At 44.5% G+C, this 55,998-nt stretch carries 74 protein-coding genes, 1 rRNA gene and 1 other annotated feature (1 of these 76 only partly in view); of the genes, 3 read left to right on the forward strand and 72 right to left on the reverse strand.

The window, feature by feature from the left end:
* The 3 genes from L1028_RS23390 to L1028_RS23400 all read right to left on the reverse strand — a co-directional run.
* Positions 1-69: ribosomal RNA gene (locus L1028_RS23390) — 16S ribosomal RNA — on the reverse strand; the annotation flags it as partial.
* A gap of 400 nt (positions 70-469) precedes the next feature.
* Positions 470-700: a hypothetical protein gene (locus L1028_RS23395; protein ID WP_036680631.1), complete on the reverse strand. Its 231-nt coding sequence runs from the start codon at positions 698-700 to the stop codon at positions 470-472.
* A 252-nt stretch (positions 701-952) separates the two neighbouring features.
* Positions 953-1,561, reverse strand: coding sequence for a stage II sporulation protein M (locus L1028_RS23400; RefSeq protein ID WP_423803080.1), 609 nt, complete (start codon positions 1,559-1,561; stop codon positions 953-955).
* A 111-nt stretch (positions 1,562-1,672) separates the two neighbouring features.
* Here L1028_RS23400 and pdaB point away from each other — a divergent pair, with 111 nt between their 5' ends.
* On the forward strand, positions 1,673-2,476 hold the full coding sequence (gene pdaB / locus L1028_RS23405; RefSeq protein ID WP_234540241.1) for a polysaccharide deacetylase family sporulation protein PdaB: 804 nt from the start codon (positions 1,673-1,675) through the stop codon (positions 2,474-2,476).
* Between the two features lie 50 nt (positions 2,477-2,526).
* On the opposite strand, the gene L1028_RS23410 is transcribed toward pdaB, so the two are convergent.
* The gene (locus tag L1028_RS23410) at positions 2,527-3,348 is read right to left on the reverse strand and encodes a PPK2 family polyphosphate kinase (protein WP_234540244.1); all 822 of its coding nucleotides are present in this window, start codon (positions 3,346-3,348) and stop codon (positions 2,527-2,529) included.
* Between the two features lie 217 nt (positions 3,349-3,565).
* Entirely contained in the window at positions 3,566-4,156 is a 591-nt protein-coding gene (locus tag L1028_RS23415) for a KinB-signaling pathway activation protein (RefSeq protein WP_234540298.1), read from the reverse strand.
* A 129-nt stretch (positions 4,157-4,285) separates the two neighbouring features.
* Between L1028_RS23415 and gerD the strand changes: the two genes are divergently transcribed.
* Positions 4,286-4,957, forward strand: coding sequence for a spore germination lipoprotein GerD (gerD, locus tag L1028_RS23420; protein WP_234540246.1), 672 nt, complete (start codon positions 4,286-4,288; stop codon positions 4,955-4,957).
* A gap of 59 nt (positions 4,958-5,016) precedes the next feature.
* Here gerD and L1028_RS23425 read toward each other — a convergent pair whose 3' ends face one another.
* From L1028_RS23425 to cysE, 61 genes are all read right to left on the reverse strand, one after another.
* On the reverse strand, positions 5,017-6,117 hold the full coding sequence (locus tag L1028_RS23425; protein WP_234540248.1) for an Mrp/NBP35 family ATP-binding protein: 1,101 nt from the start codon (positions 6,115-6,117) through the stop codon (positions 5,017-5,019).
* A gap of 90 nt (positions 6,118-6,207) precedes the next feature.
* On the reverse strand, positions 6,208-6,948 hold the full coding sequence (gene cwlD, locus L1028_RS23430; protein ID WP_234540250.1) for an N-acetylmuramoyl-L-alanine amidase CwlD: 741 nt from the start codon (positions 6,946-6,948) through the stop codon (positions 6,208-6,210).
* A 78-nt stretch (positions 6,949-7,026) separates the two neighbouring features.
* Positions 7,027-8,196, reverse strand: a complete 1,170-nt coding sequence (gene sat, locus L1028_RS23435) for a sulfate adenylyltransferase (RefSeq protein ID WP_234540252.1) — start codon at positions 8,194-8,196, stop codon at positions 7,027-7,029.
* A 37-nt stretch (positions 8,197-8,233) separates the two neighbouring features.
* Positions 8,234-8,926 (reverse strand): phosphoadenylyl-sulfate reductase, encoded by a 693-nt coding sequence (locus L1028_RS23440; protein WP_234540255.1) that lies wholly within the window; start codon positions 8,924-8,926, stop codon positions 8,234-8,236.
* A 235-nt stretch (positions 8,927-9,161) separates the two neighbouring features.
* Complete coding sequence (rpsI, locus tag L1028_RS23445; protein WP_025706574.1) at positions 9,162-9,554, reverse strand: 30S ribosomal protein S9; 393 nt, start codon at positions 9,552-9,554, stop codon at positions 9,162-9,164.
* Between the two features lie 20 nt (positions 9,555-9,574).
* The gene (gene rplM / locus L1028_RS23450) at positions 9,575-10,012 is read right to left on the reverse strand and encodes a 50S ribosomal protein L13 (RefSeq protein ID WP_036680589.1); all 438 of its coding nucleotides are present in this window, start codon (positions 10,010-10,012) and stop codon (positions 9,575-9,577) included.
* Between the two features lie 312 nt (positions 10,013-10,324).
* Entirely contained in the window at positions 10,325-11,122 is a 798-nt protein-coding gene (gene truA, locus L1028_RS23455; RefSeq protein WP_234540257.1) for a tRNA pseudouridine(38-40) synthase TruA, read from the reverse strand.
* Between the two features lie 300 nt (positions 11,123-11,422).
* A complete protein-coding gene (gene rplQ / locus L1028_RS23460; RefSeq protein WP_019908254.1) occupies positions 11,423-11,788 on the reverse strand; it encodes a 50S ribosomal protein L17 in 366 nt (121 codons plus the stop codon).
* A gap of 33 nt (positions 11,789-11,821) precedes the next feature.
* Positions 11,822-12,766, reverse strand: coding sequence for a DNA-directed RNA polymerase subunit alpha (locus L1028_RS23465; protein ID WP_036680585.1), 945 nt, complete (start codon positions 12,764-12,766; stop codon positions 11,822-11,824).
* 130 nt (positions 12,767-12,896) lie between these two features.
* Complete coding sequence (gene rpsK / locus L1028_RS23470; protein WP_019908251.1) at positions 12,897-13,292, reverse strand: 30S ribosomal protein S11; 396 nt, start codon at positions 13,290-13,292, stop codon at positions 12,897-12,899.
* A gap of 19 nt (positions 13,293-13,311) precedes the next feature.
* Positions 13,312-13,680 (reverse strand): 30S ribosomal protein S13, encoded by a 369-nt coding sequence (rpsM, locus tag L1028_RS23475; protein WP_036680583.1) that lies wholly within the window; start codon positions 13,678-13,680, stop codon positions 13,312-13,314.
* Positions 13,681-13,699: 19 nt separating this feature from the next.
* Complete coding sequence (rpmJ, locus tag L1028_RS23480) at positions 13,700-13,813, reverse strand: 50S ribosomal protein L36 (protein ID WP_003322638.1); 114 nt, start codon at positions 13,811-13,813, stop codon at positions 13,700-13,702.
* 53 nt (positions 13,814-13,866) lie between these two features.
* Entirely contained in the window at positions 13,867-14,082 is a 216-nt protein-coding gene (gene infA, locus L1028_RS23485) for a translation initiation factor IF-1 (RefSeq protein WP_036652996.1), read from the reverse strand.
* Positions 14,083-14,084: 2 nt separating this feature from the next.
* Positions 14,085-14,393 carry a KOW domain-containing RNA-binding protein gene (locus tag L1028_RS23490; protein ID WP_042131215.1) on the reverse strand — a complete coding sequence of 103 codons (309 nt, stop codon included), beginning with the start codon at positions 14,391-14,393 and terminating at the stop codon, positions 14,085-14,087.
* An 11-nt stretch (positions 14,394-14,404) separates the two neighbouring features.
* Entirely contained in the window at positions 14,405-15,157 is a 753-nt protein-coding gene (gene map / locus L1028_RS23495) for a type I methionyl aminopeptidase (RefSeq protein WP_042192159.1), read from the reverse strand.
* Between the two features lie 4 nt (positions 15,158-15,161).
* Entirely contained in the window at positions 15,162-15,806 is a 645-nt protein-coding gene (locus L1028_RS23500) for an adenylate kinase (RefSeq protein WP_234540259.1), read from the reverse strand.
* A gap of 96 nt (positions 15,807-15,902) precedes the next feature.
* On the reverse strand, positions 15,903-17,201 hold the full coding sequence (gene secY / locus L1028_RS23505) for a preprotein translocase subunit SecY (protein ID WP_042131218.1): 1,299 nt from the start codon (positions 17,199-17,201) through the stop codon (positions 15,903-15,905).
* Positions 17,201-17,641, reverse strand: a complete 441-nt coding sequence (gene rplO / locus L1028_RS23510; protein ID WP_036680569.1) for a 50S ribosomal protein L15 — start codon at positions 17,639-17,641, stop codon at positions 17,201-17,203. Before rplO ends, secY begins: the two co-directional genes overlap by 1 nt.
* Positions 17,642-17,681: 40 nt before the next feature.
* Entirely contained in the window at positions 17,682-17,867 is a 186-nt protein-coding gene (rpmD, locus tag L1028_RS23515) for a 50S ribosomal protein L30 (RefSeq protein ID WP_036680567.1), read from the reverse strand.
* A 14-nt stretch (positions 17,868-17,881) separates the two neighbouring features.
* Positions 17,882-18,379 carry a 30S ribosomal protein S5 gene (rpsE, locus tag L1028_RS23520; RefSeq protein WP_036652980.1) on the reverse strand — a complete coding sequence of 166 codons (498 nt, stop codon included), beginning with the start codon at positions 18,377-18,379 and terminating at the stop codon, positions 17,882-17,884.
* 27 nt (positions 18,380-18,406) lie between these two features.
* Positions 18,407-18,775 carry a 50S ribosomal protein L18 gene (gene rplR / locus L1028_RS23525; RefSeq protein WP_234540261.1) on the reverse strand — a complete coding sequence of 123 codons (369 nt, stop codon included), beginning with the start codon at positions 18,773-18,775 and terminating at the stop codon, positions 18,407-18,409.
* An 84-nt stretch (positions 18,776-18,859) separates the two neighbouring features.
* A complete protein-coding gene (gene rplF / locus L1028_RS23530) occupies positions 18,860-19,402 on the reverse strand; it encodes a 50S ribosomal protein L6 (RefSeq protein ID WP_036680562.1) in 543 nt (180 codons plus the stop codon).
* A gap of 30 nt (positions 19,403-19,432) precedes the next feature.
* Positions 19,433-19,831, reverse strand: a complete 399-nt coding sequence (gene rpsH / locus L1028_RS23535; RefSeq protein WP_036680560.1) for a 30S ribosomal protein S8 — start codon at positions 19,829-19,831, stop codon at positions 19,433-19,435.
* 32 nt (positions 19,832-19,863) lie between these two features.
* On the reverse strand, positions 19,864-20,049 hold the full coding sequence (locus L1028_RS23540; protein WP_013312154.1) for a type Z 30S ribosomal protein S14: 186 nt from the start codon (positions 20,047-20,049) through the stop codon (positions 19,864-19,866).
* A 49-nt stretch (positions 20,050-20,098) separates the two neighbouring features.
* Positions 20,099-20,641 carry a 50S ribosomal protein L5 gene (rplE, locus tag L1028_RS23545; RefSeq protein ID WP_042131222.1) on the reverse strand — a complete coding sequence of 181 codons (543 nt, stop codon included), beginning with the start codon at positions 20,639-20,641 and terminating at the stop codon, positions 20,099-20,101.
* Between the two features lie 31 nt (positions 20,642-20,672).
* Positions 20,673-21,026 (reverse strand): 50S ribosomal protein L24, encoded by a 354-nt coding sequence (rplX, locus tag L1028_RS23550; RefSeq protein WP_076286851.1) that lies wholly within the window; start codon positions 21,024-21,026, stop codon positions 20,673-20,675.
* Between the two features lie 49 nt (positions 21,027-21,075).
* The gene (gene rplN / locus L1028_RS23555) at positions 21,076-21,444 is read right to left on the reverse strand and encodes a 50S ribosomal protein L14 (RefSeq protein ID WP_036680556.1); all 369 of its coding nucleotides are present in this window, start codon (positions 21,442-21,444) and stop codon (positions 21,076-21,078) included.
* A 38-nt stretch (positions 21,445-21,482) separates the two neighbouring features.
* Complete coding sequence (gene rpsQ, locus L1028_RS23560; RefSeq protein WP_042131223.1) at positions 21,483-21,749, reverse strand: 30S ribosomal protein S17; 267 nt, start codon at positions 21,747-21,749, stop codon at positions 21,483-21,485.
* A 43-nt stretch (positions 21,750-21,792) separates the two neighbouring features.
* Positions 21,793-21,990 (reverse strand): 50S ribosomal protein L29, encoded by a 198-nt coding sequence (gene rpmC, locus L1028_RS23565; protein ID WP_019908232.1) that lies wholly within the window; start codon positions 21,988-21,990, stop codon positions 21,793-21,795.
* Positions 21,980-22,414, reverse strand: a complete 435-nt coding sequence (gene rplP / locus L1028_RS23570; RefSeq protein WP_042131224.1) for a 50S ribosomal protein L16 — start codon at positions 22,412-22,414, stop codon at positions 21,980-21,982. The genes rpmC and rplP overlap by 11 nt, the downstream gene beginning before the upstream one ends.
* A 2-nt stretch (positions 22,415-22,416) precedes the next feature.
* Positions 22,417-23,082, reverse strand: coding sequence for a 30S ribosomal protein S3 (gene rpsC, locus L1028_RS23575; protein WP_042192169.1), 666 nt, complete (start codon positions 23,080-23,082; stop codon positions 22,417-22,419).
* 13 nt (positions 23,083-23,095) lie between these two features.
* Entirely contained in the window at positions 23,096-23,428 is a 333-nt protein-coding gene (gene rplV, locus L1028_RS23580; protein WP_036680546.1) for a 50S ribosomal protein L22, read from the reverse strand.
* 33 nt (positions 23,429-23,461) lie between these two features.
* A complete protein-coding gene (rpsS, locus tag L1028_RS23585; protein WP_036652940.1) occupies positions 23,462-23,740 on the reverse strand; it encodes a 30S ribosomal protein S19 in 279 nt (92 codons plus the stop codon).
* A gap of 76 nt (positions 23,741-23,816) precedes the next feature.
* Positions 23,817-24,647, reverse strand: coding sequence for a 50S ribosomal protein L2 (gene rplB, locus L1028_RS23590; protein ID WP_042192171.1), 831 nt, complete (start codon positions 24,645-24,647; stop codon positions 23,817-23,819).
* Positions 24,648-24,674: 27 nt separating this feature from the next.
* Entirely contained in the window at positions 24,675-24,968 is a 294-nt protein-coding gene (gene rplW, locus L1028_RS23595) for a 50S ribosomal protein L23 (protein ID WP_036680537.1), read from the reverse strand.
* Entirely contained in the window at positions 24,968-25,591 is a 624-nt protein-coding gene (gene rplD, locus L1028_RS23600; RefSeq protein WP_036680536.1) for a 50S ribosomal protein L4, read from the reverse strand. The genes rplW and rplD overlap by 1 nt, the downstream gene beginning before the upstream one ends.
* A gap of 25 nt (positions 25,592-25,616) precedes the next feature.
* Positions 25,617-26,240: a 50S ribosomal protein L3 gene (gene rplC / locus L1028_RS23605; protein WP_076286852.1), complete on the reverse strand. Its 624-nt coding sequence runs from the start codon at positions 26,238-26,240 to the stop codon at positions 25,617-25,619.
* A 41-nt stretch (positions 26,241-26,281) separates the two neighbouring features.
* Positions 26,282-26,590, reverse strand: coding sequence for a 30S ribosomal protein S10 (gene rpsJ, locus L1028_RS23610; protein ID WP_017692074.1), 309 nt, complete (start codon positions 26,588-26,590; stop codon positions 26,282-26,284).
* Positions 26,591-26,816: 226 nt separating this feature from the next.
* On the reverse strand, positions 26,817-27,278 hold the full coding sequence (locus L1028_RS23615; RefSeq protein WP_341482579.1) for a methyl-accepting chemotaxis protein: 462 nt from the start codon (positions 27,276-27,278) through the stop codon (positions 26,817-26,819).
* A complete protein-coding gene (locus L1028_RS31370) occupies positions 27,238-28,167 on the reverse strand; it encodes a protoglobin domain-containing protein (RefSeq protein ID WP_279306909.1) in 930 nt (309 codons plus the stop codon). The genes L1028_RS23615 and L1028_RS31370 overlap by 41 nt, the downstream gene beginning before the upstream one ends.
* Before the next feature lie 169 nt (positions 28,168-28,336).
* Positions 28,337-29,527 (reverse strand): elongation factor Tu, encoded by a 1,191-nt coding sequence (gene tuf / locus L1028_RS23625; protein WP_042192178.1) that lies wholly within the window; start codon positions 29,525-29,527, stop codon positions 28,337-28,339.
* 109 nt (positions 29,528-29,636) lie between these two features.
* Entirely contained in the window at positions 29,637-31,715 is a 2,079-nt protein-coding gene (fusA, locus tag L1028_RS23630) for an elongation factor G (protein ID WP_234540263.1), read from the reverse strand.
* A 47-nt stretch (positions 31,716-31,762) separates the two neighbouring features.
* Positions 31,763-32,233, reverse strand: coding sequence for a 30S ribosomal protein S7 (gene rpsG, locus L1028_RS23635; RefSeq protein ID WP_036680520.1), 471 nt, complete (start codon positions 32,231-32,233; stop codon positions 31,763-31,765).
* 44 nt (positions 32,234-32,277) lie between these two features.
* Positions 32,278-32,697 (reverse strand): 30S ribosomal protein S12, encoded by a 420-nt coding sequence (gene rpsL, locus L1028_RS23640; protein WP_036680518.1) that lies wholly within the window; start codon positions 32,695-32,697, stop codon positions 32,278-32,280.
* Positions 32,698-32,830: 133 nt separating this feature from the next.
* The gene (locus tag L1028_RS23645) at positions 32,831-33,082 is read right to left on the reverse strand and encodes a ribosomal L7Ae/L30e/S12e/Gadd45 family protein (protein ID WP_042131229.1); all 252 of its coding nucleotides are present in this window, start codon (positions 33,080-33,082) and stop codon (positions 32,831-32,833) included.
* 179 nt (positions 33,083-33,261) lie between these two features.
* Positions 33,262-36,873, reverse strand: coding sequence for a DNA-directed RNA polymerase subunit beta' (gene rpoC / locus L1028_RS23650; RefSeq protein WP_234540264.1), 3,612 nt, complete (start codon positions 36,871-36,873; stop codon positions 33,262-33,264).
* Between the two features lie 114 nt (positions 36,874-36,987).
* Positions 36,988-40,533 carry a DNA-directed RNA polymerase subunit beta gene (rpoB, locus tag L1028_RS23655; RefSeq protein ID WP_042131231.1) on the reverse strand — a complete coding sequence of 1,182 codons (3,546 nt, stop codon included), beginning with the start codon at positions 40,531-40,533 and terminating at the stop codon, positions 36,988-36,990.
* A 423-nt stretch (positions 40,534-40,956) separates the two neighbouring features.
* Complete coding sequence (locus tag L1028_RS23660; RefSeq protein ID WP_234540266.1) at positions 40,957-41,556, reverse strand: class I SAM-dependent methyltransferase; 600 nt, start codon at positions 41,554-41,556, stop codon at positions 40,957-40,959.
* Positions 41,557-41,770: 214 nt separating this feature from the next.
* Positions 41,771-42,130, reverse strand: coding sequence for a 50S ribosomal protein L7/L12 (rplL, locus tag L1028_RS23665; protein ID WP_042131233.1), 360 nt, complete (start codon positions 42,128-42,130; stop codon positions 41,771-41,773).
* 66 nt (positions 42,131-42,196) lie between these two features.
* Positions 42,197-42,700 carry a 50S ribosomal protein L10 gene (gene rplJ / locus L1028_RS23670; protein WP_234540268.1) on the reverse strand — a complete coding sequence of 168 codons (504 nt, stop codon included), beginning with the start codon at positions 42,698-42,700 and terminating at the stop codon, positions 42,197-42,199.
* Between the two features lie 64 nt (positions 42,701-42,764).
* Positions 42,765-42,918: a sequence feature (ribosomal protein L10 leader region), on the reverse strand.
* Positions 42,919-42,985: 67 nt separating this feature from the next.
* A complete protein-coding gene (gene rplA, locus L1028_RS23675) occupies positions 42,986-43,678 on the reverse strand; it encodes a 50S ribosomal protein L1 (protein WP_036680504.1) in 693 nt (230 codons plus the stop codon).
* An 81-nt stretch (positions 43,679-43,759) separates the two neighbouring features.
* Positions 43,760-44,185 carry a 50S ribosomal protein L11 gene (rplK, locus tag L1028_RS23680; RefSeq protein ID WP_036680502.1) on the reverse strand — a complete coding sequence of 142 codons (426 nt, stop codon included), beginning with the start codon at positions 44,183-44,185 and terminating at the stop codon, positions 43,760-43,762.
* Between the two features lie 75 nt (positions 44,186-44,260).
* A complete protein-coding gene (gene nusG, locus L1028_RS23685) occupies positions 44,261-44,794 on the reverse strand; it encodes a transcription termination/antitermination protein NusG (protein ID WP_036680499.1) in 534 nt (177 codons plus the stop codon).
* A 21-nt stretch (positions 44,795-44,815) separates the two neighbouring features.
* On the reverse strand, positions 44,816-45,007 hold the full coding sequence (gene secE, locus L1028_RS23690; protein WP_036680497.1) for a preprotein translocase subunit SecE: 192 nt from the start codon (positions 45,005-45,007) through the stop codon (positions 44,816-44,818).
* A 20-nt stretch (positions 45,008-45,027) separates the two neighbouring features.
* Positions 45,028-45,177, reverse strand: a complete 150-nt coding sequence (gene rpmG, locus L1028_RS23695) for a 50S ribosomal protein L33 (protein WP_076099620.1) — start codon at positions 45,175-45,177, stop codon at positions 45,028-45,030.
* Positions 45,178-45,568: 391 nt separating this feature from the next.
* On the reverse strand, positions 45,569-46,213 hold the full coding sequence (gene sigH, locus L1028_RS23700) for an RNA polymerase sporulation sigma factor SigH (RefSeq protein ID WP_036680496.1): 645 nt from the start codon (positions 46,211-46,213) through the stop codon (positions 45,569-45,571).
* A 158-nt stretch (positions 46,214-46,371) separates the two neighbouring features.
* Complete coding sequence (locus L1028_RS23705; protein WP_060625841.1) at positions 46,372-46,893, reverse strand: NYN domain-containing protein; 522 nt, start codon at positions 46,891-46,893, stop codon at positions 46,372-46,374.
* 2 nt (positions 46,894-46,895) lie between these two features.
* Positions 46,896-47,660, reverse strand: coding sequence for a 23S rRNA (guanosine(2251)-2'-O)-methyltransferase RlmB (gene rlmB / locus L1028_RS23710; RefSeq protein WP_234540271.1), 765 nt, complete (start codon positions 47,658-47,660; stop codon positions 46,896-46,898).
* A gap of 37 nt (positions 47,661-47,697) precedes the next feature.
* Complete coding sequence (locus L1028_RS23715; protein ID WP_042192194.1) at positions 47,698-48,132, reverse strand: Mini-ribonuclease 3; 435 nt, start codon at positions 48,130-48,132, stop codon at positions 47,698-47,700.
* Entirely contained in the window at positions 48,129-49,535 is a 1,407-nt protein-coding gene (gene cysS / locus L1028_RS23720) for a cysteine--tRNA ligase (RefSeq protein WP_234540273.1), read from the reverse strand. Before cysS ends, L1028_RS23715 begins: the two co-directional genes overlap by 4 nt.
* 49 nt (positions 49,536-49,584) lie before the next feature.
* Positions 49,585-50,277, reverse strand: a complete 693-nt coding sequence (cysE, locus tag L1028_RS23725) for a serine O-acetyltransferase (RefSeq protein WP_234540275.1) — start codon at positions 50,275-50,277, stop codon at positions 49,585-49,587.
* A 134-nt stretch (positions 50,278-50,411) separates the two neighbouring features.
* Between cysE and L1028_RS31375 the strand changes: the two genes are divergently transcribed.
* Positions 50,412-50,543: a hypothetical protein gene (locus tag L1028_RS31375; RefSeq protein ID WP_279306910.1), complete on the forward strand. Its 132-nt coding sequence runs from the start codon at positions 50,412-50,414 to the stop codon at positions 50,541-50,543.
* 245 nt (positions 50,544-50,788) lie between these two features.
* On the opposite strand, the gene gltX is transcribed toward L1028_RS31375, so the two are convergent.
* The 6 genes from gltX to disA form a co-directional block, all read right to left on the reverse strand.
* Positions 50,789-52,252, reverse strand: coding sequence for a glutamate--tRNA ligase (gltX, locus tag L1028_RS23730; protein WP_234540277.1), 1,464 nt, complete (start codon positions 52,250-52,252; stop codon positions 50,789-50,791).
* Between the two features lie 53 nt (positions 52,253-52,305).
* Positions 52,306-52,794 (reverse strand): 2-C-methyl-D-erythritol 2,4-cyclodiphosphate synthase, encoded by a 489-nt coding sequence (ispF, locus tag L1028_RS23735; RefSeq protein ID WP_234540279.1) that lies wholly within the window; start codon positions 52,792-52,794, stop codon positions 52,306-52,308.
* Positions 52,791-53,489: a 2-C-methyl-D-erythritol 4-phosphate cytidylyltransferase gene (gene ispD / locus L1028_RS23740; protein WP_060625846.1), complete on the reverse strand. Its 699-nt coding sequence runs from the start codon at positions 53,487-53,489 to the stop codon at positions 52,791-52,793. Before ispD ends, ispF begins: the two co-directional genes overlap by 4 nt.
* A 95-nt stretch (positions 53,490-53,584) precedes the next feature.
* Positions 53,585-54,673 (reverse strand): PIN/TRAM domain-containing protein, encoded by a 1,089-nt coding sequence (locus L1028_RS23745; RefSeq protein WP_234540282.1) that lies wholly within the window; start codon positions 54,671-54,673, stop codon positions 53,585-53,587.
* Positions 54,674-54,852: 179 nt separating this feature from the next.
* Entirely contained in the window at positions 54,853-55,590 is a 738-nt protein-coding gene (pssA, locus tag L1028_RS23750) for a CDP-diacylglycerol--serine O-phosphatidyltransferase (protein ID WP_234540284.1), read from the reverse strand.
* Positions 55,591-55,654: 64 nt separating this feature from the next.
* On the reverse strand, positions 55,655-55,998 hold the 3' portion of the coding sequence (gene disA, locus L1028_RS23755; RefSeq protein ID WP_234540286.1) for a DNA integrity scanning diadenylate cyclase DisA. Its footprint extends 727 nt past the window's final position; the window shows 344 of its 1,071 coding nt (coding positions 728-1,071); its start codon lies off the right edge, out of view; it ends in the stop codon at positions 55,655-55,657.

Genomic DNA, 55,998 nt, shown 5'->3' on the forward strand with positions numbered 1-55,998 from the left:
CCGCTCGACTTGCATGTATTAGGCACGCCGCCAGCGTTCGTCCTGAGCCAGGATCAAACTCTCCAATTAGTATTGAAAAGAGCGATATGCTCATTTTGAAACATCTGACGATAAAATTAATTCTCACGATGAAATTTCAAAAGCGTAAAATACACTGTGAAACTCATCAGTTTTGGATTTCACTTTCGTGATTTCCCACTCACTCGTTGTTCAGTTTTCAAAGATCAATGTCTCTCATTTCGTCGTCGTTGTTTGTCAGCGGCGACCTTTATAATATATCATAGTGTTTCGTTATTTGGCAAGTCTTTTTTTTGAAAATGTTTTTTTCAAATTTCCTTGCCTTCCGCTTCCCTTTTACAAAAGCAAAAGGAGCGCGAGATATAATTTATCACGAGCACTCCTTTTTAGTCAAGCTATTTTATTAAAAAATCTTAAATTCATATAAGACTCTTGCATTTACCGCCTATCCTTAGTGTTTGTACTGAGACGAACGTCCGCCCCACGCATACTTGGAAAGCTCTTTCTGAGGAGCAAAACGAGCATACATACGAAATACAGTCTTATATCTATTGGCGATGGCATGCCTGATATTTTGGTCCAAGCGCTGATCGCTCAAATCTAACAGCATCTCATCAAGTTCTTTCCGCAAAACATAATCCAGTTCCTTACATTCTTTTTCGTTAAACAACATTCCCAGCATATGCTTGGCCTCCTTCATGAAGTTGCAAGTAACACATTCACTAAAACCAAAAACCCCTTGTACATAATTAGTTAGTCCATCTCATGGAGAAAGCTGCCTTAAGATCCTCTTACACTAGATTAACCGGAGTAATCTTTTTATAACCATAATTAATAAAAATTCCCTTTATGGTTTCGTCGCGATTATATACTGCTGACCTTTAGGCAATCCTTGGATGAATAGCTTTAATGTTATGCTCCATTCTCGGAGGTTTTATGATAAAAGAGAAAAAGTTATTGTGCTTTCAATGATGGCCGCAACAAATAACAGGATTACTGTCCAAATAGATGCCGTAAGTGTTTGACGCATGAACGAAGACCAATCAACACCTCTGTTCACTTTTTTAGCCGATGAGCTAAACAAACTTGAAAGTACTTTCCCGCCGAACTGAAGTCCAAATGCGCAAGCAATAATGATCGCTGGAATCTCTATAATCCCATGTGGCAGCAGTCCTTTTACTATTAGTTCGAACAAATCCTGTCCTTGCAGTGCTGATAAATGAATCAGATAGCCGATAACCGCTCCGTTAATAAATAAGAATATGGCTGGCAGTATACCGAACAACGCCCCTAAAAATATGATAAGAACACCCTTGATGCTGTTATTCAAAAATATAAATACAAAGAAGCTCCATTGCGGATTAGAAGAATCTCTAAGGTTTCCACTGATTTCACTGAGCCCCTCTAATTGCTGAACCAATAGCTTTTCCAGACTGCTAGTAGCTACCCACCCTATAACCGCTCCTACTGCGAAGAGCAGACAGGATAACAATAAAGCCTTTCGGATCGTTTTTAGATCTTTAACAAACGTGAAGAACGACAACATAAATACCCTCCTGAAATTGTGATCTCTGTTTCTTAGGTCATAACCGTGCGGTACGAGCATACATTTAGAACAAACAAGCATTTCGCATGGGAGAGGAGCGCTGTCATTATGAATTCTTTTTATGTATTCAGCGGCAAAAAGATTAAACGATTCATCTATATCTTCGCCGCTGTGCTTCTTGCTGCTGGAGTTGTCTATGTCGAGAGGGGAAACATATCCGTTTTTTCTGAATCCGGACCTTCCGCGATCTACAGTGTACCAACAGAGAAGAAGCTGATTGCCCTGACCTTCGATATTAGCTGGGGGGAGAAAAGACCCGAACCAATTTTGAAGGTGCTTGAAGACAAGAAAGTGGATAAAGCCACCTTCTTCCTTTCGTCACCATGGAGTAAGACTCACCCAGACATTGTAACCAACATCAAGAATGCAGGCTTTGAAATTGGAAGTCATGGTCATAAACACGTCAATTACAGCACACTAAGCAACGAAGAAATTCGTACTCAGATCTCAACGGCTCACACCGTACTTACCGAGTTGACCGGCACTGAGCCCAATTTGATTCGTATGCCTAATGGAGATTTTGACAAAAGAGTCCTTCAGGTTGCAAACGATCTCGGTTACAAGGTCATTCAATGGGATACAGACTCCCTAGACTGGAAGAACATCGGTGTAGATAATATCGTGAAGCGTGTAACGACAAAAGCGCATCCAGGAGATATCGTCCTTCTACATGCCAGTGATTCCTGTAAACAAACACATGAAGCACTTCCACTCATTATTGACGAGCTCCGCAGACAAGGTTATGAATTCGTTACCGTATCTGAGCTGATCAGTCAAAGCAACACCGAAGGTAAAGAAGTCCGCGACTCAGCTTCACTTAGCAATGCCATAGAGGACGCGGCTGGACTGTAAAGCACTATTCAATCTCTGGTGCCGTAATGGATGTTGATCTGCCCAAAGAATTAATGACGTGGAGAAATGAGTTCCGATATGTCAGGTGTGGGGGTATTCAGCTTCGGATACCTCAGATCCAGACTCTCCAGTGTCTTTACAACGATGGATAAGGTCAAATAATTGCGGTACCATTGATGATTGGCGGGTATCCAGTACCAGGGTGCTTTATCTATGCTAGATTCCTTGAAAACATCTTCATATGCTTCTTGGTAATCATCCCAATACTCCCGCTCCTGGAGATCACTTGCATCGAATTTCCAATGTTTTTTGGGATCTTCAAGCCGTTCCTTAATCTTCTTTAGCTGCTTCTCTTTAGAAATATGCAGAAAAAGCTTGATAATTGTCGTCCCCTCTTCCACCAGCATTTCCTCGAACTGCCGTATATAACGAAAGCGACGCTTCAAGTCATCCTTTTTTAACCCTCCGTGTACCCGTGGTACCAATACATCTTCATAATGCGAGCGGTTAAATGCAGAGATATATCCCTTAGGGGGTGTCTTCTGATGAACCCTCCATAGAAAATCATGAGCCTCTTCCTCTAGAGATGGTTTCTTGAAGCTGGTCACTATAAATCCTTGTGGATTGATGCCTGAAAAAATATGCTTAACCGTGCCATCCTTACCGCTAGAATCCATGCCTTGCAGAATTACAAGCAGCGAATGCTTTTTCTGAGCAAACAAAATATCTTGCAGCTCTGCCAAACGTGCTTTAAGCTCTTCTGTTTTGGCTTCCACTTCTTTTTTGGATTTATAAATACCTGTATCGTCCGGATCCAGCTTGTTAAGCCGGATTTCTTTTGTGTCTTTTATCATATAGCGCTTGATGTCCATATATTCCCCTCCTAAAAGTTTTGTGAGCGTTACACTTGTGTTACTGCGTACAAAACTCACTTCCGAAGCATCTACTAAGTTTTGTGAGCGTATCGTTCTTTAAGATTAACCTCTACAATCAGATTTTAATCGTTAAGATACAGTTAGAGCAAAAAAACAAAACCCCGTCTTCTGAGATCAGAGCACGGGGTTCCTTGTTTAGTGCCTCCCCCATTCATTATCCGGCTGTCGGCTTCAGAATACGGTGTAGCATCAAAATTTGGAATGCATTACAAGCGATAAGCGGAACAACAATAAATACCGTCGCACTATCAACACCTATACGGAGCACGCCAATAACTTCCACAATTGAAATAGCTGTCATAAAAAAGAAGGTTGGAATCAAAGCTGAGATGTTTGTACTTTTTACTTTGAAATAAGACACAATAAGAGCTGCTAGCAAAATAACGATTCCTAATATTAGATCAGACATCACATTTCTTTCCCCACCAACGACGGTACGCAAAAAAATCAGTTCAAGCAATGCGAGCACAGAAAGCACTAGTTGTATGTATTTCCAAACCTTTTGTGGAAAAACGCCGTTGCCCATATAATTCAAAATCAAATAGGCAAAAAATCCAAGTTGCGAATAAACGCTTACAAGCATACCGTAGCCAAGCAGAATCAGCGGGTATAAAAAGAAATCCCCGATACCTTTGAAATCAATCTTACCATTTACGAATTGGAGTGCCAGACCAGCGATTACAGCCCCACCCGCTCCTATAAGGAGGGTAGTCCAAAATAAATGAAACCATTTTTTTATACTCAGCCAATTCACCTCCTCTTGTCAGATTTATTTTACCAAGGATACCGACAAAACACCATTACACCCACAACATAAATGTGCTCTAATGCGGCATAATACATCTAGAGAATCCTATAAAGGAGGGCAGCGCCAATGAAATGGAGATTTATCGGATCTGTGGGTTTGGCATTGATCTTTGTTATGGCCTTAACGGCTTGCGGAAGTGAGCAAAGCAGTTCTTCTTCCGGACAAGGCAGTTATAAAGAAACGAAGACCATGGTTTTAGATATATTGAAAAGCGATGAGGGTAAAAAAGCGGTTGAGGAATCATTATCAACTTCCAGCTCTAGCGGTACCAGTGGAATGAGCATGAAGATGATGCCACTTCAAACCAAAGAGGAAATCAAGACAGCTGTTAAGAATACTCTCACTGCACCGGAATATCAGAAGGAAATCGAGAAAATAATGAAGGATCCCAAGTTCGCGGGTGATTTTGCTAAGGCAATTCAATCGCAAAGTAAGGAATTACATCTCCAGCTAATTAAGGATCCCACTTACCAGAAATCAGTCGAAGAAATCATGAAGTCTCCAGAAATGATGACAATGTTTCTAAATCTCACCAAAACTCCTGATTATCGAAAACAATCCATGAAGACCATACAGGAATCCATGCAAACCCCATTATTCCGTATGGAAGTATTAAATTTACTTAAAAAAGTCGTACAAGAAGAACTTGAACCAAAGGAGAAAAAAGATAAAGGCAGTGAAGGTGGCAACAAACAGGAAAGCAGTGGCGGCGGTAGCGGCGATGGTTCAAGTTCTTAAAAAAAGAGGCCTTATCCCACTAATAAAATGTGGGACGGCCTCTTTTTCATGCACGAGAATTAGTGCTCATATTTGGCAATAAGTTTATCAGCAATTTCTGCAAACAATTGTCCTGATGGTGTCTCTTCTTTGTATACAGAAGGTGAGAAATCCGGTTCGGAAATATGGTTGTCCGGTGCACCGAGCGGTATTTGTGCAAGCAGCTCCGTATGAAGCGTCTCGGCAAGCCTCGCTCCTCCGCCTCTGCCAAAGATATAATCTTTCTTACCACAGTCAGTGCACTCATAATAAGCCATATTCTCAATGACTCCAATAATCTCATGATCTGTCTGTAGAGCCATAGAACCCGCTCTAGCCGCCACAAACGCTGCGGTAGCATGAGGTGTTGTAACTATAATCTCTTTGCTGTGAGGCAGCATCTGATGCACGTCAAGTGCTACATCACCAGTACCTGGGGGAAGATCAAGCAGCATATAATCAAGTTCACCCCAACCAACATCATTGAAGAACTGGCGAAGCATTTTACCTAGCATAGGTCCCCGCCAAATAACTGGACTATTCTCACGGATAAAGAAGCCCATAGACATGACCTTCACTCCGAAACGTTCCACAGGAATAATCGTTCCTTCTTCAACTACTGGCCCCTCTTCAATCCCCATCATATCAGGAATGCTGAAACCATAAATGTCCGCATCCACAAGACCAACCTTCTTACCTTTTCTTGCAAGGGCTACGGCCAAATTCACCGTTACAGTTGATTTACCAACTCCACCTTTGCCGCTGGCCACGGCGATAAAGTTCACACCAGAGCTCTCGCTAATTAATTCATGGCCATCAAGGCCTGCAGCATGTCCCTTAAGTTTCCCAGGCTCATCAACTTCCTCAGTGCTCTCACCGCGAAGTATTGCACGTTCATAATCGGTTGCATCACGAAGCCGGATATGTACATTAGAAACTCCACCCGCTTCAAGCAATTCACGAACCCGTTGTTCTAGATCCATGCGACTTTGCTCTTCAGGATTCAGACATACGATAGATAAAGAAATACGATCTTCTTTAATCATGATGTCACGAATCAGCTGTAGTTCCACAAGGCTTTTTCCAGTTTCAGAGTCTGTTAATGGCTGCAGTATTTCCTGAATTTGTTCCTTAGTCAGCATGGAAAGCACCTCTGTTTCCTTTCCGGTTTGAGAATTCTCCGGAGTTTTTGTCTATTATAGCATTACCAGTCTCCCCATGAGTAGTCCTGACTACTCGGAGGCGTATCGAAGAATGCCACGATAAATGCTAGTCGCTACCTTCCGCTGATAGACATCATTTCCGAGTAGAGCTGATTCCTGGGGGTGTGATAAGAAGCCGACTTCTACAAGCACTGCCGGTATTTTTAATGCTTTTAACAAATATACAGTATTCACTGTCTTTGCCACACGATCGGTATTCTCCAGCGTAGTCTTCAGCTCACTCTGCACAAACTCCGCTATAGCTTTATTATCCTTGTTATTGGGGTAGTAAAAGGTCTGTGCTCCACTCCAACGATTGGACGGGACACTGTTCATGTGAACACTTATAAAAAGGTCTGCGCCTTTCTCTTCGATGCTTCTTACTCTTTGTTTAAGATCTTCCGTTTTGCGCTTAGAATAGCCCTTAGTGCCTTCCTGAGCCAAATCATAATCACCCTCACGAGTCATTACTACAATAGCCCCTGCCTGCTGCAGATAATCACGCAAATAAAGCGATACGGCGAGATTAATATCTTTCTCAATTAGCCCTTCCCGGCTAACCGCTCCTCCATCAGCTCCACCGTGTCCCGCATCTATAGCAATAACTTTTCCTGACAAGGGCAGACTCCAATAATTTAGTGTTTTAGCGGTAGGCATGTCATACGCTATAATTCCGATCATTATAGCTAGCAGTATCACGCCAAGCATACTTTTTTTGATACTGCTCCATGAAATCCAGACCGAGACTTTACTCTGCTTCCGGCCAGACATAAAAAAGACCCCCTCGTCCCGATAGATAATACTCATCTATATGGGACAAGAAGGTCAAATAGTACTAGCTGGTAATGATTAAGCTGTAACTTCTTGCGTCATACCTTCAATCAGAATTTTCGCTACCTCAGGCCGCGTAAATTCTGGCGGAGGACATTGCCCATCACGGAGCAAAGCACGTACCTTCGTACCCGACAATGTCATGTGATCGTCACTAGGATGAGGGCAAGTTTTACTGGATGCCATATTCCCGCATTTTTTACAGAAGAAGCTATGTTCAAAAAATAATGGAGTAATATCAAGTTCTTCAGAACTAAAATTAGAGAAAATTTCCTGTGCCTCATAAGTGCCATAATAATCACCTACGCCAGCATGGTCACGACCGACGATGAAATGGGTACAGCCGTAATTTTTGCGAACCATGGCATGGAAAATCGCTTCTCTAGGGCCTGCATAACGCATTGCCGCCGGAAAAACACCAAGGAAGGTACGATCCTCAGGATAATAGTTCTCCAAAAGCGCCAGATAGCTCTTCATCCGCACATTTGCCGGTACATCATCTGACTTCGTCTCACCAACAAGTGGATTTAGGAATAGAGCGTCTACAACCTCCATAGCGCACTTTTGAATGTACTCGTGAGCTCGGTGGACCGGATTGCGTGTTTGGAAGCCTACAACCGTTCTCCAACCCTTTTCAGCAAATATCTTTCGCGTATCCGCAGGATCAAAATAAAATTCACCGAACTTCTCTGGCTGTGGGCGGTTCAAGACTGTAATCGGCCCTCCAACATAAGTTGCAGGACGAGCCAGCAGCTTACTCACACCAGGATGTTCAGGATCTGTTGTTTTGAAAACATTTTGTGCTTCAATCGTTTGATCCACAGTATAAATACTCTCAATATCCAATAAACCGTAAATCTCGCCATCGTCTTCACCGATTAGAGAAACTTTATCCCCAATAGATAAACCGGCAGCCACATCATCTTCTACAGCAAGTGTTATTGGAATGCTCCACACTGTGCCATCTGCTAAACGCATGCTCTTTACTACTGAATGATAGTCTTGCTCATTTAAAAACCCAGTCAGTGGTGAAAATGCACCTACAGCTATAAGATCCAAATCGGATAAAGTCCAGGTATTCAAGGCAATTGCCTTGATGTCACGTGCGAAATTTAGCAATTCTTCTCTTTCAGTACCCTCTACAACACGGTTAACCAAAGTTCCGCCATGCGGACATATTGAAGTCATCTTAGTCTCTCCTTCTGTGTTCCCACGGGGATATGTCTTACTTGTGCAATCCGCACTCTGTCTTCTCTGATCCAGACCAACGTCCAGCACGCGGATCTTCACCTGGCATAACCTGACGTGTACATTGCTCACAGCCGATGCTTGGATAGTTACGGTCATGTAGAGGGTTATAGATTACGTCATTTTCACGAATATAGTTCCATACATCCTCAGTCGTCCAATCTGCAATCGGATTAAACTTAACTAACCCAAATTTATAATCATACTCAACCTTTTTGGAATTAGCACGGGTAGGTGCTTGGTCACGGCGAATTCCAGTAATCCAAGCCTCATATTGAGATAATATGCGAGTAAGTGGTTCAACTTTTCGGATTCCACAGCATTGATTAGGGTCAACTGTCCATAACGAATCACCGTATTGAAGTGCTTGCTCCTGCGTTGTGAGTTGCGGAGACACACGTACAAACTCTAATCCGTATTTGTCTGCCATCAAATCTCTGGTTTCATAGGTTTCCTTAAAATGATAATCTGTATCGAGATAAAAGACATCAGTAGATGGACTAACTTTGTGAAGCATATCAACAAGCACTACATCTTCGGCACCAAAGCTGCAGGCAAAAGTAATGTTAGGAAATGTTTCTACAGCCCAGCGGATAATATCCTCGGGTGAAGCACTCTCTAATTCTTCGGCCTTTATTCTGATCAAATCTTCTTTCTCGAGCAGGTTCATTAAGGTATTCCTCCATCCAAAATATTAATCGTATGAATAAATGAGGTAAAAGAAGTAATAAAACCAACTATTTCTATATGAAATAGTATATAACTTTTACTGCGGAAGTCAATGAGTTTCATCCCTCAGAATTAGTAAATGAATGCAAAAAAAGCCCAATTCTTGTTAGAAAGGGGCTGCTAAAAAAAATAAAACCCTCGACCATAAAGGCCAAGGGTTGAATTCTTGATACATATTAACGTTTCGAGAACTGAGGCGCACGACGTGCAGCCTTCAAGCCGTATTTCTTACGTTCCTTCATACGTGGGTCACGAGTCAGGAAGCCGGCTTTCTTCAGTGCACCGCGATATTCAGGGTCAACTTTAAGCAATGCACGGGAGATACCGTGACGAATTGCTCCAGCTTGACCGGAAATGCCGCCACCATGTGCAAGAACGATTACATCGTAGTTGCCTAGTGTTTCAGTCAGGTTCAAAGGTTGTTTTACGATCATTTTTAGTGTTTCCACACCGAAATATTCGTCCATCTCACGTTTGTTAATGACAATGCGTCCTTCACCCGGTACAAGGCGAACACGTGCTACCGAATGTTTACGACGACCTGTCCCATAGTATTGTACTTGTGCCATGAAACTGTCCTCCTCTATTCTTATCCGCGAAGTTCGTAAACTTCAGGTTTTTGTGCTGCATGTGGATGCTCGGCGCCTGCATATACTTTCAATCTCAGCTTCATGTGGTCCCCTTGACGAGTCTTAGGAATCATACCATGAACAGCGAATTCAATTACGCGTTCTGGTTTAGTATTCAGCAAAGTTTCAGCATTAGTAACTTTCAAGCCACCTGGGTGCATCGAGTGACGGTAGTATTTCTTGTTTTGCAATTTCTTACCGGTCAAGTGAATCTTCTCAGCGTTGATTACGATAACGAAATCTCCAGTGTCAACGTGTGGAGTGAATTGCGGTTTATGTTTGCCACGGATCAAAGCAGCGGCTTCGCTGGCCAAACGACCGAGTGTCTTGCCTTCGGCATCAATAATGTGCCAATTGCGTTCAACTTCGTTCGGCTTCGCCATATAGGTGGTACGCATGAATGTTTCCTCCTTGTTCTCGTACGAAAATCTTCTGTTTCGTATATCTTGTTTCTCATTGAATTACAATTATGTGAGTTAAGCAAAGCATTTTTTGGCATTTCCTTGATCGGGGCTGTGGGATAGCCATCAAGAAAACACAACTTTTATATTACAGTATAAACATAACAAGTGCAAGTGATTTTTAAACATTCAGCCTATTATTTAGGAAGAAATTTATACAAGTATAAACGCCTTTAGCGTCCCTATAAGGACGGTTATCGTTTATGCGAGAAATATAAGAATAATGTATTACGTGAAACTTATACATTCTTATATTTGAAAAAAAGATTCACTTTCAGACTCGTCATATTCTACACTCCACAAAGCCAACCCCTTGGCCATAGCTGTCGGACCAGCAGCAGAACGATCACATGCCGCCAATATCTCAGCAACATGATCAGCATCTATTTTACCTTCCCCCACATGGATCAAAGTCCCCATAATAATGCGAACCATATGCTGAAGAAATCCACTACCCGTTATATAAGTTTGGATCACTCCCTGATCTAATGAAGAGGGTCGGCACATGCTGCGGTCTACTTCCATATGAGCTTCAAAGATCGTTCGTACATGAGATGTCTTAGTAGACCGACGTGAAGCAAACGAAGTGAAGTCATGTGTCCCTAAAATATGCGTTAAGCCTTGCTGCATCGCAGGAATGTCCAACCTCACCGGATGATGAAGCTGCCAGCGCCGTTGAAACGGATCTGGAAACCTGTTGCCGTTAATCGTGTATCGGTAAGTTTTGCGCTTAGCTCCTCTACGAGAGTGAAACGTCAGCGGTACTTCCCTAGCCTCAGTAACCACGATATCTTGTGGCAGCCGGGCATTAAGCGCGAGACACCAACGTTCAAGTGGGATTCGAGAGGAGGTCGTAAAGTTAAAAGGCTGACCGTAGGCGTGTACTCCGGCATCTGTGCGACCAGAAGCAGTAATCTTAAGCTCCTCACCTGTCAGATGGAGTATCGCTTGCTCCAGCCGATCCTGAATCGTATTGCCCTGAGGCTGGGTCTGAAAGCCATCATAATTTGTTCCGTCATAATTGACCTTCATCAATAGATTACGCATTCCGTTCTCCTTTTTAAACCGTTCAGCAGAAACGTCGATCGAAGCACTGTCTGATCTTATTCAAGAGGAAGAAATGGTTTTGCCGTCCCTAGAAGGACGGCATCCATTAACACTTCACTCTATTATTTCAAAAAAAAGAGCCCCTGCGGGAGCTCCTTCAATTGAACCAAGGTGATTCCCACGGTTATTAGTACAGCAGAGTCTTGCGCCTCTGCAGCACAATAACGCTGATATTTCCCCCATCTTTACTCCAAAGAGGGCCGGATGAAAGGGAAGCATCGGAAATCAATACTTGTGATACTACGCGCGGTCTACCAATTCAAGATAAACCATAGGCGCAGCGTCGCCACGGCGAGGTCCGAGTTTCAGGATACGAGTGTATCCACCTGGACGCTCTGTGTAACGAGGAGCAATGTCAGAGAACAATTTTTGAATTGCATCTTGTTCACCATCAACAGTCTCGCGGCGAACAAATGCAGCTACTTGACGACGAGCATGAAGATCGCCTTTTTTAGCTTTAGTGATCAACTTTTCAGCGATAGAACGAACTTCTTTCGCTTTAGCTTCCGTTGTTTGGATGCGCTCGTATAAAAATAGATCCGTTACCATGTCGCGAAATAACGCTTTACGCGCACTGGAATCACGGCCCAATTTTTGGTATGCCATGTGTTTTCCCTCCTTTACTGTAACAATCTGTAGTTATTCTTCTGTACGGAGTCCCAAACCAAGTTCCTCAAGCTTCTCCTGAACTTCTTCCAAAGATTTGCGACCAAGGTTACGCACCTTCATCATATCTTCTTCAGTCTTCGTGGTAAGCTCTTGTACGGTATTAATACCAGCACGTTTGAGGCAGTTGTAGGAGCGGACAGAAAGATCAAGCTCTTCGATTGTCATCTCTAGCACTTTTTCTTTTTTGTCTTCTTCTTTTTCAACCATAATTTCGGCGTCTTTCGCTTCGTCCGTAAGACCTACGAACAGTACGAGGTGCTCGTTCAAAATTTTGGCTCCAAGGCTTACAGCCTCTTCCGGTCTAATACTGCCATCTGTCCAAATTTCAAGCGTCAATTTGTCGTAGTTAGTCACTTGACCAACACGTGTATTGTCTATGCCGTAGTTAACGCGTGAAATAGGAGTGTAGATGGAGTCAACCGGGATAACGCCAATTGGCTGATCGTCGCGTTTGTTCCGGTCCGCTTGGACGTAGCCGCGACCACGGCCTGCAAAAATACGCATGTGAAGTCTCGCACCAGGTCCCAGCGTTGCAATGTGAAGATCCGGATTCAGGATCTCAACATCGCTGTCCGCACGGATATCACCTGCGGTAACGATGCCTTCCCCTTCGGCATCAATCTCAAACACTTTTTCCTCGTCTGAATGAATCTTCAGGGACAAGGCTTTAAGGTTCAGAATGATCTCCGTCACATCTTCCATTACGCCTGGAACGGTCGAGAACTCATGCAGAACGCCGTCAATTTGGACCGAAGTCACTGCGGCTCCTGGAAGCGAAGAAAGCAATATCCGGCGAAGTGAATTCCCCAGAGTCGTGCCATACCCACGTTCCAACGGTTCAACTACGAATTTCCCATAGGTACCTTCATCATTAGCTTCTACGGTCTCAATCTTCGGCTTTTCGATTTCTATCACGAGTTTACCCCTCCTTCAACGTCGCTCCTATATGAAACTGTCACCCCATCAGGTGCATCATGTAGTATGCCTAAACACCTATTATTAGCAGATGCGTCAGAATTATACCACATTTACAATACTGATTTCACTATACGCGACGACGTTTCGGCGGACGGCATCCATTGTGAGGAACCGGAGTTACGTCTTTAATAAGGTTAACTTCAAGCCCTGCAGCTTGAAGGGAACGGATGGCTGCTTCGCGGCCCGCGCCCGGTCCTTTAACCATAACCTCAACCGACTTCATGCCGTGCTCCATAGCTGCTTTAGCTGCTGATTCAGCTGCCATTTGCGCTGCGAATGGAGTCGACTTACGGGAACCTTTAAATCCTTGGCCGCCGGAGCTTGCCCAGGAAATTGCATTTCCGTGAGGATCTGTGATGGTAACGATGGTGTTATTGAACGTGGAACGAATATGTGCCACGCCGGATTCGATATTTTTACGGTCGCGACGTTTAGTACGTACGACTTTTTTCGGTTTAGCCATTGTCTCTTATCCCCCCTTATTATTTCTTCTTGTTTGCTACCGTACGACGCGGGCCTTTCCGGGTACGGGCATTGGTTTTAGTACGTTGACCGCGAACAGGCAATCCACGACGGTGACGAACACCGCGGTAACAGCCGATCTCAGTAAGACGTTTAATATTCAAGGAAATTTCACGACGCAGGTCACCTTCAACCTTAACCGTTTTGTCGATCGTTTCACGCAGTTTGCTGACTTCATCTTCCGTCAAATCACGGACACGTGTATTAGCGCTAATGCCTGTTTCATTAAGAATTTTCTGGGAAGTCGTTTTACCGATTCCGAAAATATAAGTCAAGGCGATCTCAACGCGTTTGTCACGTGGCAAATCCACTCCAGCTATACGAGCCATTTTACGCTACACCCCCTTCTTAACCTTGTTTTTGTTTGTGTTTCGGATTTTCGCAAATCACCATAACAGTCCCTTTGCGGCGGATTACTTTACATTTCTCGCAAATGGGCTTTACAGAAGGTCTTACCTTCATGTTAATTACCTCCTCAAAGTTTTGCGAAGCAAAACTTTTTTCGTAGTTCCCATCTATTTACGGTAAGTTATACGACCTTTTGATAAATCATAAGGCGATAACTGCACGACCACTTTGTCTCCGGTCAAAATACGGATAAAGTGCATCCGCAATTTACCGGATACATGGGCAAGTATTTGATGACCGTTCTCAAGCTCAACCTTAAACGTTGCATTTGGCAACGGTTCAAGGACAGTACCTTCTACTTCAATGACATCTTCCTTAGCCACAGTTAGTCTCCTTTCTCATCAGCACTTATTCCGGTGGGTCCAGCATACTTCATGACTGCGTAACGCAGCTTTCCGTTTGTTACCCGCCCAGTTTCTTCCAAACTGTTCACAACCTCACTGCTGATGAAGGGTATGAGCTCAAGATGAAGAATATTCTTCTTCTTTGGCCCATCAAACTTACGTTTGTCTCCATCTGCAATGTATACAAATCTGCTATCAACAACTGCGATAACAACGGCTGCCTCTCCGGCATCTTTACCTTTGAGAATTCTCACTAATTGACCAACCTGCGGGCTGCTCACAGTATTCAAGTGGAGATCACCTACGCATTCAGTTTTGTGAAAATTTCCATGCCGTCCGGAGTAACTGCTACTGTATGCTCAAAGTGAGCACATAGTGAGCCATCCACCGTAACGACAGTCCAGTTATCTTCCAGCGTTCTGACATGTCTCTTTCCTACGTTTACCATCGGCTCAATCGCGAGTACCATACCCGGTTTCAGACGTGGTCCGCGGTCCGCTATGCCATAATTCGGAATTTGCGGTTCTTCATGCAGTTTTGCCCCAATACCATGACCAACATACTCACGTACGACTGAGAAACCAGCCTCTTCGATGTATTGCTGGATAGCATGGGAGATTGTAAACAAGCGCACATCCGGCTTAACTAACGCCAGTCCCGCGTACAAGGAGCCTTCCGTAACGTCCAGCAAACGCTGAGCCTCTTCGGAAATGCTGCCCACACCGTAGGTCCAGGCGGAATCACCGTGATAACCGCGGTACTCTGCACCGATATCCAGCGTTACAATATCGCCTTCGATCAGTTTGCGTTTACCTGGAAATCCATGCACTAATTGTTCGTTGACTGAAGCGCAAATGCTGGCAGGAAAACCGTTGTAGCCTTTGAAAGACGGCACAGCACCTTGACTGCGAATGTATTGATCGGCGATTCTGTCGAGATCGCCCGTTGTAATGCCAGGCTCAATGGCCTCAGCAATAAGACGGTGACTCTCGGCAACAATTCGACCAGCTTCCCTCATAAAGGCAAGTTCCTGTTCGGATTTACAAATGATCATTACATTAACCCCGCAATAAAGATACGATTTCAGAAGAAACGACATTGATTTCGTTTTCCCCGTTTACCTGACGCAAAAGACCTTTATTATCATAAAACGCAAGCAGCGGCGCTGTCTTATTATCGTACTCATCCAAACGCTTGCCTACACTTTCTTCGTTGTCATCCGGACGTTGATACAATTCACCGCCATCAATGTCGCAAATGCCATCTTGCTTCGGCGGGTTGAAGATTAAATGGTAGGATGCTCCGCAAACTGTGCAGATACGACGTCCAGTAAGACGTGCCATCAACAGTCCACGGTCAACATTCAAGTTGATGACATGATCCAAAGAAGTATTCAAACGGCTTAGAATTTCATCCAGCGCTTCCGCTTGCGAAAGAGTTCTTGGAAAACCATCCAATAGAAATCCTTTTTCGCAATCGGACTGCTGCAGCCGCTCTTCAACTATACCAATGGTCACATCATCTGGTACAAGAAAACCTTGATCAATAAATGATTTAGCCTTCAATCCTACTGGAGTCTCTTGTTTGATTGCCAAACGGAAAGCATCTCCTGTCGAAATATGCGGAATGCCAAACTCTTTTATGATCTCTGCCGCTTGTGTTCCCTTGCCTGCCCCAGGAGGGCCCATGAATAAAATGTTCACGATTTCTCTCTCCCCCCAAAAGTTCGCCACCAAGCAAGAAACAGCACAATAGGTGCCGGGAAGAATAATAACTTACGCTTCACCGGAACCTATCGCCTATTTATTGATGAAGCCTTTGTAATGGCGTTTGATCAATTGGCTCTCGATCTGCTTCATAGTATCCAATGCCACACCGATTACGATTAGCAGTGAAGTACCGCCAATTCGAACTTCTTTAGGCAATCCAGATAAAGCACCGAAGAACATCGGCAATACAGAGATCAAAGCCAGGAACAATGCGCCGGACATAGTCAGACGAGACATTACTCTAGTCAAATACTTCTCAGTAGCTTTACCAGGGCGGATACCTGGAATGTAACCACCATTCTTCTTCATGTTATCAGCCATCTGCTGAGGATTCATCTGCACGAACGTATAGAAGAACGTGAATCCGATGATCATCACTACATACAGAAGCATACCAAGTGGTGCATCAGTTGCCAAATACTTGGCAATCCATTGCGCCCAGGCATGTGTTGACCAGAAACTGGAGAGAACAACTGGGAACTGAAGCAGTGATACGGCGAAGATAACCGGAATTACACCAGCCGCATTAATTTTCAGCGGAATGTGCGTATTCTGTCCACCGTACATTTTGTTGCCGACTACGCGTTTAGCGTATTGAACAGGAATCTTCCGAATACCTTGCTGTACGAAGATAACTGCTGTAATAATCGCTACAATCACAATCAGCACAATAACGACTTTAAGAATATTCAGGAACACTTGATCCGGCTGAATAAAGCTTGAGTTAGCCGTACTCGTGATATATCCCGGGATAGCGGCGACGATTCCCGCAAAAATCAGGATCGAAATCCCGTTCCCGATTCCCTTTTCGGTAATCTGTTCACCAAGCCACATCAGGAAAGAAGTACCAGCCGTCAAGATAATGGCAACCAGTAAGTAGTCAGCAAATGTCGCATTCGGCATCATTTGAGTTCCATAAATCCGGTTAAACCCTATTGACGTAGCAAAACCTTGGATCAGGGCCAAAATCACAGTACCATAACGAGTGATTTGCGCTAGTTGTTTTTTGCCGTGCTCCCCTTGTTTAGCCCATTCAGCAAACTTAGGAACAACATCCATCGACAGCAATTGCACGATGATGGATGCTGTAATGTACGGATAAATACTGATCGCAAATATCGAGAAGTTTTTGAGCGCTCCGCCCGAGAAGGTGTTTAAAAGTCCCATCAAAGCGTCACCGCTTTGATTTGCTGTTTCCAGTACATCTTTGTTCACACCAGGAACCGGTACAAACGAACCGATACGGTAGATAATCAGAATGAACAAGGTAAACAGGATCTTTTTGCGCAAATCTTCCACATGCCAGATATTCTTAAGCGTTTTGAACATTAGATCACCTCGGTTTTACCGCCGGCAGCCTCGATTTTCTCTACCGCAGATTGAGAGAACTTATTTGCTTGTACAGTCAATTTAACGGTTAACTCACCATTGCCGAGAATCTTAATGCCGCTTTTGGAATTCTTGACAACACCAGTTTCAAGCAACAACTGCGGAGTCACTTCAGTTCCTTCTGCAAAGCTATTCAGATCTTCAAGGTTCACAATCGCATACTCTTTACGGGTAGGATTGACGAAACCACGTTTAGGCAGACGACGATAGAGCGGATTTTGTCCACCCTCGAAGCCCGGACGAACACCACCGCCAGAACGAGAGTTTTGACCTTTGTGACCGCGACCGGAAGTTTTACCATTTCCGCTACTTGGTCCACGACCAACGCGATTGCGTTCTTTTCGGGAACCAGGAGCTGGAGCAAGTTCATGTAACTTCATCGTTTGCACCTCCTTATGTTTGTTAATTTATGCGAGGCGATTAGCCTTCAATTTCAGTTACAGATAGCAAGTGACTCACTTTATTGATCATTCCGCGAATTGCAGGACTGTCATTGTGAACCACTGTCGTGTTGAGTTTACGCAGGCCGAGCGTCTTAACAGTAACACGTTGTGTTTCTGGACGTCCGATTACACTACGTACGAGGGTAATTTGCAATTTTGCCATTGACGTTCCCCTCCTTAACCGCGCAATTCTTCGACAGATTTGCCGCGAAGTTTCGCGACCTCTTCAATGCGTTTCAGACGGGAAAGTCCCTCCAAAGTTGCATTGACCATGTTCATGGAATTCGAAGAACCCAGTGATTTTGTCAAAATGTCGCCAACGCCTGCCAATTCCAATACTGCACGAACTGGACCGCCAGCGATAACGCCAGTACCCTCTGATGCTGGTTTCAGCAACACGCGTCCTGCGCCGAAGTGGCCAGTAACGAGATGGGGAATCGAAGTTCCTACGATTGGAATGTGAATCAGGTTTTTCTTAGCATCTTCAATGCCTTTACGGATGGCATCCGGAACTTCGCCGGCTTTACCGATACCAGCACCGACGTAGCCATTGCCATCGCCCACAACAACGAGTGCACTAAAGCTGAAACGGCGTCCGCCTTTTACAACTTTTGCTACACGGTTAATGTGTACAACTCTTTCTGTCAGTTCTAAACTGTTCGGATCTACACGCAAGTCGTTAACCTCCTTTTAAGAATTATTCTAGAATTCAAGACCAGCTTCACGAGCTGCGTCAGCCAATGCTTGAATCCGTCCATGGTACAAGTAACCTCCGCGGTCGAATACGACCACTGCATAACCTTTTTCTTTAGCGCGCTCAGCGACCAATTGGCCAACCTTCGCTGCAGCTTCAACGCTGCCGCCATTACCGATGTTAGCGCTCAGTTCTTTTTCAAGTGTAGAAGCGGATACGATAGTAACCCCTTTAACATCGTCGATCAGTTGAGCGTAGATGTGTTTCGAAGAACGGAATACGTTCAAACGTGGACGCTCAGTAGTTCCCTGGATCTTCTTACGAACACGCAGGTGTCTTTTGAGACGAGCCTTGTTTTTATCTTCTTTTGTAATCATGACTTCCCTTTCACTCCCTTCAGTTTGCCGTAAACAGCTTCACTTTAAGATGCACGGGGTATCTTACAATTAAGTTTAAACTGGTTATTTCTTCTTACCAGCTTTACCTTCTTTGCGGATGATACGCTCGCCTTCATATTTGATACCTTTACCTTTATACGGTTCTGGCTCACGAACGGAACGAATTTTAGCAGCATATGCACCAACGCGTTCTTTATCGATACCTTTAACGATGATCTTCGTGTTCGCAGGAACTTCAAACTCGATACCTGCTTCCGGTGTAATTTCAACCGGGTGGGAGTAACCAACGTTCAGAACGATTTTATCTCCGGATTTGCTTGCACGATATCCGACCCCAACCAATTCCAGAGATTTCGAGAAACCTTCAGTCACGCCTGCTACCATGTTGTTGACAACGGAGCGGGTTGTGCCGTGAAGTGAACGATGCAATTTGTTATCCGACGGACGAACAACGGTAATTTCGTTATTTTCAACTGTAACCTTCATGTCTTTATGAAGCTCACGAGTCAAAGAACCTTTTGGACCTTTTACTGTAATAACGGCGTTGTCCAAAGTGACATCTACACCGCTAGGTACTGCGATTGGTTTACGACCAATACGAGACATGTGTTGCACCTCCTTATCTTGTGACGTTTATTACCAAATGTAGCAGACAACTTCTCCGCCAGATTTTGATTGACGAGCTTCTTTGTCGGTCATAACTCCCTTAGATGTGGAGATAATCGCGATTCCTAAACCACCGAGTACACGAGGCACTTCATTGCTCTTCGTGTATACGCGAAGGCCTGGTTTACTGATTCTTTTCAAACCAGAAATAACACGCTCTTGGTTAGGGCCGTATTTCAAGAAGATACGGATAATCCCTTGTTTGCTATCTTCAACGAATTCCGCATCGCGGATGAAACCTTCACGCTTCAAAATGTCAGCGATTTGTTTCTTCATAGTAGAAGCAGGCATTTCTACCGTTTCGTGACGCACAATGTTAGCGTTACGAATACGAGTAAGCATATCTGCAATAGGATCAGACATAGTCATGTGTGTAAACCTCCTTCCCGTTTATAAACTTCTTACCAACTTGCTTTTTTCACGCCAGGGATCTGGCCTTTATAAGCTAATTCACGGAAACAAATTCTGCAAATTTTGAACTTTTGCAGTACCGAATGTGGACGACCACAACGTTCGCAACGTGTATATGCACGTACTTTAAACTTAGGCGTACGTTGTTGTTTAACTTTCATCGAAGTTTTTGCCACTTAGCCTGACACCTCCTAAACATTTTCGGAGAAAATGGATTAACCGACTTTATTTTGCGAAAGGCATTCCCAGCTGACCCAGCAGCTCGCGGGATTCCTCATCCGTCTTAGCAGTCGTTACAATAACGATGTCCATACCGCGGACTTTATCCACTTTGTCATATTCGATCTCGGGGAAGATCAATTGTTCTTTAAGACCAAGTGTGTAGTTACCACGGCCGTCAAAGGCTTTAGTGGAAACACCACGGAAGTCACGTACGCGTGGAAGCGTTACGTTGAACAATTTGTCCAAGAAGTAATACATACGCTCGCCGCGCAGTGTTACTTTAACCCCAATCGGCATATTTTCGCGTAGTTTAAAACCAGCGATGGATTTTTTAGCTTTAGTGATTACTGGTTTTTGACCAGCGATTAACTGCATGTCATTAACTGCAGCATCAAGTACTTTGGAGTTTTGAACAGCGTCACCCACACCCATGTTGATGACAACCTTCTCGATCTTAGGCACTTGCATAACAGTTGTATAGTTAAACTTCTGCATCAAAGCAGGTGTTATTTCGTTGAGATAACGTTCTTTCATTCTTGCTGCCATGAAGATTTAACCTCCTTTCTTAAGGGCTAGATTAGTCGATAATCTCTCCGGATCTTTTAGCAATCCGAACTTTTTTACCGTTGTCCAATACTTTGTAACCGATACGTGTTACTTTGCCGGACTTCGGATCGATGTGCATTACGTTGGACACATGAATCGAAGCTTCCTGCTCAATAATTCCACCCTGTGGATTCAGCTGGTTCGGCTTTTGGTGTTTTTTCACCATATTGACGCCTTCTACCAGAACGCGGTTTTCACGAGGATAAGCAGCGATGACACGGCCTTTTTTGCCTTTGTCTTTACCACTAATCACAAGCACCACATCATCTTTCTTCACGTGCAGTTTATTGTTATGGGATTCCAGAACTTTTTTCACTCTAGGCATTTATTACACCTCCTATAACTAACCTTCAACTTATTGGTGCTCGTGTTTATTAGATTACTTCCGGTGCCAAGGAAACGATCTTCATGTAGTCCTTATCGCGAAGTTCGCGAGCAACTGGTCCAAAGATACGTGTTCCACGAGGGCTTCTGTCGTCTTTAACAACAACAGCTGCATTTTCGTCGAATGCGATGTAAGATCCATCTTTACGACGAACGGAACGTTTCGTACGAACAACTACCGCTCTAACAACATCACCTTTTTTGACAACGCCGCCTGGTGTTGCTTGTTTAACGGAACAAACGATCAAATCACCGATTGCTGCTGTACGGCGTCCAGTACCACCCAGTACGCGGATACACATCAGTTCCTTCGCACCAGAGTTGTCAGCCACATGCAAACGTGTAAATGGTTGAATCATTTTAATTTCCTCCTTCCGGAAAAACTCTTTTGATTATCTTAGATGATAACCGCTTTTTCAACCACTTCAACTAGTCTCCAACGTTTGTCCTTGGACAACGGACGAGTTTCCATGACTTTTACGGTATCGCCAATTTTTGCAACGTTTTCCTCATCATGTGCTTTGAATTTCTTCGTAGACTTGATGCGTTTGTGGTACAAGTTATGTTTCTTATAGGTTTCAACAGCGACTACGATGGTTTTATCCATTTTATCACTGACCACTTTACCGATTAGCACTTTACGTGCATTACGTTCTTCGCTCATTAGTTAGCCTCCTTCCTGAATACGGATCTGAGATCCGTCTCACTTAACTAATCCCAAGCACTCTTTGATGGATTACGGTTTTAGCACGAGCTATTTCCTTACGCACGTCACGAATCCGAGTCGGGTTGTCCAGCTGGCCAGTTGCCAATTGGAAACGGAGATTAAAAAGTTCCTCTTTGAATCCAGCGATCTTTTGTTCAATCTCAGCAGTGGTTAAGTTGCGAAGTTCATTAGCTTTCATTTGCTTCACCACCCAATTCTTCACGTTTCACAAACTTAGTCTTAACAGGCAGCTTGTGAGCGGCAAGACGCATCGCTTCACGAGCGATTTCTTCCGACACGCCTCCGAGTTCGAACATAATCTTGCCCGGTTTAACTACGGCTACCCATTTCTCAACGTTACCTTTACCACTACCCATACGAACCTCGAGAGGCTTTTGAGTAATAGGCTTATCTGGGAAAATCTTGATCCAAACTTGACCGCCACGTTTGATATAACGTGTCATTGCGATACGAGCAGCTTCGATCTGACGGTTAGTGATCCAAGATGGTTCCATTGCAACCAGGCCGAATTCGCCGAAGTTCAATTCAGTACCACCCTTTGCCATACCCTTCATGTGTCCGCGTTGTTGCTTGCGGTGTTTTACGCGTTTTGGTACCAACATGATTAGTTGCCTCCTTCCTGAGCAGCTTGTTTCTTAGCTGGGGGAAGAACTTCTCCACGGTAGATCCATACTTTTACGCCGATAAGACCGTAAGTTGTATGTGCTTCAGCCGTTCCGTAATCGATATCGGCACGAAGCGTATGAAGTGGAACTGTTCCTTCGCTATAACCTTCTGAACGAGCAATCTCAGCTCCGCCAAGACGTCCGCCTACTTGAGTTTTAATCCCTTTTGCGCCAGAACGCATAGTTCTTTGAATCGCTTGTTTGAGTGCACGACGGAACGATACACGACGTTCCAATTGTTGAGCAATGCTCTCAGCTACAAGAATTGCATCCAATTCAGGGTGCTTAATTTCATTGATGTTGATGTGTACTTTTTTGCCACCAGCGATTGCTGTAACTGCGCTGCGAAGTACTTCTACTTCAGCTCCGCCCTTACCAATAACCATACCTGGTTTAGCAGTATGAATTGTAACGTTCACGCGGTTAGCCGCTCTTTCGATCTCGATATGGGAAACAGCGGAATCCTTCAACTTACCTTTAAGGTATTCCCGGATTTTGACGTCTTCCATCAGAAGAGTACCGAAATCTTTTCCTGCATACCATTTAGATTCCCAATCGCGAATGATCCCGATCCGGAGTCCGATTGGATTTACCTTTTGACCCACGTGTTATCCCTCCTTATTTCTCAGATACCACCAGTGTAATGTGGCTCGTGCGTTTATTGATCCGACTTGCGCGGCCCATGGCGCGCGGACGGAAACGTTTCATAGTAGGTCCTTGGTTAACGAAAACCTCGCTAACGAACAAACTGTTCACGTCCAAAGAATAGTTATGCTCAGCATTCGCAATTGCCGAATTAAGCAACTTCTCAACGACCGGAGAAGCGGATTTCGGAGTGTGGCGAAGAATAGCAATTGCTTCCCCCACTTGCTTACCACGAATCAAGTCAACAACCAGTTTCGCTTTACGAGCGGAAATCCGCACCGATCTTGCATGTGCTTTTGCTTCCATTGTTTAACCTCCTTTCAAACAGAGACCTTATTATTATCTTCTTGTTTTCTTATCGTCACCCGCGTGGCCTTTGTAAGTACGTGTTGGCGCGAACTCGCCCAACTTGTGACCTACCATATCTTCTGTTACGTATACAGGCACGTGTTTACGGCCGTCATATACACCAAACGTATGTCCGATAAACTGAGGGAAAATGGTTGAGCGACGGGACCAAGTTTTAACTACAACCTTTTTCTCAGCCTCGTTCAGTTCCTCAACTTTTTTAAGTAGGTAGCCATCGATAAACGGCCCCTTCTTTAAACTGCGACCCATGTGTGAATCCTCCCTTCATCCGGTTCTTCAAACCGCGAATCGACGCTTCGCGCTTTATTAACTTGCCAGAAGCGTCTTATTTCGTGCGGCGGCGAACGATATATTTATCAGATGCCTTGTTTTTCTTACGCGTTTTGTAACCAAGGGTTGGTTTACCCCATGGAGACATAGGCGATTTACGTCCGATTGGAGCGCGGCCTTCACCACCACCGTGTGGGTGATCGTTCGGGTTCATTACTACACCGCGTACTTCAGGGCGACGGCCCAGCCAGCGACTACGTCCAGCTTTACCGATTTTGATCAATTCATGATCTTCGTTACCTACGGAACCGATAGTTGCACGGCATACGCTAAGGATCTTACGAACCTCACCGGATGACAAACGAACGGAACAGTACTTTTCTTCTTTACCAAGCAATTGAGCTTCTGTACCAGCAGCACGAACCAATTGTCCGCCTTTACCTGGTTTCAACTCAATATTGTGGATAACTGTACCCACTGGGATGTTCTCCAATGCAAGACTGTTACCAATTTTGATGTCGGCTGTTGGGCCGGATTCTACTTTATCCCCAACTTTTAGGCCTTTAGGAGCGATGATATAACGTTTCTCTCCATCAGCATAGTGGATCAAAGCAATATTAGATGTACGGTTCGGGTCATACTCGATTGTAGCAACGCTACCTGGTATGCCGTCTTTAGTCCGCTTGAAGTCGATAATACGGTATTTACGTTTGTGTCCGCCGCCATGGTGACGAACCGTAATTTTACCTTGGTTGTTGCGTCCCGCATGTTTGAACAACGGAGAAAGCAACGATTTCTCTGGCTGGTTTGTTGTGATTTCTTCAAACGTAGACACAGACATGTGTCGTCTTGCCGGAGAGGTCGGTTTGTACTTTTTGATTGGCACTATAGTTTCCTCCTTACTTTAAGAGTATTATTCTACCGCTTCAAAAAATTCAAGCGGTTTGCTGTCCGGGCTAAGCTTAACGATGGCTTTTTTCCACTCTGGAGTGTAACCAGAATATTTACCATAACGTTTCAGTTTACCAGGTACGCGCATTGTGTTCACATTTGTTACTTTTACTTTGAAAATAGCCTCGACAGCTTTTTTGATTTCGGTTTTGTTAGCACGGATATCCACTTCAAAAGCGTATTTCATTTCGCTCATGTAGTCGGAAGTACGTTCCGTAATCACCGGACGTTTGATAATATCACGAGGATCTTTCATTACGCGAACACCTCCTCTACCTTCAGAACTGCTTCTTTAGTGATGATCAGTTTGTCGTACGTCAGTACGTCAAGAACATTAATGCCGTCAGCCGCTACGAATTTCACCCCAGGGATGTTACGAGCGGAAAGTGCTACGTTATCATCATAGCTAGTAGCTACGATCAACGCTTTGCGATCCACTTTCAGGTTGTTCAAGATTGCTGCGAATTCTTTCGTCTTCGGAGCATTCATTGTCAAGCTATCCAATACGATAATGTCATTCTCGAGTACTTTCGAGGACAAAGCGGATTTGATCGCCAAACGACGAACCTTCTTAGGCAATTTCCAGGAATAGCTGCGTGGAGTTGGTCCGAAGACAACGCCGCCGCCTTTCCATTGTGGAGAACGAATGGAGCCTTGACGAGCGCGACCTGTACCTTTTTGTTTCCAAGGCTTACGTCCACCGCCACGAACTTCAGAACGTCCTTTTACTTTGTGTGTACCACGACGAAGGGAAGCTCTTTGCATAAGCGCAGCTTCATGTAGAACGTGCTCATTCGGTTCAATACCGAATACTGTATCGCTCAGTTCTACTTCACCAACTTCGTTGCCACTAATATTAAAAAGTGTTACTTTTGGCATTTCATGTTCCTCCTTTCTTAGGTAATTATTTCTTAACGGTTTGTTTAACTTTCACGAAGCTGTTTTTAGGACCTGGGATAGCGCCTTTAACCAGCAATACGTTACGTTCAACGTCAACCTTGATGATTTCAAGCTTTTGAACCGTGATAGTCGTGTGACCCATATGTCCTGGAAGGCGTTTGCCCTTCGGAACACGGTTAGCTTGGATAGAACCCATGGAACCCGGTCTTCTGTGGTAACGCGATCCGTGTGCCATTGGTCCGCGGCTTTGTCCCCAACGTTTAATGTTACCTTGGAAACCTTTACCTTTAGATGTACCAGTTACGTCAACAAATTCGCCCTCAGCAAAGATATCAGCCTTCAGCTCTTGTCCAACCTCGAGAGACCCGAGATCAACACCGCGAATTTCGCGAACGTAGCGCTTAGGTGTTGCATTTGCCTTTTTGGCGTGACCCTGTTCAGGCTTATTGGAGCGACTTTCTTTTTTATCAGAAAAGCCCAATTGCACTGCTTCATATCCGTCGATATTCAGGTCTTTCTTTTGCAGTACTACACAAGGTCCTGCTTCGATAACAGTAACTGGAATTACGTTACCTTCTGGAGTAAACACTTGAGTCATACCGAGTTTTTTTCCTAAGATACCTTTCAATGTTGACACCTCTTTTCTTTTCCTAAGTTACTAATAAAGAATTACAATTTGATTTCGATATCTACACCGGACGGTAGATCCAAGCGCATCAAGGCATCCACAGTTTGTGGTGTTGGGTTCACAATATCGATCAAACGTTTGTGAGTCCGTTGTTCAAACTGTTCACGGGAATCCTTGTACTTGTGTACCGCACGGAGAATAGTAATGATTTGCTTCTCAGTTGGCAACGGAATCGGTCCAGATACACCAGCACCCGAACGTTTTGCAGTTTCAACGATTTTCTCTGCGGATTGATCAAGAATTCTGTGGTCGTATGCTTTCAAGCGAATACGAATTTTTTGCTTTGCCATTTTAGTCCCTCCTTCTATCGCCCAATTTATTATCGGACATACTCCGTGAAAATTTTCTGACGTCGACCTCATGGCAAAGGGGCCGGGTGTGTCAGTAACCTCTCACATCATCGCAACGTCTCAGAACAACATTTATTATTATATATAATAGGCGGCAGTATTGCAAGCTAAAATAGCAAAACAACGCATATTTTTTTCATGCGCTGCTTTATTACTATTATATAGGTTAAAGATTCTCAGTGGCAGACTTAAAAAACTCAGCTGACTCCGCAGTCTGTGCTGTTGCTGCCCCAATTCCCTCTATCGTCTGAATCAAAGTTCTTATTTCTTCTTCTACTATAACAATCTCTTGTGTGCTACTCCTCATCGCCTCTACAATTTCGGAAAATAATAGACTAGTCTCAACGGATTGATGTTTCCCGCTTTTGGTTAGCTCCTGTACCTTACGTATCTCCTCAACGACCTGTTGTGTGAGACTTCCCGATTTATAAGTCAGCTCTACGATCTGAATTACAGTATTCTTCGTATCCTCTGCCAACCGACTAACTTCTTGAGCAACTACACTAAACCCTCTGCCATGCACTCCGACTCTAGCTGCTTCTATCGTTGCATTAAGTGAAAGAATTTTAGTTTGGTCAGCAATATCTTTAACTGAATTTACAATTTTTTTGAATTTGGTTAGAGGAATTGCTTAATTCCTGGACTGAATGTTCCATTTGACTAGTACTTTGATAAATAAGATTAATCTGTCCTGTTAAGCTATCCAAATGCTCATGTCCATCTGCAGCCAACCCCTGCGACTCTACAGCAGATGTAGCTGTACGTTGGAATGTTCTACTCACTTCATTGCTACTGGCTACTAGCTGCTTCACAGCGGCATTTGTGTCGATACTAAAATCTATTAATTCGCTGCTGAATTCAGCAATTTTCTGCTTTAATTCATTTTTAACCAAAAGGTATTGCTGTTCCTTCTCTTTGACGTTCTCCTTCTCGTATTCTTCTAGGACAAGTTGTTGTTCAAGATTAAGCAGCTTAGTTACGGTCTTAACTAAATGTAGACGTATATTGTCATCATGTGTCTCATTATAGATAACTTGTTTAAAAACATTCTGAAGATTTTGAAAAGCGGATAAGTACCATTTAGGCTCAAGTCCTACTCTTTTATGAATATTAGCAAACTTCATTCGCTTTGATATGTATTCTTCATCAACTTTGCCAGCAAAAATTTCAATGATATGTTCGCGGAGCGTTGTTTTCAACCTCTCGATACTACTATGCTCCAATATAATGGCTTCGAGTTTATCCATACCTAATACCGAATTATAAAATTGATCAATTATATAGTCTATATTCTTTTCAACACTAGGCTTCACCCTACGTAATAAGTTCAAATCTGATTCAGATAGATCAATCATTCTCATTTGCTCATTGAGTTCATCATAACCCTCCAGCTTGTGAAAAGACTCCTCAGCATATTTGCTCTGATGCTTGAGATCTAAGGAATGAGAGGCAGGAGAATCCACATTATTATTACGTGCAGTTAGCGCATGCAGAAAGGAAAAAGGACATTTCCCCATATTATCGCTCTCCCCTAATTCCTATATTTTTACATTATTAGCCCTCCTTCATTTTACTCTAAAATGTCGAAATGTGAATTATTGTTTCAGAAAACAAAAAGCCCCGGATTCTCCGCAAGAAGAATCCGGGGCACTATGATTCAGAGTCTACCCGCAGATAGAAACGAATTTATTTTTGGATGGAAGCTACGCTACCTGCTCCAACTGTACGGCCACCTTCGCGAATGGAGAATTTAGTACCTTCTTCAATAGCGATAGGGGAGATCAAAGCAACAGTTACAGTGATGTTGTCACCAGGCATAACCATTTCAGTACCTTCTGGCAAGTTGATGATGCCAGTTACGTCAGTTGTACGGAAGTAGAACTGTGGACGGTAACCAGTGAAGAATGGTTTATGACGTCCGCCTTCTTCTTTAGTCAAAACGTAGATTTGAGCAGTGAACTCAGTGTGTGGTTTAACAGAGTTCGGTTTAGCCAATACTTGGCCACGCTCGATCATAGTACGGTCTACACCACGAAGCAAAGCTCCGATGTTGTCGCCCGCTTGAGCGGAATCCAGCAATTTACGGAACATTTCTACGCCCGTAACTACGGATTTCTTAGTTTCTTCGTGAATACCAACGATTTCGATTTCTTCTCCGACTTTAACTGTTCCGCGTTCTACGCGACCAGTTGCCACAGTACCGCGGCCAGTGATGGAGAATACATCTTCGACAGGCATCAAGAATGGTTTGTCAGTTTGACGCTCTGGAAGTGGAATGTACTCGTCGATTGTTTCGAACATTTCAACAATCTTCTTAGCATATTCGCCTTCTGGGTTTTGAAGAGCTTCACGAGCAGAACCACGAATGATTGGAGTGTCGTCGCCTGGGAAGTCATACTCGCTCAGCAAGTCACGAACTTCCATTTCAACCAATTCCAACAACTCTTCGTCTTCAACCATGTCGCATTTGTTCAAGAAAACAACGATGTATGGAACACCTACTTGACGGGACAACAGGATGTGCTCGCGAGTTTGTGGCATAGGGCCATCAGCTGCGGATACAACCAGGATAGCTCCGTCCATTTGCGCTGCGCCTGTGATCATGTTTTTAACATAGTCGGCGTGACCAGGGCAGTCTACGTGAGCGTAGTGACGGTTAGGAGTTTCATATTCAACGTGGGAAGTGGAGATTGTGATACCACGTTCGCGCTCTTCAGGAGCTTTGTCGATTTGATCGAATGCGATAGCTGCGCCACCGTAAGTTTTGGACAATACAGTAGTGATTGCAGCAGTCAGAGTCGTTTTACCATGGTCGACGTGACCAATAGTACCGATGTTAACGTGCGGTTTGTTACGTTCAAACTTTGCCTTTGCCATTTGAACAGTTCCTCCTTAATGTGGGGTTCCTTATATTTGAGCCGCCCGCATATATGTTTATCTTAGATGACTGAGTAATTATACTCGGACGGCAAGTTAAAACTAGTAATTATTCTCCGCCTTTGTTCTTAGCAGCGATCTCTTCCGCAATGGACTTAGGAACTTCTTCATAGTGAGAAAGCTCCATTGAGAATACGCCACGTCCTTGAGTACCAGAACGAAGAGTTGTAGAGTATCCGAACATTTCGGAAAGAGGCACCTTAGCACGGATAATTTGCGCTCCACCACGGGAATCCATACCTTCGATACGGCCACGGCGGGAGTTCAGCATACCCATAACATCACCCATATATTCCTCAGGAACAGTTACTTCTACTTTCATGATTGGCTCAAGCAGGACAGGTTTACACTTGTCTTTAGCTGCTTTAAGCGCCATCGAGCCGGCAATTTTAAATGCCATTTCGTTGGAATCGACATCATGGTAAGAACCATCAACGATGGTAGCTTTAACGTCTACAAGCGGGAAGCCTGCAAGTACGCCGTTTTTCATTTGTTCTTCGATACCCGCAAGTGCAGGAGCGATGTACTCTCTAGGAACCGAGCCACCGACAACTTTACTTTCGAATTTGCTACCAGTACCTGGCTCGAGGGGTTCAAATTCCACCCATACGTGACCGTACTGACCACGACCACCAGATTGGCGTACAAATTTACCTTCGACGCGAGCAGGTGCCTTGAACGTTTCGCGGTAAGCAACCTGTGGTTTACCCACATTGGTTTCTACTTTGAACTCACGACGCATACGGTCGATGATGATGTCCAAGTGAAGTTCACCCATACCAGCCAGGATAGTTTGACCTGTTTCTTCATCAGTATGAGCACGAAGAGTAGGATCCTCTTCAGTCAACTTACCGAGAGCAACGCCCAATTTATCTTGGTCAGCTTTTGTTTTTGGTTCAACAGCGATTTCGATAACTGGATCAGGGAAGTTCATTGATTCCAGAATTACTGGATGCTTCTCATCACACAGTGTATCACCTGTGCTGGTATCTTTCAAACCAACTGCTGCAGCGATGTCACCAGAATACACGATGGAAATCTCTTGACGGCTGTTAGCATGCATTTGAAGGATACGACCAATACGTTCACGCTTGTTCTTAGTAGCATTAACTACGTAAGATCCGGACTCTAGAACACCAGAGTATACACGGAAGAACGTAAGTTTACCTACATAAGGGTCAGTCATGATTTTAAATGCCAAAGCTGCAAACGGTTCTTCATCCGAAGAATGACGAATTGCTTCAGTTCCATCATCAAGATGTCCAGTGATAGCTGGAACGTCAAGAGGAGATGGCAAGTAATCAACAACAGCATCCAGCATAAGCTGAATACCTTTGTTACGGTAGGAGGATCCAACAATTACAGGGAACAATTTAACTTCAACTACGCCTTTGCGCAGTGCAGCTTTAATTTCCGGAACTGTAATTTCTTCGCCTTCCAAGTACTTCATAGTCAGATCTTCATCAAGTTCAGCAACTTTCTCGATCAACTCGAGACGCAGCTCCTCAACTTTGGCCAAATATTCTTCCGGAATATCCGTTACTTCGATGTTTTGGCCTAGATCATCTCTGAACATGTGTGCTTTTTGCTCAACAAGGTCGATAATACCAGTGAAATCACTTTCTGCACCAATTGGCAATTGAATAGCAACTGCATTGGCTTGAAGGCGATCACGCATAGTTTCGATTACGTTAAGGAAATCCGCACCGATAATGTCCATTTTGTTCACATATGCAATACGTGGAACGTTATAACGGTCAGCCTGTCTCCATACGGTTTCAGACTGAGGCTCAACGCCCTCTTTTGCACTAAATACACCTACTGCCCCATCCAATACACGCAGGGAACGTTCAACTTCAACAGTGAAGTCAACGTGTCCTGGGGTATCAATGATATTGATGCGGTGACCTTTCCACGCAGCAGTCGTAGCAGCGGACGTAATCGTGATTCCGCGCTCTTGTTCTTGCTCCATCCAGTCCATTGTAGCAGCACCCTCGTGAACTTCACCGATTTTGTGCGTACGGCCTGTATAGAAAAGAATCCGCTCTGTGGTAGTTGTTTTACCAGCATCAATATGCGCCATGATCCCGATATTACGTGTATTTTTTAAGGAGAACTCTCTAGCCATGAAATGGATCTCCCTTCAAAATATAAGTTATTTGAATGACCTTAATCCTACCAACGGTAGTGAGCGAACGCTTTGTTTGCTTCAGCCATTTTGTGTGTATCTTCGCGTTTCTTAACAGAAGCGCCTGTGTTGTTGGAAGCGTCGATGATCTCAGCCGCCAAACGCTCTTCCATCGTCTTCTCACCGCGGTTGCGAGAGTAGTTTACGAGCCAACGTAATCCCAGAGCAGTACGTCTCTCTGGTTTAACCTCGATAGGCACTTGATAGTTAGCACCACCGACACGACGAGCTTTGACTTCCAAAACCGGCATGATATTCTTGATGGCAGCTTCGAAAACTTCCATCGGATCTTTACCCGTACGTTCTTCAATCAACTTGAATGAATTGTACAGAATGCTTTGAGCGACACCTCTTTTACCACCCAGCATAATGCGGTTAATCAAACGAGTAACCAACTTGCTATTATACAACGGATCTGGCAATACGTCTCTCTTAGTAACTGGACCTTTGCGTGGCATGGATATCCCCCTTTCTTAAATGTTTATTATTCTAGAATTTTTTCTTATTTCTTAGCTTTAGGACGTTTAGCACCGTATTTAGAACGAGCTTGCATCCGGTTAGCTACACCTGCTGTATCCAATGCACCACGAACGATATGGTAACGAACCCCTGCAAGGTCCTTTACTTTACCTCCGCGAAGTAATACAACACTGTGCTCTTGTAAGTTATGTCCGATACCCGGGATATAAGCTGTTACCTCGAGACGGTTCGTCAAACGAACACGGGCATATTTACGAAGCGCTGAGTTTGGTTTACGTGGAGTCATAGTACCAACACGAGTGCACACACCGCGTTTTTGCGGAGCGCTCAAATTTGTAGCCTCACGCTTGAGGGCGTTATACCCTTTTTGAAGAGCGGGAGATTTAGATTTTTCGATTTTGGCTTGACGACCTTTACGAACCAATTGGTTAATTGTTGGCATGTTGTTGCCACCCCCTTCCTGAAATGATAGCCGATTTAAGAACTCTAAGCCCACAGACCCAGGCGGTTCATAAAAAGACAAATGAAAAGTTCTTGCCGCTGGAGTTCACCCCAGTACAAAAACATTTCCGTAGCTATTGTTTTAAGACGGCTGCCATCGCAGCGCCAACTTCTATTCCGCAGGCCTTGCCCAAATTCAGCATCGTATCCACGTATGTGATCTTAACACCTTGTTTGTTACAAAGCATAACTATCCTGGAAGTAAGCCTTTGATCTCCGTCCTCTGCCACATAGACTTCTGCAGCTTGGCCCAACTCTACCGCCTTGACGGTTTGTTTGGTACCGATCTTGACCTGAGCATCCTGTAGTCCTCTATCATCAGTCATAATCATTACCTCCAATGAACAAGGATAACATGGCTACTCACGCACCTTAGACATTTTAGCATTATCAATAGATGGTGTCAAGAAATTCAGCAATAATTTTTATGAATATTATACACAGCAGATATTCGTGTCACACCTATAAATAGGTATGACACGAGTTCACTACCATGATTGCTAATTTATTCAGCAGGAACCGGCTCTAAAGATTCAAGTGCGCTTTCTGCATTTGGATCACTTAGCTTAACATTACGGTAACGATTCATACCAGTACCTGCAGGAATCAACTTACCGATAATAACATTTTCTTTGAGTCCAAGCAACTTATCTACTTTGCCTTTGATAGCAGCGTCTGTTAAGACACGAGTAGTTTCTTGGAAAGATGCAGCGGATAAGAAGGAATCTGTCTCAAGAGATGCCTTGGTTATACCGAGTAAGACCGGTTTAGCAACTGCAGGCTCTTTACCTGACAAGATGGCTTCCTTGTTAGCAGCTTCATATTCATGAATATCCGCAAACGCACCTGGTAACAGACTTGTGTCACCTGCATCAATGATACGGATCTTCCGAAGCATTTGTTTGATCATAACTTCAATGTGCTTATCATTGATCTCAACGCCCTGGTTACGATATACACGCTGAACTTCTTGCAGAATGTAGTTTTGTACCCCACGGATCCCTTTGATTCGCAGCATTTCTTTAGGGTCAATCGAACCGTCTGTCAACTCATCGCCGGCTTCAATTTCTTGGCCTTCGCTGACACGTAGACGTGAACCATAAGTAATGGAATAAGTCTTGGATTCTGCTTCACCTTGAACCTCGATTTCACGACGATCCTTAGTTTCACGGATTTCCTTGATTACACCATCGATCTCACTGATTGTAGCTTGACCTTTAGGGTTACGGGCTTCAAACAACTCTTGAATACGCGGCAAACCTTGCGTGATGTCATCACCGGCAACACCGCCGGTATGGAACGTACGCATTGTAAGCTGGGTTCCTGGTTCACCGATGGATTGTGCAGCGATAATACCAACCGCTTCACCAATCTCAACGTGTTTACCAGTTGCCAAGTTACGTCCGTAACATTTCTTACAAACACCATGACGAGCACGGCAGCTTAGTACAGAGCGAATTTGCAGCTTAGTTACCCCAGCATTCACGATTGCTTCCGCTTTATCAGAGTCAATCAAATCGTTCCGGTGAACAATGATTTCACCTGTTTCTGGATGACGAACAGTCTCGAAGCAGTAACGACCTTCAATACGGTCATACAGATCCTCAATAACCTCTTTACCATCCTGAATACGACTAACTGTAAATCCTTTATCTGTTCCACAATCTTCCTCACGGACGATAACATCCTGAGCTACGTCAACGAGACGACGAGTCAAGTAACCGGAGTCAGCAGTACGAAGTGCGGTATCGGCAAGACCTTTACGCGCTCCGTGAGTGGAGATAAAGTACTCCAAGACCGTTAGACCTTCACGGAAGTTCGCTTTAATTGGCAATTCGAAAATCCGACCCGAAGGTGTTGCCATCAGACCACGCATACCACCCAGCTGAGTGATCTGCGATTTGTTACCCCGCGCTTTGGAGTCAACCATGAGCATGATAGAGTTGAAACGGTCCATCGATTTAAGCAGGATGTTCGTAAGATCATCCTTCGTCTTCGACCAGATCTCAATAACACGGTCGTACCGTTCGTCATTAGTGATCAGACCACGGCGATATTGGTTAGCAACCACATCTACCTTAGCTTCGGACTCTTTCAAGATCGTAACTTTTTCCTCAGGCACGATAACATCCGACACAGCAACGGTAACACCGGAACGTGTGGAGTAAGTAAAGCCGAGTTGTTTGATTTTATCCAAAATCATAGAGGTTTTGGTTGTATGATAAGTTTCAAAACAACGTGCGATAATCAGACCCAGATATTCTTTACCTACAGCGCTGGCTTCAGGAGCGGATTCAATCAGCTCGCGAATATCTGCGCCTTTTTCATAGATAAAGTATTTCTCTGGCGTGCCATGCAGCAAGTTAGTCTTAGTCGCTTCATTGATATAAGGGAAACTACTTGGGTAAATTTCATTAAAGATAATCTTACCGATCGTAGTAATCAACATTGCGCCTTGTTGTTTTTCCGTAAAGCAAGTCTTACCCAGTGCTTTAACTGGAATAGCTACACGAGCATGAAGACCTGCAGTTCCGCGTTGGTAAGCTGATACAGCTTCATTTACGGTACGCAGAATCATACCTGATCCTTTTTCTTCCTTGTTGTCCATGGTCAGGTAGAAAGTACCAAGTACCATATCCTGGGAAGGTGTTACAACCGGTTTTCCGTCTTTAGGGTTCAAGATATTACCGGATGCAAGCATGAGAATACGTGCTTCCGCTTGAGCTTCTGCTGACAGAGGAACGTGCACTGCCATTTGGTCACCGTCAAAGTCGGCGTTATAAGCCGTACATACGAGTGGGTGAAGACGAATAGCATGACCTTCCACCAAAATCGGTTCAAAAGCTTGGATACCGAGACGGTGAAGTGTTGGTGCGCGGTTTAGAAGTACTGGGTGCTCTCTGATTACTTCTTCAAGTACATCCCATACTTCAGGACTTACACGCTCAACTTTACGTTTTGCGCTCTTTATGTTGTGGGCTAGGCCCTTATTAACCAATTCCTTCATGACAAAAGGCTTGAACAATTCTAGCGCCATTTTCTTAGGAAGTCCGCACTGATACATCTTGAGGTACGGTCCTACAACGATAACGGAACGACCAGAGTAGTCAACCCGTTTACCGAGCAAGTTCTGACGGAAACGTCCTTGTTTACCTTTCAGCATGTGGCTGAGAGATTTCAATGGACGGTTACCAGGACCCGTTACCGGACGTCCTCTACGGCCGTTATCGATGAGAGCATCGACAGCTTCCTGTAGCATCCGTTTCTCGTTCTGCACGATAATGTCAGGTGCACCAAGATCCAGCAGTCTTTTCAGACGGTTGTTCCGGTTAATAACACGACGATAAAGATCGTTCAAATCAGACGTAGCAAAACGGCCACCATCCAATTGAACCATCGGACGAAGCTCCGGAGGAATAACCGGAAGAACATCCATGATCATCCAATCAGGTTTGTTGCCTGAGTTACGGAATGCTTCAATGACTTCCAGACGTTTGATCGCCCGGTTCCGACGTTGGCCTTGGGCCGTACGCAGTTCTTCTTTGAGGAATTCCAGCTCTTTTTCGATGTCGATGTCTTGAAGAAGCTTCTTAACAGCTTCAGCACCCATGCCCGCTTGGAATCCGTAACCGTATTTTTCACGGTAGCTACGATATTCTTTCTCGGATAGAAGTTGTTTCTTTTCCAGTGGTGTTTCACCTGGGTCAGTTACAACATACGAAGCGAAGTAGATAATCTCTTCAAGTGATCTTGGAGACATATCTAGTGCCAAACCCATACGGCTTGGGATACCTTTGAAGTACCAGATATGAGATACCGGAGCAGCCAATTCAATGTGACCCATACGTTCACGACGAACTTTAGCACGAGTAACTTCAACGCCACAACGGTCGCAGACTACGCCCTTATAACGGACACGTTTGTATTTACCGCAATGACATTCCCAGTCTTTTTGCGGTCCAAAGATACGCTCGCAGAAAAGACCCTCTTTTTCCGGTTTCAATGTACGATAGTTAATGGTTTCCGGTTTCTTAACTTCTCCGCGGGACCATGAACGAATCTTCTCCGGAGAAGCGAGTCCGATTTTCATAAATTCAAAATTGTTAACGTCCAACAAGGAGCAACCCTCCTTAACCTAATCCTGATTTAGTACCGCTTTGCCCTCCTCTGACTGTTACATCAAAAGAGGGCGCGGTCCTTTATAAAATGGAACTCAAAAGCTCCAACGTGATTATTCTACTCCGACTTCTGCGCCTTCTAAATTGAGGCTCAACTTGTCGCCTGACGTCTCGTCCTCATCGTCCAACTCTCTCATTTCAATTTCCTGCTCGTCACCGCTAAGAATCTTAACATCCATACCCAGGGACTGCAGTTCTTTGATCAATACCTTGAACGACTCAGGAACACCTGGTTCCGGTACATTTTCACCTTTGACAATGGATTCGTACGTCTTCACGCGACCAACCACGTCATCGGATTTTACGGTCAAAATTTCTTGCAATGTATATGCAGCACCGTAAGCTTCAAGCGCCCACACTTCCATCTCCCCGAAACGCTGTCCACCAAACTGAGCTTTACCACCCAGTGGCTGTTGCGTAACTAGTGAGTAAGGTCCTGTTGAACGGGCGTGAATCTTATCATCAACCATGTGCGCCAGTTTGATCATATGCATGACGCCGACAGTAACTTCACGTTCGAAGCGTTCACCTGTACGACCATCGTACAATACAGTCTTACCATTACGCTGCATGCCAGCTTCTTCCATCGTATCAAATACGTCGTACTCACGCGCTCCGTCGAATACCGGCGTTGCAATGTGAATTCCCAGACGCAATGCGGCCATACCAATATGGACCTCAAGCACCTGTCCGATGTTCATACGAGAAGGAACGCCTAGAGGGTTAAGAACAACCTGTACTGGCGTACCGTCCGGAAGGAACGGCATATCTTCTTCTGGCAGGATACGAGCAACGACACCCTTGTTACCGTGACGTCCGGCCATTTTGTCACCTTCAGAAATCTTACGTTTCTGAGCGATGTACACACGAACCAATTGATTTACGCCAGGAGGCAGCTCATCGCCGTTCTCACGTGTAAATACTTTAACATCAACGATAATACCATCACTACCGTGAGGAACGCGTAAAGAGGTATCCCGTACTTCACGAGCCTTCTCACCAAAGATAGCGTGTAGGAGACGCTCTTCTGCAGTCAATTCAGTTACACCCTTTGGAGTAACCTTACCAACTAGAATGTCACCAGCACTGATTTCCGCACCGATGCGGATAATTCCACGCTCATCAAGATTGCGCAGAGCTTCTTCGCCCACGTTTGGAATATCACGTGTGATTTCTTCAGGTCCCAGTTTAGTGTCACGAGCTTCGGATTCGTATTCCTCGATATGAATCGAAGTGTATACATCTTCCTTAACTAGTTTTTCACTTAACAGGATCGCATCCTCGTAGTTGTAACCTTCCCAAGTCATGAACGCAACGACTACGTTACGACCAAGAGCAAGTTCGCCCATTTCTGTAGAAGGACCGTCCGCCAGGATGTCACCCTTCTTAACAATATCCCCTCTTTTAGCTAGAGGACGTTGGTTAATACAGGTACCTTGGTTAGAACGCATAAATTTGTGTAATTTATATTTAACGATATCGCCTTTAACTTCTTTGCCTTCGACAGTCTCAACCCGGCGCAGCCAAATTTCATTAGCTGAAGAGCGTTCGATAATACCGTCATACTTAGAAACAACACATACGCCAGAATCCTTAGCGGATTTATGTTCCATCCCTGTTCCGACGAGCGGAGCTTTAGGAATTAGAAGTGGAACGGCTTGACGCTGCATGTTAGATCCCATCAGAGCGCGGTTGGAGTCATCGTTCTCAAGGAACGGAATGAGCGCCGTAGCGACGGATACGACCTGTTTAGGCGAAACGTCCATGTAATCTACACGATTACTTGGCATTGTTGTAATGTTGTCAGAGTCTTTATTGTAACGAACGATTACCATGTCTTCCTTAAAGGAGCCATCTTCATCGATCAATACGTTAGCCTGAGCAACTACATAATTATCTTCCTCATCAGCAGTCAGATAATCGATTTGTTCAGTTACCTTACCTGTCTTTGGATCTACCCAACGATACGGAGCTTCAATAAAGCCATATTCGTTGATACGAGCAAAGGTGGACAAGGAGTTGATCAATCCAATGTTCGGACCTTCCGGTGTTTCAATTGGACACATCCGGCCGTAGTGACTGTGATGGACGTCACGAACTTCAAAGCCCGCGCGTTCACGTGTCAGACCACCGGGTCCGAGTGCAGACAGACGACGTTTATGCGTAAGTTCCGCAAGTGGGTTCGTCTGGTCCATAAACTGAGACAACTGGGAGCTACCGAAGAACTCTTTAATGGACGCGATAACCGGACGAATATTGATCAGAGCTTGAGGCGTAATTGCATTAGCATCCTGAATCGACATTCTTTCACGCACAACGCGCTCCATACGGGACAAACCGATTCGGAACTGATTCTGCAGAAGTTCACCCACAGAACGCAGACGACGGTTACCCAGATGGTCAATATCATCGGTATTACCAATTCCGTGAAGCAAATTAATAAAGTAGCTGATCGAGGATATAATATCAGCTTGAGTAATGTGCTTAACAGACTTGTCGATGTTGCCGTTAGCAATCAGCTTAATAACCCGACCTTCTTCAATTGGCGAGAATACGTCAATCGTTTGAAGAGGAATATCTTCGCTGTCCATAACTCCACCAGTAACACGGTAGTTCTTAAAGGCAACATTCTTTTCGAAGTATGGAATCAATTCATCAAGCAGTCTGCGATCGACCATTTGACCGGACTCTGCCAGGATTTCTCCTGTAGCTTCGTCAACCAAAGGCTGAGCAAGACGTTGATTGAAAAGACGGTTCTTAATGTGTAGCTTTTTATTGATTTTGTAACGGCCTACATTAGCTAGGTCGTAGCGTTTTGGATCAAAGAAACGCGCGACCAGCAAACTTTTGGCATTGTCTAGTGTCGGCGGTTCGCCCGGACGCAAACGCTCATAAATTTCAATAAGCGCCTTCTCCGTGGAGTCCGTGTTGTCTTTATCCAGCGTATTGCGAATATATTCATCATTGCCAAGCAATTCCAGAATTTCGGCATCACTACCGAAACCGAGAGCACGCAAAAGTACGGTAACAGGAATTTTACGAGTCCGATCGATACGAACATACATAATATCCTTAGCGTCGGTCTCAAGTTCCAACCAGGCTCCGCGGTTCGGGATTACTGTGGCGGTGTAGGTTTTTTTGCCGTTCTTATCCACTTTTGTGCTGAAATAGACGCTTGGAGAGCGAACCAACTGGCTGACAATAACCCGTTCCGCACCGTTAATAATAAAAGTGCCGGTCTCCGTCATCAGCGGGAAATCTCCCATGAACACTTCCTGCTCTTTGACCTCACCGGTCTCCTTATTAATGAGCCGCACCTTTACACGCAGAGGAGCCGCATACGTCACGTCCCGCTCTTTAGCGTCGTCAACCGTATATTTTGGTTCACCCAGGCTGTAATCAATGAACTCTAGTACCAAATTACCTGTGAAATCCTGGATCGGCGAGATGTCCTGAAACATTTCCCGCAATCCTTCCTCCAAAAACCAATCATAAGATTTTTGTTGGATCTCGATCAGGTTCGGGACCTCGAGTACCTCGTTAATTCTCGCATAGCTCCGCCGAGTGCGTCGACCATACTGAACAAGATGTCCTGCCAACTTTACTCACCCCTCATGTCTACTCACTTAAAAATTGATTGCGAACCCTTGTTTGGAACCGTATAATGGAACCATACTACAAGGATTCAGTCATAAATAAAAGAAAAGCCCTTATCGAAATCTTCGAAAAAAGAGCGCACTTATCCATGACCAAAATACTCCTTATCCAGTAGATTTGCCCAAAACGTACATATTATACGTCACCAAGCAACAGTTTATGCGCTATTATCTATTACCGCGTAACACTCGCTACGCCAGAGCATAGAGAACCAATTCGCACAAAACTTGCCGTACGGCTTGCGCTAGCCGGCGACAATATATCGCTTGACATTTTCAGCAAACTAAAGACATGGAGCCTATCTTAATACTGACATTTTATAATAATACCATTATCACTATCACATGTCAATAACCTATTGATTTTTATTTTTGAGCTTTAATAATACGATAACCTTTGTCTTTGCCCACTTCTTCTACATTTGAGAACAAGCTTTCAAGTTTAGCTACCGCTGATGGAGCGCCCTGCTTCTTCTGAATAACAATCCACAGAAATCCACCCTCATTCAAATGCTCATAAGCTTCTTCAAAAATCTGATGCACTACAGCTTTTCCTGCACGTATCGGAGGATTGGTAAGAATCACATCGAACTTTTGTTGTTCATTCAATGCGCCGAGCACATCGCTTTCCATTACCGTAACATTCCGGATTCCATTGTGCTGAGCATTTTCACGCGCTAGTTCTACCGCACGACTATTAATATCAACCATCGTAACTTGCCCTTTGGGGGCTAGGTATGCTGCACTTATGCCTATCGGTCCATATCCGCAACCCACATCAAGCACTGCCGAACCGTCCGGAATATCCATAGCTTCAATGAGAACTCGACTACCGTAATCGATGTCTCCTTTAGAGAACACACCCGCATCACTTGTAAAACGAAAGCTTTTGCCTCTTAGAACGGTGTCGATGGTACGTCTGTCATGACGCACTTCCGGTTGCTGCGAATAATAATGTTGCGACATCTCTATCCTCCCTTTCCTTTATGTTAATAGTTTGTATTCACACAACCCTACTAACTCTATCAAGCATATACGTCTTCGACGTCCTTATAAGGACGGTAAGCGTTTAAGCGAGAAATATAAAGATAAAGTATAGTGTGAAACTTATACTTTATCTTTATATTTTTATAAAATAAACCCCTTGAACAAGTTCAAGGGGTTTTCAGTATAGAAGGAATTACTTCACTTCTACAGCTGCGCCTGCTTCTTCCAATTTTGCTTTAGTAGCTTCGGCTTCTTCTTTGCTTACTTTTTCTTTGATTGCTTTTGGTGCGTTGTCTACAAGGTCTTTAGCTTCTTTCAAGCCAAGGCCTGTGATTTCGCGAACGATTTTGATAACGTTGATTTTGGAAGCGCCAGCGCCTGTCAAAATTACGTCAAATTCGGATTGCTCTTCAGCTACTGCTGCTACCGCACCGCCAGCTGCTACTGGAGCTGCTGCTGTTACGCCGAATTCTTCTTCAATTGCTTTAACCAGATCGTTCAGTTCCAATACGCTCATGCCTTTAATTGCTTCCAAGATTGCTTCTTTACTCATGATTGAACCTCCATTTATAATTTAAATTTGTTTGTGGTATTGATTTATGCTGCAAGAGTCAAAGGCTTACGCGCTTTGTTCTTCTTTTTCAGCAACAGCTTTAACTGCAAGCGCGAAGTTGCGCATTGGAGCTTGAAGTACGCTAAGCAGCATGGACAGCAAACCATCGCGGGATGGAAGCTCAGCCAGTGCTTTCAATTGGTCCGCGTCGATGACACGTCCTTCTACTACGCCGCCTTTCAATTTCAAAGCGTCGTTTTTCTTGGCGAAATCGTTCAAAATTTTAGCTGGAGCTACTGCATCAGTTGTGCTGAATGCGATAGCTGTTGGACCAGTCAAAACTCCATCCAACTCAGTCAACTCAGCCGCAGCAGTTGCGCGACGTAGCAATGTGTTCTTCAGGACTTGAAACTCAACGCCAGCTTCACGAAGTTGCTTACGCAGTTCAGTCACTTGGGAAACGGTCAATCCACGGTAGTCCGCTACAACAGTCGAAAGACTGTTCTGCAGTTTCGCAGTAACAACGTCAACCGCATCCTGTTTTGCTTGAATTAGTTTTGCATTTGCCAATGTATACACCTCCTGAAAATTTATGTGTCGGCGTCCTTTCCAAGGAAAGCATCACCGCTCCTACGCAGGCATTAGAAAAGCCTCCGCAGAATCACGAAGGCTTGATAAAACGAAAGTTATACGAGCGGGGCTCGTTACTTCTTGTTTCTATCACAACACCTCGGTAGGAAATTAAGCACTAAGGCACCTACTGTCTACGGTAAGCATATTCAAGGTTAAGATTGATACCTTAAGTTTCACAACTGTTATAGATTATCAAAATTGACTCAAAGAGTCAACCCTTATTTATCTGAAGACGGTTGTGTTCACACGAGCGCTAGGACCCATTGTGGAAGAAATCGAGATGCCTTTAAGGTATACACCTTTAGCAGCAGCTGGTTTCGCACGGTTCAAAGCGTCGATAAGAGCTTTAAGGTTATCGTTCAATTGTGCAGCATCAAAGGACACTTTGCCGATTGGCGCGTGAATTTGACCTGCTTTGTCAAGACGATATTCGATTTTACCGGCTTTGATTTCTTGCACAGCCTTGGAAACATCGAATGTAACTGTGCCAGCTTTAGGGTTAGGCATAAGACCTTTACCACCAAGCAGACGACCCAGTTTACCGACTTCACTCATCATATCAGGTGTAGCTACGCAGACATCAAATTCAAACCAGCCTTGTTGAATTTTGTTGATCATGTCTTGATCACCAACAAAATCCGCGCCAGCAGCTTCTGCCTCTTTCGCTTTTTCACCTTTTGCAAATACAAGCACGCGTTGTGTTTTACCTGTGCCGTGAGGCAGGACAACAACACCACGAACTGCTTGGTCTTGTTTACGCGGGTCTACACCCAGACGAACTGCTGCTTCAACGGTTTCGTCGAATTTTGCAGTCGCTGCCTTTTTCACAAGCTCTACAGCTTCTGAAGGCTCGTAAGTTGCTTCGCTGTTGATCAGCTTAGCAGCTTCTTGGTATTTCTTACCATGTTTAGCCATGAAATGTTCCTCCTTTGTGGTGTTAGCGGAAATTCCTCCCACATACTTGCGGGTCACGAATGACCGATTCTTCGAAAACTACTAGTCTTCGATTGTGATACCCATACTGCGAGCAGTACCTTCAACCATACGCATTGCAGCTTCTACAGTTGCAGCGTTAAGGTCGGGCATTTTTGTTTCAGCAATTTCACGAACCGCTGCGCGGCCGATTTTTGCTACTTTTTTCTTGTTTGGTTCGCCGGATCCTTTTTCTACTTTAGCAGCGATGCGAAGCAGAACAGCAGCCGGAGGAGTTTTAGTGATGAACGTAAAGGAACGGTCTTCAAATACTGTAATTTCAACCGGAATGATCAAGCCAGCCTGGTCGGCAGTACGAGCATTAAATTCCTTACAGAATGCCATGATGTTGACACCTGCTTGACCTAACGCTGGACCTACTGGAGGCGCTGGATTCGCTTTCCCTGCAGGAATCTGCAGTTTCACCATTTTAATAACTTTTTTAGCCATGAGTGACACCTCCTTGCAAAAATAGTGGTCTTCGAACGCCATTGGCGCTCTCCCACAAGAAACCCTTAGCTTATGTTATATTTTCTCCACTTGAGTGAAATCCAACTCTAGCGGGGTTTCCCGTCCAAACATGTTCACATGCACTTTGATCTTGCTCTTGTCAGCCAAAATTTCTTCCACGGATCCCACAAAATTCGCAAACGGACCAACCATAATACGTACGGATTCCTTGATTTCGAAATCAATCTTCGCTTTAGGTTCAACCATGCCCATATGCTTCAGAATTTGTTCTACCTCTTCCGGAAGCAAAGCTGTTGGTTTAGACCCTGAGCCTGTCGAACCAACAAATCCAGTAACGCCCGGAGTATTGCGGACAACATACCAGGAATCATCAGTCTGAACCATTTCCACCAAAACATAACCCGGGTAAACTTTACGCATAACGGTTTTTTTCTTACCGTCTTTGTTTACGATTTCTTCTTCCATAGGAACAAGAACGCGGAATATTTTGTCTTCCATGCCCATGGACTCAACGCGCTTTTCCAAATTGGCTTTGACCTTATTCTCATACCCAGAATAGGTATGAACGACATACCATCTTTTTTCCATATCAAGCCACCTGGGACCTCTCTAAATAATCGCTTCAATCACAGCGGAAATACCGATGTCCAGAACCCAGAAGTAAATAGCGACAACTACTATTGTACCGAGAACGATCAATGTATAGTTGGTCAATTCTTTACGACTTGGCCAGCGAACTTTTTTGAGTTCACTCCAGCTCTCAGTGAAAAAGGAAAACATAGACTTGAAACTACGTTTCATGCCGACTACACCTCCACAGACTATCTGGTTTCGCGATGAGGAGTTTGCGAGTTACAATACTTGCAAAATTTCTTCATCTCCATGCGGTCGGGGTGATTTCGCTTGTTTTTGGTAGTCGCATAGTTTCTTTGTTTGCAACTTGTACAAGCCAAAGTGATAATTACCCGCATGATGTGCACCTCCCGAGACGTCCTTCTAACAATACAATTAGAAGACGTAAATATTGATCCTAAAAAAAGCCGCGAATTTAGGCCTACCTAAAACACTTTAGCATAATGTCAAGGTCTGTGTCAACGAAAGAATTCCGTTCTGCACTGGGTAATTTCGGGTGTTATAGTCATATGGCCGTACCCTGTCCTTGGGTCTATCTCTTCCTCACACTTCGCTGTCTTCCTTATCATTATGGGGCATTCCGACTGTGTATAAACCTACCCTCAACGGCAACAACTAAAATCGACTCAAATAGAAATTTTTAGTGTTAGCTCCTAATTCTATCTAAGCAATTTCATGAGACTAAAAAAAAGAACTCGATGTACGAGCCCTCTTGTGTTCATTATATCATTAATTGTCACGCACTTCTAGATATCTTTCTAATTTCCGCTTTACTCGTTGTAAAGCGTTGTCAATAGATTTCACATGCCGCTTCAGATCTTCAGCAATTTCCTGATAAGATCGTCCGTCTAAATACAACATCAGAACCTTACGCTCTAGGTCACTTAAAATCTCCGCCATCTTATCTTCAAGTCCAATGAATTCTTCTTGATTGATAATTAGCTCTTCTGGATCTAGTACCTGAGTTCCACAAATGACATCCATAAGCGTCCGGTCGGAATCTTCATCATAAATGGGCTTGTCCAAAGAAACATAAGAATTGAGCGGAATATGCTTCTGACGCGTGGCCGTCTTAATAGCGGTTATAATCTGACGTGTTATGCAGAGCTCAGCAAAAGCCTTGAATGAAGAGAGCTTGTCACCTTTAAAGTCACGAATAGCCTTATATAGACCAATCATTCCTTCTTGGACAATATCTTCACGATCTGCCCCGATCAAGAAATAAGAGCGGGCTTTAGCACGTACAAAATTACGGTATTTATTAATTAAGTGTTCCAATGCGCCACTGTCGCCACCACGGAAAGCCTCGACAATATCTTCATCACTTATGAAATCATACTCGGATAGCATTATTTCCTTGAGGTCGACACTCACCAAGAATCCCCCCGGCTGCAACGCAAGACACATCGTTACTTCGCGAAATATAGGATCAGTATATATTATGTTACCTTACACCGTCAACCGGATTTGTCCAAAAACAATCTAGAATAGCATAAAATGGAATAAAAATATCGCCTAAATCTTCCCACTTGTCACTGCCTACGCCAATTTTCCAGTTTACTCCGCACATCAGGAGGCAGTTTGTCTCCCAAAGAATGACGTGTAGAACTGATATTTCCCGGTTCGATAGCCTTTTTTACTTGTTTCTGATTCTCTACAATTTCCAGATGCAATTCTCTTGCAGAAATCCGCAGTGCACCTTGGGCAAAAATAATATGCTGCTCCACAAAGTCACTCGTTGCAACATAGATCTGCCGACGTCGGTTGCTAAATTCTCCAACCAATCGCTCGATGCATTCATCTGCGGTTTCTTTTTCCTTGGTGAAAAACACCTGGACTTTACCCTGGACAAATGACCGTCCCAATCCTGGAACGCGGTATGCATCAAACACAGCAATAACTCGTCGTCCTGAGTAAGCCTGGTAATCTGCCAGCAAATCCATCAAGCGGTCGCGTGCTTCCTGCATACCAATCTGGGACAGTGCCGCAAGTTCCGGCCAGCCACCGATCATATTGTACCCGTCCACAAGCAGCACATCGCGCCAGTCGGCCATAGTTATCCCTGCTGTTGCCGAAGGCGTACCACTTCATACATAATGACTCCTGCGGCGACAGAGGCATTTAATGAATTGATCTTTCCGGCCATCGGCAGCTTAAGTAATACATCACATTTTTCACGAATCAGGCGTCCCATCCCTTTGTTCTCATTACCGATTACAACAGCTACCGGTCCTGTGAAAATATTGGATCCAAACAGATTCTGATCTGTATCCACATCCGTACCTACTACCCAGACTCCCTGCTCTTTCAGACGTTCAATGGTCTGACCCAGGTTAGTGACCCGCGCAACCGGAACATATTCCACGGCGCCCGCCGATGTTTTGGAGACGGTAGCAGTAATCTGAGCCGAACGACGTTTAGGTACGATTACTCCATGCACTCCAGTACAATCTGCTGTACGCAGAATGGACCCCAGGTTATGCGGATCTTCGATCTCATCCAGCAAAATCAAAAATGCAGGCTCTCCTTTGGCTTCAGCTGCAGCCAGCAGATCATCTACCTCGACATAGGCAAAAGGTGCCGCTTGAGCAACTACCCCCTGATGTTGAACTCCAGGAGCAAGTTGATCCAGCTTACGCTTGTCCACATGCTGAATGACAATCCCCGCTTTACGTGCTTCAGCGACGATTGGTGCGGTCAGATGCTTCTGAGCCGTTTCTGCAATCCATATTTTATTTAATGTACGACCCGCACGTAGCGCCTCAAGCACGGAATGCTTCCCAGCCAATATTTCCTCTTCTGTCTTCAAATCTTCTTCCATGTTCACTTCTCCTATTCTCTATTTCGCAAAAGCCTTATCACGGCTGTTTCAACATAAACTGTATGCCACTGTTCACAATTTCTTGTATTCTCTCCTGTTGGCCTGTGTAGTATAAGTAACCTATCAGGCATTCAAAAGCAGTAGCATGACGGTATTCAAGCACATCTGCATTCTTAGGAATACTTCCCGATTTAGCGTTTCTCCCCTGACGGGCGACATCTTTTTCCTCTTCTGTGAGACTTGGCTCCAAAAATCCAAGAATTGCACTCTGCGCCTTAGCGGATACAAGTCCTGTAGCAGAGCGATGCAAATGGTTTGGGCGCAAATTCGGAAGAGATACTAAATACTGGCGAACTGACACTTCGTAAATGGCATCTCCTACATAGGCAAGCACAATTGGTGAGAGGAGTCGCGCAGGTTTGGAAGGCTCGTAAGGAAACCACCCGTTCTGAAACTTGCGTTCCTCACTCATTTACGCCGCCACCGCATTCCTTGTGGAGTATCCTCAAGCAATATGCCCAAGCGACCTAATTCATCACGGATCTCATCGGACCGGCTCCAGTTCTTATTCTTACGCGCTTCAACCCGCTCCGCGATCAATCGTTCAACTTCTTCACTCGCAATCTCTTCTTCAAGCTCAGGTGTCAAACGCAGTACAGCATTCATTTCCCCAAAAGCTTGCAATAGCGCAGCAAAATCAGCTGGGGCTGCCTCATTATTCGCAAGGGTATGGTTAGCAAGACTCACCCAATCAAACATAGCGGTGATCGCATCAGGAGTATTAAAGTCATCCTGCATTCTAGCATGAAAATTGGCCACGATTGCAGATAGCTTATCATTAATCTCTAAGCTGACCTCACCCTGAGCACCTTCAGCAGCAAGTTCAAGACGATGTTTAACGTTACTTTCTGCAAGCGAGATACGTTCTACGCTCTTTTCGGCTGAAGTCATTGAATCCACCGAAAAGTTCAACGGATTACGATAATGGGTCGATAGCATGAAATAACGAATAGTTCCAGCTTTAAATTGCCCACGGATATCTTTCACAAGCCAACCGTTACCCAATGATTTCGACATTTTTTCATCACCGATGTTGATAAATCCATTATGCATCCAGTAATTAGAGAGTGGTTTACCCGTCAGAGCTTCTGTCTGAGCGCATTCGCATTCATGATGCGGGAACTGCAAATCTTGTCCACCCCCGTGGATGTCCATCGTATCCCCCAAGAACTCTCTTGCCATGGCCGAGCATTCAATATGCCAGCCTGGGCGTCCATTTCCCCATGGGCTCTGCCAGTACACTTCACCTGGTTTTGCTGCTTTCCACAGCACAAAGTCCTCGGGCTTCTCTTTCCGTGAGTCTACCTCCACGCGAATACCAAACTGCAATTCATCCAGATTCTGACGGGACAGCTTACCATAGTCTTCAAATTTGGAAGTACGGTAGTATACATCGCCACTACTCTCGTAGGCATACCCCTTTTCCTCAAGCTCTTTAATGAATTCAATGATTAGCTCCATGCTTTCTGTTACCCGCGGATTCAATGTTGCCGGTTTTACTCCAAGCCCTTCAAGATCCTCACGATAAGCATTAATGAAAATCTCAGCAACCTCTGCTACTGAAGTGTTCATTTCTTCTGCTTTACGTATCAGTTTATCATCTACATCTGTGAAGTTCGTAACATACCGTACCTCATTACCGAGTTGCTCCAAATAATTCCGGACCATATCAAAGACAATAATAGGTCTAGCATTTCCGATATGCATATATCCATAAACGGTTGGACCACATACATACATTTTCACTTTGCCCGACTCTTGGGGCACAAACTGCTCCTTGCTGCGTGTCATTGTGTTGTAAATTTGTAAAGCCATCCTATTCCAACCCTTTCTGTTGTCCCGATTCCATAAGTACCGGATATGCTTAAATTTCGTAATCACCAATGTACTGCTGAGTTTCGACTAGCCTCTGTGCGGTCTTTTGCTTATCTTCTTCACCAAGCTTCTCTCTGATCTCTTCGATTTCTTTCTGAAGAAAGCGAAGTGAATCTACAAGCGGGTCTGGCATCTTGGTATGATCCAAGCGATCGGATACACGTTCACCGTTACGTTTTACTACACGGCCCGGATTTCCTACTACCGTACTGTTATTTGGGACTTCACGCAACACAACCGCATTCGAACCTATATTTGAATTGTCACCGATACGAAACGATCCTAATACCTTCGCACCAGAACCAATAACTACATTGTTGCCAACTGTGGGATGGCGCTTACCTTTTTCTTTCCCTGTCCCCCCGAGTGTAACCCCTTGATAGATAATAACATCATCACCGATTTCACAGGTTTCTCCAATAACAATCCCCATACCATGGTCGATAAACAGCCTATTTCCGATGACAGCTCCGGGATGGATTTCAACACCAGTCATAAATCTACTAAACTGTGAGACTATACGGGCCATTGTATACCAGCGGCGTTTGAAAAAAGAATGGGCAATCCGGTGCCCCCAAATGGCGTGCAACCCTGCATATGTGAAGACAACCTCGAACCAGCTGCGGGCAGCGGGATCGTTATCAAATACCGCCCGAATGTCCGACTTAATATGCTTAAACATCACGGTTCCTCTCTTCTTGACTCCCCCATCTCCTATTTACAGGTACACAAGGAAGGTATTGTCTCCAATCCATCATTCTTATCATACATATGCTGTGGGTGTTTGCTTGGTTTGTTATCTAAAAAAAAGATACCTTGAAACAAAAAAAGCCCCTGCAGCATAAAGCTGCAGAGACGTTTAACCGCGGTTCCACTCTGCTTGAACGAATCAAACAGGCTGCGTTGTTACCATCGGCAGAGTTCCTTCGTTCCACTTGGCATCATTAACGGCGATGTACCCGGCGCGATCTAACGAGCCTTTAGGATCGTTCAACCGTGCAGCTCACAGGCGCATGTTCTGCCCCGGACAAATGAATAACTCCCAGCCCGAAAGGGTATCCCTTTCTCGGTTATTCTCTCTGGCAATTGCCTTTATGGACGTACTTCTCCTGATCACAGCTATTATCATATGGTTCTATCTTAGCGTAAAAGCTAAGGGACTGACAAGAGGCTTAATGATAAGTAATACTACCTTAAGCTCCTTTAATTTGTGATTTCAAACGTTCGATGACACGGTTTTGGCCGAGCAAAGCAATCGTAATATTAAGATCACGTCCGTGCGTTTGTCCGGTCAAAGCCACACGTATCGGCATAAAGAGTGCTTTGCCTTTGTGCCCTGTTTCTTTCTGCACTTCCTTGATCAGTACAGCCATATTACTAGCACTGAAATCCTGGCAAGCTTCAACCTTAGCTAGGAAAGCAGACAAGACTTCAGGCACTTGGCTTTCCGCCAGAACCTGCGCCGCTTCTGTTTCTAACTCCAGATGGCTGCGGAAGAATAATTCAGATAGCGCTACGATATCGGAGGCAGAGGTCATCTGCTCTTGATACAGTGCTACAAGGTTTTCTGCCCATGCCAGCTGCTCATCATTCAGCTCAGCCGGTATTTTCCCCGCTTTTTGCAGATGTGGAATCGCTAATGCCGAGATCCGTTTAGGATCAGCATGCTTAATATAGTGATTATTTAGATGCGCCAGCTTGTGCTTATCGAATACAGCCGGGCTTTTGGACAAACGGTCCGCATCAAAAATAGAAATAAGTTCTTCTTTACTGAAGATCTCCTCTTCACCCTCTGGCGACCAGCCCAGTAGAGAAATGAAGTTAACCAAAGCCTCAGGCAAGTAACCCAATTCATCATATTGCTCAATAAATGTAATTACAGATTGATCCCGCTTGCTAAGCTTCTTATGGTTGTCACCAACAATCAGTGTCATATGACCAAATATTGGGGGGTTCCAACCAAGAGCCTCATAAATCATAAGCTGACGTGGTGTGTTGGAAATATGATCTTCCCCACGCAGTACATGAGTGATAGCCATCAGATAATCATCAACAGCTACCGCAAAGTTATAGGTCGGAATTCCGTCCTTCTTCACGATAACAAAATCACCCATTTCTTTCGTATCAAAAGAAATAGTACCTTTTACGATATCATCGAACGTGTACGTACGATCTTCTGGTACACGGAAGCGAATGCTAGCTACTCGTCCCTCAGCTTCAAAGGCAAGGCGCTGTTCTTCCGTCAAATCACGGTGTTTGCCGGAATAACGAGGGGTTTCTCCACGTGCAGTCTGTTCTTCACGTTCCGCTTCCAGTTCTTCCTCTGTGCAGTAGCAGCGGTAAGCCAAACCTTTATCCAGCAAATCCTGCCAATATACACGATATAGGTCAAGACGTTCAGTCTGGCGGTAAGGTCCGTATTCTCCGCCAACATCAACACTCTCATCCCAATCCATACCTAGCCATTTCAAATACTTAAGCTGGCTCTCTTCGCCGCCTGCGACATTGCGCTTCACGTCTGTATCTTCAATTCTGATAATGAATTTACCGCCTTTATTACGGGCGAACAGATAGTTAAACAGCGCCGTTCTGGCGTTACCTATATGTAAATGTCCCGTAGGGCTCGGTGCGTAACGCACCCGGACTTGATCCGTCATTATTTTCCCTCCGCTTCATATGGTTAATACTTAGATTTGCTACTTAGACCATCTCAAGATGATATCACATCTTGGAGCAGACAGACAATAGATTGTGCGGCAATTCCTTCGCCACGACCGGCAAAACCAAGCTGTTCAGTAGTCGTAGCTTTAACGTTCACCTTGGACGGGTCCGTGTGAAGCGCACGAGCGATAATCTCCGTCATTTGTGGAATGTATGGCGCCATCTTTGGTTTTTGGGCAATAATCGTTGAATCGATATTTCCAAGCTTATAACCTCGCTCGCTAGCAAGTGCCCACACTTGTTCTAATAATTTCAAGCTATCCGCGTCCTTAAAAGCTGGATCTGTGTCCGGAAAATGTCTGCCAATATCACCAAGTCCTAGTGCGCCTAGAATCGCGTCACTTACTGCGTGCAGTAGCACATCGGCATCGGAATGTCCTATTAGTCCTTTTTCATAAGGAATCGTAACGCCTCCAATAATACAAGGCCTTCCCTCAACCAGTTGATGTACATCGAATCCTTGTCCTACAGCGATCATGATTGTCCCTCTCCCCTGTTACTTTCTGTGAATTCTGCAAAATCCAAATCGTCAGGCGTCGTAATCTTAATATTTCTGTAGCTTCCCTCTACCACAGAAACCGGAATGCCAGCACGCTCTGCCAAGCTGGAATCATCAGTACCTAGAAATCCATCCCGCTCCGCGGCCGCATAGGCATCCAGTAATTCAGAAAGACGAAAAGTCTGCGGGGTTTGAATCGCCCACAGACTTCGCCGATCCGGCGTAGACAGTACTTTGCCTTCATTATCTACCTGTTTGATCGTATCTTTGACGGGTACAGCAAGAACTGAAGCACCAATCTGCTTCGCTCGCTCGTAACATGCCTCAATTTCATTCGGCTGTACAAACGGGCGAACACCATCATGCACCATTACCCATTGTGTTGTAAGTTTCAACAATCCTTTATGTACGGAATGCTGACGCTCAGATCCACCAGGTACTATAGCCTTAACCTTGTCCAGCTTATAGAGCTGTATCCATTCCCGGCAGCGCTCAATATCTTCCTTACCGGTTACGAGCACGATTTCGGAAATCAATTCGTGCTGCTGAAATACTTCCAGCGTATGAACGATAATTGGTTTACCCTGCAGTAACAGATATTGCTTGTTCTCTACAGTACCCATTCGCGTTCCTCTGCCTGCCGCCACAATGACGACACCCACACTGTTTGACATTACTCAGGCTCCTGTCTTTCACGTATATTCCCATCATAACGTGTTTGGCGGGCATTTCCAACCCATAGGACATTTGCCGTACACTTTATCTACGCTTATTGTGCTTTTTCCAAGAGCTTTGGCTTTGCAAATATCATCCGTCCAGCCGAAGTTTGAAGCACACTCGTGACGAGAACCTCCATCGTAGTCCCGATATATTCCCGTCCGCCTTCCACAACAATCATTGTTCCATCGTCTAAATAGGCTACGCCTTGTCCATGTTCTTTGCCATCCTTAATGACCTGAACTACGATTTCCTCACCAGGCAACACTACAGGCTTCACAGCATTCGCAAGATCATTAATGTTCAGGACTGAGACTCCCTGTAATTCGCAAACCTTATTCAAGTTGAAGTCATTGGTAACTACTTTACCTCGCAGTACCTTCGCTAACTTCACCAGCTTACTATCCACCTCAGAGATTTCTTCAAAATCCCCCTCGTAGATTAATACCTTCACATCGAGCTCTTTTTGGATTTTATTGAGAATATCAAGTCCCCGCCGTCCGCGATTCCGTTTCAGTAGATCGGAAGAATCTGCGATATGCTGGAGCTCCTCAAGTACGAATTCCGGTATGACTATCGTGCCCTCAATAAATCCGGTTTTGCAAATGTCGGCGATACGACCATCAATAATAACGCTTGTATCGAGGATTTTATGCTCCTCCAGGCCTCTACCTTCCGGCTCAGCCGCTTGTCCCCAGCGTCCAGTTGTCCAAAGTGCAGCTAGTTCCTCTTTTTTCTCCAAACCGATCCGCAGTCCCATATATCCAAAAGCTAACGTAATGGGTACCTGCAGGAACTGCCCAGCTTTCCCAAGCCAAATCATAGTAGGATATAACAGAAGAGATAGCAAAAGCCCCCCTGTAAGTCCAGCTGCACCTGCAGCCAATTCATTCATTGGTATACGCGAACAGTACAGAACCGCCTCCCGCAGTTTTGAACCTCCCCATTCCGCGCATAAAGACCCCGCAAACAAAAAAATAATGGCACCCAGCACCGTAAATAAAATGCTTCCCTCTACAGGTAAACTTTCACTTAGCTTTTCCATTCCCTTGGGGAATCCTCTTTCAAGCGCATGGTATAGCGAAAAACCAGACCAAGCACCACATATTAAAGCAAAAGACAATATCACTTTTTTCCACATAACCTAACGCACCTCCTTTTTATTCATCCTTGAATGATCTATACCTCACCAGTATGTTCCAATTTTCAAGACGATAAACTCGGGGTAGCGCTGGAATTGCAAAAAGGCTTTGCCACCCCCTAAGGACGACAAAGCCTCTAGCCAAAATTATATTAGTTCAACCTTACTACAAGACTGCTTTAACCGTTCTTCGAGTGATACACTTTATCTTCAGAACGTCTTCTACGACGGTGACGGCGTCTGGCTGTCAATCGGTCGATGTTTTGTTTAAAACCATATAACGCGTAAATTCCAAGTAAGACGAAGATTAGCTTAGCAATTTGTTCAGGGAACACAACAGCTAAAGCCACGGCAACAACAATGACTAGTGGCGCTCCGACAACCACTTTTTTAGGTAATCCAACCTTCTTGAAATTAGGATATTTAACAGTGCTGACCATCAAATACGATAAGAGCAATGTAGCCACGATCATAAATGGAGCAGAAACATCTTTATTAAAAAGAGCTAATGTGGCAAGTACACCACCAGCAGCAGGAATTGGCAATCCGATGAAATAACCAGGAACCCCTGGATGAACATTAAAGCGAGCAAGGCGCAATGCACCAAACACCGGGAAAATTGCAGTTACTGTCCAAGCTAATGCAGAATTTAAATCATGCAGGCTTGAGACGTACATAATAACAGCCGGTGCTACTCCAAAAGAAACGACATCAGACAAAGAGTCCAATTCTTTACCAAATTCACTCTCACATTTAAGTGCACGAGCAACTCGGCCATCCAATCCGTCTAACAGCATAGCAATAATAACCATGATAGCGGCCATGCTAACTTTACCGTCAAACGCCATCATGATACCAAACATTCCGAGCATCAAGTTACCTATGGTAAAAAGACTCGGAATTGATTTTTGTATCATTTCTTCACCTCAATTTTCTCACATTGGCCTTCAACAGCTCCAATATTACGTGATTGTATGTTATTTACATTTGCCTGTCAATAAGAACTTGCTTCTGTAAACGTTTGAGCCCATCCTGAATATTACGAGCCCGCACCTCCCCAATTCCGTCCACTTCATCCAGTTCAGCTATGCTTGCAGACATCAAATTAGGCAGCATTTCAAACCGTTCCACCAGATTATGAATGATCACATTTGGAAGCCGCGGAATTTTGTTGAGCAGACGATATCCACGCGGAGTAACCACCTCTTCGGAAGAAATTGCCGTAGAAGAGTAGCCCAACAATCGAGCAATATGGTTGTCATCCATTAGGTCATCATCACTAATACGTTTGAGACCGGCAATAATTTCACGAATTTTATCTTCTT

The sequence above is a fragment of the Paenibacillus pseudetheri genome (genome assembly GCF_924513355.1).
Taxonomy (GTDB): Bacteria; Bacillota; Bacilli; order Paenibacillales; family Paenibacillaceae; genus Paenibacillus_AQ; species Paenibacillus_AQ pseudetheri.

Excerpts from the sequence above, each read along its gene's own strand:
- rpsQ (WP_042131223.1), bottom strand. The coding sequence starts at position 21,749 with ATGAGCGAAGAACGTAATGCACGTAAAGTGCTAATCGGTAAAGTGGTC.
- L1028_RS23410 (WP_234540244.1), bottom strand. The coding sequence starts at position 3,348 with ATGGACATCAAGCGCTATATGATAAAAGACACAAAAGAAATCCGGCTT.
- rpsM (WP_036680583.1), bottom strand. The coding sequence starts at position 13,680 with ATGGCTCGTATAGCTGGAGTGGATTTGCCACGTGACAAACGCGTTGAG.
- rplO (WP_036680569.1), bottom strand. The coding sequence starts at position 17,641 with ATGAAGTTACATGAACTTGCTCCAGCTCCTGGTTCCCGAAAAGAACGC.
- L1028_RS23395 (WP_036680631.1), bottom strand. The coding sequence starts at position 700 with ATGCTGGGAATGTTGTTTAACGAAAAAGAATGTAAGGAACTGGATTAT.
- rplL (WP_042131233.1), bottom strand. The coding sequence starts at position 42,130 with ATGAGTAAAGAAGCAATCTTGGAAGCAATTAAAGGCATGAGCGTATTG.
- rplM (WP_036680589.1), bottom strand. The coding sequence starts at position 10,012 with ATGCGTACCACCTATATGGCGAAGCCGAACGAAGTTGAACGCAATTGG.
- tuf (WP_042192178.1), bottom strand. The coding sequence starts at position 29,527 with ATGGCAAAGGCAAAGTTTGAACGTAACAAACCGCACGTTAACATCGGT.
- cwlD (WP_234540250.1), bottom strand. The coding sequence starts at position 6,948 with ATGTCTGGCCGGAAGCAGAGTAAAGTCTCGGTCTGGATTTCATGGAGC.
- cysS (WP_234540273.1), bottom strand. The coding sequence starts at position 49,535 with ATGGCTTTACAAATTTACAACACAATGACACGCAGCAAGGAGCAGTTT.
- rplD (WP_036680536.1), bottom strand. The coding sequence starts at position 25,591 with ATGCCAAAAGTAACACTTTTTAATATTAGTGGCAACGAAGTTGGTGAA.
- ispD (WP_060625846.1), bottom strand. The coding sequence starts at position 53,489 with ATGTCAAACAGTGTGGGTGTCGTCATTGTGGCGGCAGGCAGAGGAACG.
- rpsJ (WP_017692074.1), bottom strand. The coding sequence starts at position 26,590 with ATGGCAAAGCAAAAAATTCGTATTCGCTTGAAAGCATACGACCACAGA.
- L1028_RS23645 (WP_042131229.1), bottom strand. The coding sequence starts at position 33,082 with ATGACTGATGATAGAGGACTACAGGATGCTCAGGTCAAGATCGGTACC.
- L1028_RS23425 (WP_234540248.1), bottom strand. The coding sequence starts at position 6,117 with ATGCTGACTAAGGAACAAATTCAGGAAATACTGCAGCCATTAACAGAC.
- gltX (WP_234540277.1), bottom strand. The coding sequence starts at position 52,252 with ATGACGGATCAAGTCCGGGTGCGTTACGCACCGAGCCCTACGGGACAT.
- gerD (WP_234540246.1), top strand. The coding sequence starts at position 4,286 with ATGAAATGGAGATTTATCGGATCTGTGGGTTTGGCATTGATCTTTGTT.
- rplR (WP_234540261.1), bottom strand. The coding sequence starts at position 18,775 with ATGATTACAAAAGAAGATAAAAACAAGGCTCGTCTCAAAAGACACCTG.
- rplW (WP_036680537.1), bottom strand. The coding sequence starts at position 24,968 with ATGAAAGATCCTCGTGATATTATCAAACGTCCGGTGATTACGGAACGT.
- L1028_RS23745 (WP_234540282.1), bottom strand. The coding sequence starts at position 54,673 with ATGTGGAAAAAAGTGATATTGTCTTTTGCTTTAATATGTGGTGCTTGG.
- rpmC (WP_019908232.1), bottom strand. The coding sequence starts at position 21,990 with ATGAAAGCTAATGAACTTCGCAACTTAACCACTGCTGAGATTGAACAA.
- map (WP_042192159.1), bottom strand. The coding sequence starts at position 15,157 with ATGATCATTTGTAAATCCGAACAGGAACTTGCCTTTATGAGGGAAGCT.
- L1028_RS23705 (WP_060625841.1), bottom strand. The coding sequence starts at position 46,893 with ATGGCCGACTGGCGCGATGTGCTGCTTGTGGACGGGTACAATATGATC.
- pssA (WP_234540284.1), bottom strand. The coding sequence starts at position 55,590 with ATGATACAAAAATCAATTCCGAGTCTTTTTACCATAGGTAACTTGATG.
- rplK (WP_036680502.1), bottom strand. The coding sequence starts at position 44,185 with ATGGCTAAAAAAGTTATTAAAATGGTGAAACTGCAGATTCCTGCAGGG.
- rpmD (WP_036680567.1), bottom strand. The coding sequence starts at position 17,867 with ATGGCAAAATTGCAAATTACCCTCGTACGTAGTGTAATCGGACGTCCA.
- fusA (WP_234540263.1), bottom strand. The coding sequence starts at position 31,715 with ATGGCTAGAGAGTTCTCCTTAAAAAATACACGTAATATCGGGATCATG.
- secE (WP_036680497.1), bottom strand. The coding sequence starts at position 45,007 with ATGAAACGTAGTTTCAAGTCTATGTTTTCCTTTTTCACTGAGAGCTGG.
- rplE (WP_042131222.1), bottom strand. The coding sequence starts at position 20,641 with ATGGCAGCAAGAATGAAAGAACGTTATCTCAACGAAATAACACCTGCT.
- rplX (WP_076286851.1), bottom strand. The coding sequence starts at position 21,026 with ATGCCTAGAGTGAAAAAAGTTCTGGAATCCCATAACAATAAACTGCAC.
- rplQ (WP_019908254.1), bottom strand. The coding sequence starts at position 11,788 with ATGGCATACCAAAAATTGGGCCGTGATTCCAGTGCGCGTAAAGCGTTA.
- L1028_RS23660 (WP_234540266.1), bottom strand. The coding sequence starts at position 41,556 with ATGTCGCAACATTATTATTCGCAGCAACCGGAAGTGCGTCATGACAGA.
- pdaB (WP_234540241.1), top strand. The coding sequence starts at position 1,673 with ATGAATTCTTTTTATGTATTCAGCGGCAAAAAGATTAAACGATTCATC.
- L1028_RS23440 (WP_234540255.1), bottom strand. The coding sequence starts at position 8,926 with ATGAACCTGCTCGAGAAAGAAGATTTGATCAGAATAAAGGCCGAAGAA.
- rplN (WP_036680556.1), bottom strand. The coding sequence starts at position 21,444 with ATGATTCAACCATTTACACGTTTGCATGTGGCTGACAACTCTGGTGCG.
- rpsG (WP_036680520.1), bottom strand. The coding sequence starts at position 32,233 with ATGCCACGCAAAGGTCCAGTTACTAAGAGAGACGTATTGCCAGATCCG.
- L1028_RS31370 (WP_279306909.1), bottom strand. The coding sequence starts at position 28,167 with ATGGGGAAATGTCCTTTTTCCTTTCTGCATGCGCTAACTGCACGTAAT.
- rpsI (WP_025706574.1), bottom strand. The coding sequence starts at position 9,554 with ATGGCACAAGTACAATACTATGGGACAGGTCGTCGTAAACATTCGGTA.
- rpmJ (WP_003322638.1), bottom strand. The coding sequence starts at position 13,813 with ATGAAGGTAAGACCTTCTGTAAAGCCCATTTGCGAGAAATGTAAAGTA.
- rplV (WP_036680546.1), bottom strand. The coding sequence starts at position 23,428 with ATGGAAGCAAAAGCACATGCAAGATCGGTGCGGATTTCCGCTCGTAAA.
- L1028_RS23715 (WP_042192194.1), bottom strand. The coding sequence starts at position 48,132 with ATGAGTGAGGAACGCAAGTTTCAGAACGGGTGGTTTCCTTACGAGCCT.
- rpsH (WP_036680560.1), bottom strand. The coding sequence starts at position 19,831 with ATGACTATGTCTGATCCTATTGCAGATATGCTTACTCGTATTCGTAAC.
- rpsL (WP_036680518.1), bottom strand. The coding sequence starts at position 32,697 with ATGCCAACAATTAACCAATTGGTTCGTAAAGGTCGTCAAGCCAAAATC.
- nusG (WP_036680499.1), bottom strand. The coding sequence starts at position 44,794 with ATGGAAAAAAGATGGTATGTCGTTCATACCTATTCTGGGTATGAGAAT.
- rpsS (WP_036652940.1), bottom strand. The coding sequence starts at position 23,740 with ATGGGTCGCAGTTTAAAGAAGGGGCCGTTTATCGATGGCTACCTACTT.
- rplF (WP_036680562.1), bottom strand. The coding sequence starts at position 19,402 with ATGTCTCGTATTGGTCGTAAACCAATCGCAGTACCTAGCGGTGTAGAT.
- rpsK (WP_019908251.1), bottom strand. The coding sequence starts at position 13,292 with ATGGCTAAACCGAAAAAAGTCGTACGTACTAAACGTCGCGACCGTAAA.
- ispF (WP_234540279.1), bottom strand. The coding sequence starts at position 52,794 with ATGATCGCTGTAGGACAAGGATTCGATGTACATCAACTGGTTGAGGGA.
- rplA (WP_036680504.1), bottom strand. The coding sequence starts at position 43,678 with ATGGCTAAACATGGTAAGAAATACCAAGAAGCTGCTAAGCTGATCAAC.
- sat (WP_234540252.1), bottom strand. The coding sequence starts at position 8,196 with ATGACTTCAATATGTCCGCATGGCGGAACTTTGGTTAACCGTGTTGTA.
- secY (WP_042131218.1), bottom strand. The coding sequence starts at position 17,201 with ATGTTCAAAACGCTTAAGAATATCTGGCATGTGGAAGATTTGCGCAAA.
- truA (WP_234540257.1), bottom strand. The coding sequence starts at position 11,122 with ATGCGTAATCTATTGATGAAGGTCAATTATGACGGAACAAATTATGAT.
- rlmB (WP_234540271.1), bottom strand. The coding sequence starts at position 47,660 with ATGGAAGAAGATTTGAAGACAGAAGAGGAAATATTGGCTGGGAAGCAT.
- cysE (WP_234540275.1), bottom strand. The coding sequence starts at position 50,277 with ATGTTTAAGCATATTAAGTCGGACATTCGGGCGGTATTTGATAACGAT.
- rplP (WP_042131224.1), bottom strand. The coding sequence starts at position 22,414 with ATGTTGGTACCAAAACGCGTAAAACACCGCAAGCAACAACGCGGACAC.
- rpmG (WP_076099620.1), bottom strand. The coding sequence starts at position 45,177 with ATGCGGGTAATTATCACTTTGGCTTGTACAAGTTGCAAACAAAGAAAC.